Annotated in this window: 53 protein-coding genes, 2 tRNA genes and 1 pseudogene (1 of these 56 cut by a window edge); 32 read left to right on the top strand and 24 right to left on the bottom strand. The window is 68.9% G+C overall.

What is annotated here, in order from left to right; translation table 11 throughout:
* Positions 1 to 1,455: the 5' portion of an aminopeptidase N gene (gene pepN / locus ABZ863_RS28135; RefSeq protein WP_358541583.1), read on the bottom strand. It extends 1,110 nt beyond the left edge of the window; 1,455 of the gene's 2,565 nt are visible here — the first part of the coding sequence; the start codon lies at positions 1,453 to 1,455; the stop codon falls past the left edge of the window.
* A gap of 143 nt (positions 1,456 to 1,598) precedes the next feature.
* Here pepN and ABZ863_RS28130 point away from each other — a divergent pair, with 143 nt between their 5' ends.
* A complete protein-coding gene (locus ABZ863_RS28130) occupies positions 1,599 to 2,222 on the top strand; it encodes a DsbA family protein (protein WP_358541581.1) in 624 nt (207 codons plus the stop codon).
* Positions 2,223 to 2,351: 129 nt separating this feature from the next.
* Here ABZ863_RS28130 and ABZ863_RS28125 read toward each other — a convergent pair whose 3' ends face one another.
* Positions 2,352 to 3,161, bottom strand: coding sequence for an MBL fold metallo-hydrolase (locus ABZ863_RS28125; RefSeq protein ID WP_358541579.1), 810 nt, complete (start codon positions 3,159 to 3,161; stop codon positions 2,352 to 2,354).
* Positions 3,154 to 3,825 (bottom strand): 2-phosphosulfolactate phosphatase, encoded by a 672-nt coding sequence (locus ABZ863_RS28120; RefSeq protein ID WP_358541576.1) that lies wholly within the window; start codon positions 3,823 to 3,825, stop codon positions 3,154 to 3,156. The genes ABZ863_RS28125 and ABZ863_RS28120 overlap by 8 nt, the downstream gene beginning before the upstream one ends.
* Before the next feature lie 62 nt (positions 3,826 to 3,887).
* Between ABZ863_RS28120 and ABZ863_RS28115 the strand changes: the two genes are divergently transcribed.
* Both ABZ863_RS28115 and ABZ863_RS28110 read left to right on the top strand, forming a co-directional pair.
* Positions 3,888 to 4,361, top strand: coding sequence for a ribose-5-phosphate isomerase (locus ABZ863_RS28115; RefSeq protein ID WP_358541573.1), 474 nt, complete (start codon positions 3,888 to 3,890; stop codon positions 4,359 to 4,361).
* Entirely contained in the window at positions 4,361 to 5,170 is an 810-nt protein-coding gene (locus ABZ863_RS28110) for a zinc finger domain-containing protein (protein ID WP_358541571.1), read from the top strand. Before ABZ863_RS28115 ends, ABZ863_RS28110 begins: the two co-directional genes overlap by 1 nt.
* 8 nt (positions 5,171 to 5,178) lie before the next feature.
* Here the strand turns inward: ABZ863_RS28110 and ABZ863_RS28105 are convergent, their stop codons facing one another.
* From ABZ863_RS28105 to ABZ863_RS28095, 3 genes and pseudogenes are all read right to left on the bottom strand, one after another.
* Entirely contained in the window at positions 5,179 to 6,000 is an 822-nt protein-coding gene (locus tag ABZ863_RS28105) for a hypothetical protein (RefSeq protein ID WP_358541568.1), read from the bottom strand.
* 73 nt (positions 6,001 to 6,073) lie between these two features.
* On the bottom strand, positions 6,074 to 6,664 hold the full coding sequence (locus tag ABZ863_RS28100; protein WP_358541566.1) for a C40 family peptidase: 591 nt from the start codon (positions 6,662 to 6,664) through the stop codon (positions 6,074 to 6,076).
* A gap of 687 nt (positions 6,665 to 7,351) precedes the next feature.
* Positions 7,352 to 8,085 (bottom strand): annotated as a pseudogene (locus tag ABZ863_RS28095) (GntR family transcriptional regulator).
* Between the two features lie 54 nt (positions 8,086 to 8,139).
* Here ABZ863_RS28095 and ABZ863_RS28090 point away from each other — a divergent pair.
* Positions 8,140 to 8,286: a hypothetical protein gene (locus ABZ863_RS28090; RefSeq protein WP_358541564.1), complete on the top strand. Its 147-nt coding sequence runs from the start codon at positions 8,140 to 8,142 to the stop codon at positions 8,284 to 8,286.
* The gene (locus ABZ863_RS28085; protein ID WP_358541562.1) at positions 8,283 to 8,852 is read left to right on the top strand and encodes a hypothetical protein; all 570 of its coding nucleotides are present in this window, start codon (positions 8,283 to 8,285) and stop codon (positions 8,850 to 8,852) included. Before ABZ863_RS28090 ends, ABZ863_RS28085 begins: the two co-directional genes overlap by 4 nt.
* 48 nt (positions 8,853 to 8,900) lie before the next feature.
* On the opposite strand, the gene ABZ863_RS28080 is transcribed toward ABZ863_RS28085, so the two are convergent.
* Positions 8,901 to 8,974: transfer RNA gene (locus tag ABZ863_RS28080), tRNA-Pro, on the bottom strand.
* 81 nt (positions 8,975 to 9,055) lie between these two features.
* Between ABZ863_RS28080 and ABZ863_RS28075 the strand changes: the two genes are divergently transcribed.
* Positions 9,056 to 9,129 (top strand) — tRNA-Gly (locus ABZ863_RS28075).
* 9 nt (positions 9,130 to 9,138) lie between these two features.
* On the opposite strand, the gene ABZ863_RS28070 is transcribed toward ABZ863_RS28075, so the two are convergent.
* The 8 genes from ABZ863_RS28070 to ABZ863_RS28035 form a co-directional block, all read right to left on the bottom strand.
* On the bottom strand, positions 9,139 to 9,681 hold the full coding sequence (locus ABZ863_RS28070) for a hypothetical protein (RefSeq protein WP_358541559.1): 543 nt from the start codon (positions 9,679 to 9,681) through the stop codon (positions 9,139 to 9,141).
* Positions 9,682 to 9,730: 49 nt separating this feature from the next.
* The gene (locus ABZ863_RS28065; RefSeq protein ID WP_358541557.1) at positions 9,731 to 10,942 is read right to left on the bottom strand and encodes a cysteine desulfurase-like protein; all 1,212 of its coding nucleotides are present in this window, start codon (positions 10,940 to 10,942) and stop codon (positions 9,731 to 9,733) included.
* Between the two features lie 72 nt (positions 10,943 to 11,014).
* Positions 11,015 to 12,622 carry a cation acetate symporter gene (locus tag ABZ863_RS28060; protein ID WP_358541555.1) on the bottom strand — a complete coding sequence of 536 codons (1,608 nt, stop codon included), beginning with the start codon at positions 12,620 to 12,622 and terminating at the stop codon, positions 11,015 to 11,017.
* On the bottom strand, positions 12,619 to 12,963 hold the full coding sequence (locus ABZ863_RS28055) for a DUF485 domain-containing protein (RefSeq protein ID WP_358541553.1): 345 nt from the start codon (positions 12,961 to 12,963) through the stop codon (positions 12,619 to 12,621). Before ABZ863_RS28055 ends, ABZ863_RS28060 begins: the two co-directional genes overlap by 4 nt.
* A 76-nt stretch (positions 12,964 to 13,039) precedes the next feature.
* Complete coding sequence (locus tag ABZ863_RS28050) at positions 13,040 to 14,815, bottom strand: cation acetate symporter (RefSeq protein WP_358541550.1); 1,776 nt, start codon at positions 14,813 to 14,815, stop codon at positions 13,040 to 13,042.
* Positions 14,812 to 15,159 (bottom strand): hypothetical protein, encoded by a 348-nt coding sequence (locus ABZ863_RS28045; RefSeq protein WP_358541547.1) that lies wholly within the window; start codon positions 15,157 to 15,159, stop codon positions 14,812 to 14,814. Before ABZ863_RS28045 ends, ABZ863_RS28050 begins: the two co-directional genes overlap by 4 nt.
* Positions 15,156 to 15,941, bottom strand: coding sequence for a LytTR family DNA-binding domain-containing protein (locus ABZ863_RS28040; RefSeq protein ID WP_358541544.1), 786 nt, complete (start codon positions 15,939 to 15,941; stop codon positions 15,156 to 15,158). Before ABZ863_RS28040 ends, ABZ863_RS28045 begins: the two co-directional genes overlap by 4 nt.
* Entirely contained in the window at positions 15,938 to 17,008 is a 1,071-nt protein-coding gene (locus ABZ863_RS28035; RefSeq protein ID WP_358541541.1) for a histidine kinase, read from the bottom strand. The genes ABZ863_RS28040 and ABZ863_RS28035 overlap by 4 nt, the downstream gene beginning before the upstream one ends.
* A gap of 158 nt (positions 17,009 to 17,166) precedes the next feature.
* On the opposite strand from ABZ863_RS28035, the gene ABZ863_RS28030 reads away from it, so the two are divergent.
* The gene (locus ABZ863_RS28030; protein WP_358541538.1) at positions 17,167 to 17,451 is read left to right on the top strand and encodes a DUF3040 domain-containing protein; all 285 of its coding nucleotides are present in this window, start codon (positions 17,167 to 17,169) and stop codon (positions 17,449 to 17,451) included.
* 4 nt (positions 17,452 to 17,455) lie between these two features.
* Here the strand turns inward: ABZ863_RS28030 and ABZ863_RS28025 are convergent, their stop codons facing one another.
* Positions 17,456 to 18,880 carry an ammonium transporter gene (locus tag ABZ863_RS28025; RefSeq protein WP_358541536.1) on the bottom strand — a complete coding sequence of 475 codons (1,425 nt, stop codon included), beginning with the start codon at positions 18,878 to 18,880 and terminating at the stop codon, positions 17,456 to 17,458.
* A 182-nt stretch (positions 18,881 to 19,062) separates the two neighbouring features.
* On the opposite strand from ABZ863_RS28025, the gene nhaA reads away from it, so the two are divergent.
* The 7 genes from nhaA to ABZ863_RS27990 all read left to right on the top strand — a co-directional run bounded on the left by nhaA (position 19,063) and on the right by ABZ863_RS27990 (position 26,224).
* Positions 19,063 to 20,400, top strand: coding sequence for a Na+/H+ antiporter NhaA (gene nhaA, locus ABZ863_RS28020; RefSeq protein WP_358541533.1), 1,338 nt, complete (start codon positions 19,063 to 19,065; stop codon positions 20,398 to 20,400).
* 141 nt (positions 20,401 to 20,541) lie between these two features.
* Positions 20,542 to 21,939: a trigger factor gene (tig, locus tag ABZ863_RS28015; protein ID WP_358541531.1), complete on the top strand. Its 1,398-nt coding sequence runs from the start codon at positions 20,542 to 20,544 to the stop codon at positions 21,937 to 21,939.
* Between the two features lie 107 nt (positions 21,940 to 22,046).
* The gene (locus ABZ863_RS28010) at positions 22,047 to 22,655 is read left to right on the top strand and encodes an ATP-dependent Clp protease proteolytic subunit (RefSeq protein ID WP_358541528.1); all 609 of its coding nucleotides are present in this window, start codon (positions 22,047 to 22,049) and stop codon (positions 22,653 to 22,655) included.
* A 26-nt stretch (positions 22,656 to 22,681) separates the two neighbouring features.
* Complete coding sequence (locus ABZ863_RS28005) at positions 22,682 to 23,311, top strand: ATP-dependent Clp protease proteolytic subunit (RefSeq protein WP_358541525.1); 630 nt, start codon at positions 22,682 to 22,684, stop codon at positions 23,309 to 23,311.
* A 250-nt stretch (positions 23,312 to 23,561) separates the two neighbouring features.
* Positions 23,562 to 24,857 carry an ATP-dependent Clp protease ATP-binding subunit ClpX gene (gene clpX, locus ABZ863_RS28000; RefSeq protein WP_358541522.1) on the top strand — a complete coding sequence of 432 codons (1,296 nt, stop codon included), beginning with the start codon at positions 23,562 to 23,564 and terminating at the stop codon, positions 24,855 to 24,857.
* Positions 24,858 to 24,876: 19 nt separating this feature from the next.
* Positions 24,877 to 25,221, top strand: a complete 345-nt coding sequence (locus tag ABZ863_RS27995; protein WP_358541519.1) for a hypothetical protein — start codon at positions 24,877 to 24,879, stop codon at positions 25,219 to 25,221.
* 67 nt (positions 25,222 to 25,288) lie between these two features.
* Positions 25,289 to 26,224 carry a sensor histidine kinase gene (locus ABZ863_RS27990; protein WP_358541516.1) on the top strand — a complete coding sequence of 312 codons (936 nt, stop codon included), beginning with the start codon at positions 25,289 to 25,291 and terminating at the stop codon, positions 26,222 to 26,224.
* Here the strand turns inward: ABZ863_RS27990 and ABZ863_RS27985 are convergent.
* Together ABZ863_RS27985 and fdhD are read right to left on the bottom strand one after the other, a co-directional pair.
* Positions 26,221 to 27,162, bottom strand: a complete 942-nt coding sequence (locus ABZ863_RS27985) for an alpha/beta hydrolase-fold protein (RefSeq protein ID WP_358541513.1) — start codon at positions 27,160 to 27,162, stop codon at positions 26,221 to 26,223. The genes ABZ863_RS27990 and ABZ863_RS27985 overlap by 4 nt on opposite strands.
* A 23-nt stretch (positions 27,163 to 27,185) precedes the next feature.
* On the bottom strand, positions 27,186 to 28,013 hold the full coding sequence (gene fdhD, locus ABZ863_RS27980) for a formate dehydrogenase accessory sulfurtransferase FdhD (RefSeq protein ID WP_358541510.1): 828 nt from the start codon (positions 28,011 to 28,013) through the stop codon (positions 27,186 to 27,188).
* 110 nt (positions 28,014 to 28,123) lie between these two features.
* Between fdhD and ABZ863_RS27975 the strand changes: the two genes are divergently transcribed.
* The 3 genes from ABZ863_RS27975 (at position 28,124) to ABZ863_RS27965 (ending at position 32,236) form a co-directional block, all read left to right on the top strand.
* Complete coding sequence (locus ABZ863_RS27975; RefSeq protein ID WP_358541507.1) at positions 28,124 to 29,488, top strand: OFA family MFS transporter; 1,365 nt, start codon at positions 28,124 to 28,126, stop codon at positions 29,486 to 29,488.
* A complete protein-coding gene (locus ABZ863_RS27970; protein ID WP_358541504.1) occupies positions 29,485 to 29,610 on the top strand; it encodes a hypothetical protein in 126 nt (41 codons plus the stop codon). Before ABZ863_RS27975 ends, ABZ863_RS27970 begins: the two co-directional genes overlap by 4 nt.
* A 94-nt stretch (positions 29,611 to 29,704) precedes the next feature.
* On the top strand, positions 29,705 to 32,236 hold the full coding sequence (locus tag ABZ863_RS27965) for a M14 family zinc carboxypeptidase (protein ID WP_358541502.1): 2,532 nt from the start codon (positions 29,705 to 29,707) through the stop codon (positions 32,234 to 32,236).
* A gap of 142 nt (positions 32,237 to 32,378) precedes the next feature.
* Here ABZ863_RS27965 and ABZ863_RS27960 read toward each other — a convergent pair whose 3' ends face one another.
* Positions 32,379 to 34,685, bottom strand: coding sequence for an FdhF/YdeP family oxidoreductase (locus tag ABZ863_RS27960; RefSeq protein ID WP_358541499.1), 2,307 nt, complete (start codon positions 34,683 to 34,685; stop codon positions 32,379 to 32,381).
* Between the two features lie 130 nt (positions 34,686 to 34,815).
* Between ABZ863_RS27960 and ABZ863_RS27955 the strand changes: the two genes are divergently transcribed.
* Positions 34,816 to 37,458, top strand: a complete 2,643-nt coding sequence (locus ABZ863_RS27955) for a valine--tRNA ligase (RefSeq protein WP_358541495.1) — start codon at positions 34,816 to 34,818, stop codon at positions 37,456 to 37,458.
* Here ABZ863_RS27955 and ABZ863_RS27950 read toward each other — a convergent pair.
* The gene (locus tag ABZ863_RS27950; protein WP_358541492.1) at positions 37,427 to 38,338 is read right to left on the bottom strand and encodes an SGNH/GDSL hydrolase family protein; all 912 of its coding nucleotides are present in this window, start codon (positions 38,336 to 38,338) and stop codon (positions 37,427 to 37,429) included. The two genes, ABZ863_RS27955 and ABZ863_RS27950, sit on opposite strands and share 32 nt — an antisense overlap.
* A 187-nt stretch (positions 38,339 to 38,525) precedes the next feature.
* Here ABZ863_RS27950 and ABZ863_RS27945 point away from each other — a divergent pair, with 187 nt between their 5' ends.
* From ABZ863_RS27945 to ABZ863_RS27915, 7 genes are read left to right on the top strand one after another with little or no spacing between them, the layout of a single operon-like run.
* Positions 38,526 to 40,031, top strand: a complete 1,506-nt coding sequence (locus ABZ863_RS27945) for a sugar ABC transporter ATP-binding protein (protein ID WP_358541489.1) — start codon at positions 38,526 to 38,528, stop codon at positions 40,029 to 40,031.
* Positions 40,032 to 40,048: 17 nt separating this feature from the next.
* Positions 40,049 to 41,026: an ABC transporter permease gene (locus ABZ863_RS27940; protein ID WP_358541610.1), complete on the top strand. Its 978-nt coding sequence runs from the start codon at positions 40,049 to 40,051 to the stop codon at positions 41,024 to 41,026.
* The gene (locus tag ABZ863_RS27935) at positions 41,023 to 42,012 is read left to right on the top strand and encodes an ABC transporter permease (RefSeq protein WP_358541486.1); all 990 of its coding nucleotides are present in this window, start codon (positions 41,023 to 41,025) and stop codon (positions 42,010 to 42,012) included. The genes ABZ863_RS27940 and ABZ863_RS27935 overlap by 4 nt, the downstream gene beginning before the upstream one ends.
* Positions 42,009 to 43,181, top strand: coding sequence for a substrate-binding domain-containing protein (locus tag ABZ863_RS27930; protein ID WP_358541483.1), 1,173 nt, complete (start codon positions 42,009 to 42,011; stop codon positions 43,179 to 43,181). The genes ABZ863_RS27935 and ABZ863_RS27930 overlap by 4 nt, the downstream gene beginning before the upstream one ends.
* Positions 43,182 to 43,183: 2 nt before the next feature.
* Positions 43,184 to 44,047: a sugar phosphate isomerase/epimerase family protein gene (locus ABZ863_RS27925; RefSeq protein ID WP_358541607.1), complete on the top strand. Its 864-nt coding sequence runs from the start codon at positions 43,184 to 43,186 to the stop codon at positions 44,045 to 44,047.
* 54 nt (positions 44,048 to 44,101) lie between these two features.
* Positions 44,102 to 47,713 (top strand): ThuA domain-containing protein, encoded by a 3,612-nt coding sequence (locus tag ABZ863_RS27920; protein ID WP_358541480.1) that lies wholly within the window; start codon positions 44,102 to 44,104, stop codon positions 47,711 to 47,713.
* Between the two features lie 8 nt (positions 47,714 to 47,721).
* Entirely contained in the window at positions 47,722 to 48,378 is a 657-nt protein-coding gene (locus tag ABZ863_RS27915; RefSeq protein ID WP_358541477.1) for a hypothetical protein, read from the top strand.
* A gap of 5 nt (positions 48,379 to 48,383) precedes the next feature.
* Here ABZ863_RS27915 and ABZ863_RS27910 read toward each other — a convergent pair whose 3' ends face one another.
* Positions 48,384 to 48,998: a helix-turn-helix domain-containing protein gene (locus tag ABZ863_RS27910; RefSeq protein ID WP_358541474.1), complete on the bottom strand. Its 615-nt coding sequence runs from the start codon at positions 48,996 to 48,998 to the stop codon at positions 48,384 to 48,386.
* A gap of 101 nt (positions 48,999 to 49,099) precedes the next feature.
* Between ABZ863_RS27910 and ABZ863_RS27905 the strand changes: the two genes are divergently transcribed.
* Positions 49,100 to 50,275 (top strand): cytochrome P450, encoded by a 1,176-nt coding sequence (locus ABZ863_RS27905; protein ID WP_358541472.1) that lies wholly within the window; start codon positions 49,100 to 49,102, stop codon positions 50,273 to 50,275.
* Between the two features lie 6 nt (positions 50,276 to 50,281).
* Positions 50,282 to 50,476, top strand: coding sequence for a (4Fe-4S)-binding protein (locus ABZ863_RS27900; protein ID WP_358541469.1), 195 nt, complete (start codon positions 50,282 to 50,284; stop codon positions 50,474 to 50,476).
* Between the two features lie 4 nt (positions 50,477 to 50,480).
* Here ABZ863_RS27900 and ABZ863_RS27895 read toward each other — a convergent pair whose 3' ends face one another.
* Positions 50,481 to 50,618, bottom strand: coding sequence for a hypothetical protein (locus tag ABZ863_RS27895; RefSeq protein ID WP_358541466.1), 138 nt, complete (start codon positions 50,616 to 50,618; stop codon positions 50,481 to 50,483).
* 188 nt (positions 50,619 to 50,806) lie between these two features.
* Between ABZ863_RS27895 and ABZ863_RS27890 the strand changes: the two genes are divergently transcribed.
* Positions 50,807 to 52,282: a folylpolyglutamate synthase/dihydrofolate synthase family protein gene (locus tag ABZ863_RS27890; protein WP_358541605.1), complete on the top strand. Its 1,476-nt coding sequence runs from the start codon at positions 50,807 to 50,809 to the stop codon at positions 52,280 to 52,282.
* On the top strand, positions 52,279 to 52,698 hold the full coding sequence (locus ABZ863_RS27885) for a DUF4233 domain-containing protein (RefSeq protein WP_358541463.1): 420 nt from the start codon (positions 52,279 to 52,281) through the stop codon (positions 52,696 to 52,698). The genes ABZ863_RS27890 and ABZ863_RS27885 overlap by 4 nt, the downstream gene beginning before the upstream one ends.
* Position 52,699: 1 nt before the next feature.
* Here ABZ863_RS27885 and ABZ863_RS27880 read toward each other — a convergent pair whose 3' ends face one another.
* Positions 52,700 to 53,320, bottom strand: a complete 621-nt coding sequence (locus tag ABZ863_RS27880; protein ID WP_358541461.1) for a helix-turn-helix domain-containing protein — start codon at positions 53,318 to 53,320, stop codon at positions 52,700 to 52,702.
* Positions 53,321 to 53,412: 92 nt separating this feature from the next.
* Between ABZ863_RS27880 and ABZ863_RS27875 the strand changes: the two genes are divergently transcribed.
* The 3 genes from ABZ863_RS27875 to ndk all read left to right on the top strand — a co-directional run bounded on the left by ABZ863_RS27875 (position 53,413) and on the right by ndk (position 55,974).
* Positions 53,413 to 53,871: a nitroreductase family deazaflavin-dependent oxidoreductase gene (locus ABZ863_RS27875; protein ID WP_358541459.1), complete on the top strand. Its 459-nt coding sequence runs from the start codon at positions 53,413 to 53,415 to the stop codon at positions 53,869 to 53,871.
* A gap of 91 nt (positions 53,872 to 53,962) precedes the next feature.
* Positions 53,963 to 55,510: an alkaline phosphatase D family protein gene (locus ABZ863_RS27870; RefSeq protein ID WP_358541456.1), complete on the top strand. Its 1,548-nt coding sequence runs from the start codon at positions 53,963 to 53,965 to the stop codon at positions 55,508 to 55,510.
* A 53-nt stretch (positions 55,511 to 55,563) separates the two neighbouring features.
* Entirely contained in the window at positions 55,564 to 55,974 is a 411-nt protein-coding gene (ndk, locus tag ABZ863_RS27865; protein ID WP_358541453.1) for a nucleoside-diphosphate kinase, read from the top strand.
* Positions 55,975 to 56,021: 47 nt separating this feature from the next.
* On the opposite strand, the gene ABZ863_RS27860 is transcribed toward ndk, so the two are convergent.
* Entirely contained in the window at positions 56,022 to 56,939 is a 918-nt protein-coding gene (locus ABZ863_RS27860) for a dihydrodipicolinate synthase family protein (protein ID WP_358541450.1), read from the bottom strand.
* Positions 56,940 to 57,043: the final 104 nt, after the last annotated feature.

The raw sequence follows: 57,043 nt of genomic DNA, 5'->3' as shown, positions 1-57,043 counted from the left end.
CGCGCCCGGCTTGGCGCCGCCCTGCAGCACTGCGAAGGAGGTGAACCGGCCTGCTTCGTCGACCTCGTACCGTGGTCGCAGCGAGTTCAGCCCCGTGGTCTCCAGCCACTGCGCGCTCCACCACGACAGGTCGCGGCCGGACGCCTCCTCCAGCGCACCGAGCAGGTCGCCGAGCGTCGCGTTGTCCCATGCGTGCTTACGGAAGTAGACCTTCAACCCGGCGAGGAAGTTGTCCAGACCAACGTAGGCGACGAGCTGCTTGAGCACGCTGGCGCCCTTGGCGTAGGTGATGCCGTCGAAGTTGACCTCGACCGCGTGCAGGTCGACGATGTCCGCCGCGATGGGATGCGTCGACGGCAGCTGGTCCTGCCGGTAGGCCCAGGACTTCTCGATGTTGGCGAAGCTCGTCCAGGCGCCGGTGTACTCGGTGGCCTCGGCCTGTGCCAGCACGCTCGCGAAGGTCGCGAACGACTCGTTGAGCCACAGGTCGTCCCACCAGCGCATGGTGACCAGGTCGCCGAACCACATGTGCGCCATCTCGTGCAGTAGTGTCTCGGCGCGCCGCTCGTAGGAGTAGCGGGTGACCCGGCTGCGGAACACGTAGTCCTCGAGGAATGTCACCGCGCCGGCGTTCTCCATGGCGCCCGCATTGAACTCCGGCACGAACAGCTGGTCGTACTTGGCGAACGGGTATGGGACGCCGAAGTTCTCGTGGAAGAACCCGAATCCCTGCTTCGTCTCGGTGAACAGCCGGTCGGCGTCCATGTGCTCGGCCAGCGACCCGCGGCAGTAGATACCCAGCGGGATCGTGCGGTGGGCGTCGGAGTACTCGTCCCGCCATTCGGCGTAGGGGCCCGCGATCAGCGCCACCAAATAGGTCGAGATCCGCTCGGACACGGCGAACACCGTGCGGACGGCGCCGCCAGCGGTGTCCGTTTGCGACTCGACCAGCGCGTTGGAGATGACCTTCCAGTCCTTGGGCGCGGTGACGGTGAGCCGGTAGGTCGCCTTGAGGTCGGGCTGGTCGAAGCAGGCGAACATCCGCTTGGCGTCGGCCGTCTCGAACTGCGTGTACAGGTACACGCCCCCGTCGACCGGGTCGACAAAGCGATGCAGGCCCTCGCCGGTGTTCATGAAGCGGCACTCGGCGTCGACCACCAGCTCGTTGGCAGTGGCGAGATCGGGCAGTGTGAGCCCGTCTTCCTCGACGTAGCCCGACACGTCCAGTGCGCTGCCGTTGAGGGTCGCCGAGCGGACACCCTCCGCGACTATGTCCACCCAGGACCGCTCGCCGGCGCGCGCAGCGGAGAACCTGATCGTCGTCCTGGAATCGAAGGTCTTCTCGCCCGGACCGCCGCGGCCGTCGGTGAGATCCAGCTCGATGTCGTAGGACTCGACATCCAGGAGTTCGGCACGCTGCCTGGCTTGGTCACGGGTCAGATTTGGGGCGGGCACTGGCACCTCTGTGCTGATAGCGGTTTGTTGGTTTGCTCTCAGCGCATCCAATCATGCATGCGGGGGCTGAGGCGACGGGGAACAAGGGGCGCGCCGGTGTTGTTCTTGCAGTTACTGGCCAACTAACCGAACTGGGAGAGCCGATGACCACAGACCAGCAAGGCGACAAGACGCGAGTCGATTTCTACTTCGATCCGGTGTGCCCGTTCGCGTGGATAACGTCGCGCTGGATTCTCGAGGTCGAAAAGCACCGCGATCTCGACCTGCGGTTCCGGGTCATGAGTCTCGCCGTGCTCAACGACGGGCGCGACCTTCCCGACGAGTACCGCGAACTGCTGGACAGGGCGTGGGGCCCCGTGCGCGTGGCGATCGCGCTGAGCCAGCAGACGAGCGAGGAGGTGCTGCGCGACTTCTACACCGCGTTCGGCACCCGCTACCACAGCCAGGACAACAAGGACATCGACGTCGTCCTCAAGGAGGTGCTGGCGGAGATCTCGGCGCCTGCCGCGCTGCTCGACGCAGCCACGTCCACGGAGTACGACGACGCGCTGCGCACGAGCCACCACGAAGGCATGGACCCGGTCGGCACGGACGTCGGCACGCCGACGATTCACATCGACGGTGTCGCGTTCTTCGGCCCGGTGCTGTCCTCGATCCCGCGCGGTGAGGAGGCGCTCAAGATCTTCGACGGCGCCCGGCTGCTGGCTGGCTATCCCGACTTCTTCGAACTGAAGCGCACTCGCACGGGCGGCCTCAACTTCGACTGAGGCGCACGACTCCGGGCCTGTGGTGTCCGATGAGTTCCGGACCGGAGCGGGCGACTCCCGTGCCGGAGCGGGGGACTCGCGTGCCTGGGCGGGGGACTCGCGTGCCTGGGCGGGGGACTCGCGCGGGTGTCAGCCCAGTGCGGCGGTGGTGACGTCGGCGGGAAACGGGGAGCGGGTCAGCGCCCGTGCGGTGGTCAGCTCGCCCGCCCGCACCGCGGCTCGCAACGCTGCGAGGTCCGCCAGGTCGTCACGCGCCGCCACCACGAACGCCAGCTCGACCGGTTCGCCGTGCCCTGGTACGACGACGCGCGGGCGGAGTTGGAGGATGCGGTCCAGCGCGGCAGGCCAGTGGCCGAGGTCGGTGTCCGGTCCGAATGACTCGGCGGTGAACGACCCTCCCGGGGCGTGCTCGACCAGATCGCCCGCGAACACCACAGCCGCGTCGGGGATATGCACCAGGAGGTCGTGCCCGGTGTGGCCGGGGCCAGGATGTGTGAGCAGCACGCGCCGTCCGCCCAGGTCCAGCTCGGCCGTGGTGGTCACGAGCCGGTCCGGCAACACGATGTCGGTGGCCGCGATGGCCGCCGCGACGCCGGGTTCGCCCTCGGTCCGGTAGTGCTGTGCCCACCGTTCGCGTTGGGCCGCGCCCTCGGCTTCCAGTGCGGCGCGGCACCGTTCGTGCGCCCAGACCTCGCAGGGCAGCAGCGCCGCGGTGCCGAAGCTGTGGTCGAAGTGCGCGTGGGTGATCGCCACCGTCCACGGCAGCGAGGTCACCTCTCTGACCGCGGCGGCCAGCTCGGCGCCCTGCGCCGCATCGCCCCGCGTGTCGATCACCAGACAGCCGTGGTCGGCGAGCACCAGCCCGACCGAGAGGTCCAGCTCGGTGTAGCGGCGGACCAGCACACCGTCGGCGATCTCCAGCCACCGGCCCTCAGCCATGCCGGTACTGCCCGTCGACCAGCCGTGGCGCCATTCGCGAAGCGCCGAGTGCGACCGCATCGTCCACCAGCTCACCATGCCCGTGCCCGCGCAGCTCCCGCCCGGACGCGGACGCGCGCACCAGCTCGGCCAGCCCCGAGCCCGCCGCACGCACGCTCAGCGCGGCGAGTAGGGCCTCCGGCGACGCCGGGCCCGCTCCCAGGTCGGTCAGCGCGGTCACGACCGTGCCCGCCCCGAGGTGATCCTCCACGCACGGGCGCAACGGGCCCGTCGAACCCGGTTCCGCGAACACATGCACTCCCCAGCGCTCACCGGCCGGGATGACACCGATGGGTGCGTTCCCGGCGAGCGGCAGGGCCGCCTGTGCCACGGCTGCGGCATTGCGCAGACACGCCGTGAACACATGCGCGCCCGCGGCGGCGGCATCGGCCGACAGCGTCGCGCCATTGGGGGAGCGCAGCGCGACGGCGGGTCCGGGTGGTGGCTCGGCGTCCCAGCGCACGGGGACGACCGCCTCACCCCCGGCCACCGCCAGGTCGACTCGCGTGGAGAACGACAGCACATCCACCACGACGAGCACGGCGCACTGCGCGGCGAGCGCCGCGATCCCCTCGGCGCCCCATTCGAGCCTGACCGCGTACCCGTCCTGTTCGAAGACCCGCACGAGAGGTGAGCATGCCGGGTGGGGCATGGCCGGGCCATGCCGGGATGGCACACTCCGTGCCTGTGCGTGTGTATCTGGGATCCGACCATGCGGGCTTCGAGCTCAAGAACCATCTCGTCGCTCACCTCCAGGGGCAGGGCCACGAGGTGACCGACATCGGCCCGCACGTCTACGACGCGGCGGACGACTATCCGGCGTTCTGCATTGAGACCGCGCGCCGCGTGGTCGCCGACGACGGCAGCCTCGGCATCGTGATCGGCGGCTCCGGCAACGGCGAGCAGATCGCCGCCAACAAGGTGCCGGGTGCGCGGGCCGGTCTCGCCTGGAGCGTCGAGACCGCCAAGCTCACCCGTGAGCACAACCATGCTCAGCTGATCGGGGTCGGTGCGCGGATGCACACCCCCGAGGAGGCGACCGCGATCGTCGAGGCGTTCCTGGCGACCCCGGTCGACCCGGATGAGCGGCATGTGCGGCGGGTGCGCCAGGTCATGGACTACGAGAGCACCGGGACGCCGCCGGCCCTGCCGGAGGCCTGATGCCCGAGGGGCACACCCTGCACCGGCTCGCGCGGTTGCACCAACGGCGTTATGCCGGCGCGCCGGTGCGGGTGTCCAGCCCACAGGGCCGTTTCGCGGCTGAGGCCGCCGAGTTGGACGGCAGGCCCATGCTGGGCGCCGAGGCCTACGGCAAGCATCTTTTCCACAACTACGGTCCCGCCGGGACGGTGCACGTCCATCTGGGGCTGTACGGCGTCTTCACCGAGGTGGCGCTGCCGGTCGTACCGCCGGCCGGTCAGGTACGGATGCGGCTGGCCGGCCGGACCCATTGGACTGATCTGCGCGGGCCCACGCGGTGTGAACTGCTCTCCGAGGCCGAAGCCGATGCCATCAAAGCGCGGCTCGGTCCTGACCCGCTGCGCCGCGACGCCCAGCCACAACGGGCTTGGGAACGAATCTCGCGGTCGCGTACCGTGCTGGCCGCATTGCTGATGGATCAGAGCGTGCTTGCCGGCGTCGGCAACGTCTACCGCGCCGAGGTGCTGTTCCGGCAGGGAATCGCGCCGTTGTTGCCTGGCAGGGCGTTGGACTCTGTTGTGTGGAAGGCCGTCTGGGACGACTTGGTGACGCTCATGCGTGCCGGGGTGCGCACCGGCCGGATCGACACTGTCGCGGACGAGCACCTGCCCGAGGTCACCGGTCGCGCGCCGCGTCAGGACCGGCACGGCGGTGAGGTGTACGTGTACCGGCGGACGGGGCAGCCGTGCCTGGTGTGCGGCACGCCGATCGCGCAGACGGAACTGGCAGGCCGGAACCTTTACTGGTGCCCGACCTGCCAGCCTGCGTGACCTACCGGTTACTCGAAGCCGCCGAAGTCGCCTCCGCCGAAATCACCACCGAAGTCGCCACCGCCGAAGTCTCCGCCTCCGTAGTCACCGCCGTAGTCGCCACCGTAATCACCACCGTCGCCAGCGTCCCCGCCGTCGCCGCCATCGCCACCGTCACCGGCGTCGCCCGCGGCATCCTCCTGACCGGCGTCGTAGCCGGCTTCCCACGCCCCGGCAGTTGCGATACCCGACATGCCGGAGAACATCGCGCTGAACAGCAGCATGGAGCCGAGGCCCCAGGCGCCGGCGACCAGCGCGGGCTTCCACCATGGTTCGCTGTACCAGCCCTGGGGGACGGGACGGCCGGCCACCCGGCCGCCGGGGTAGTAGTGCGGCGTGCTCTGGGTCGGGTCCGGCGAGGCCTCGTAGTGCTGGCCCTCGACGTCCACCGAGCGGTGCTCGGTGACCTTGCCCGCACGCTCCCGCTCGGCGTCCTCCGGCAGTGCGGGGCCCGCGTCCATGCCCATGGCCGTACGCGCGGCACGGACGTAGTACAGGCCCTCCAGCGCCGTTTCCTTCACCAGCTTCGCCTGCTCGGCGGTCTGCGCCTGCTCCATCTGGGAGCCGGCCGCGTTGTACCGCTCCGCCGCGTCGGCCAGCGCCTGCTGGGACGCCGTGTCGGTTCCTGTCAGGTTGAGGACCTGCCCGCCGAGCCGCTCCAGCCAGCGGCGGGCGTCGGCCTTGGCATCCTCGAGCTGGCGCCGCTTGGTTTCCTGCTGTGATCGCACGAGGTAGAAACCGCCGCCGACGATGATCAAAAGGAGCACGATCACAACGATCGCGGTACCCATGGGTCACTCCCGGGTTGTATGGCTCGGTTGAACCGGACAACGCGGACCGTACCCCGCTAGTTCCCGGACAGGTTCACCAGGCGCGGCCAACGGTGAAGGACTGGGTCCAGATCCGTTGTTTGCGCACCACATCGCCCGTTTGGGGCGAGGCCCACATGGTGTTGTTTCCGGCGAAGATGCCCACGTGGTAAACCCGCCCGCTCTGGGCGAAGAACACCAGGTCGCCGGGTTTCATGTCCTTCTTGGCGATATGCCTCAGCGCGGCGCGCTGGGCGCGGGAGGTCCGTGGCAGCTGGATGCCTATTTGCCGGTGCACGAACTGGGTAAGGCCCGAGCAGTCGAAACGGTTGGGACCGGCCGCGCCCCAGGCGTACGGCTTACCGGCCAACCGCGCAGCGGCGTCGACGATTCGCTGGTTGATGGGTTTTCGGACAGGTGTTCCTTGCTCAGGGGGACGCGGCTGGTTTTTGATCTCGGTACCGCGGTCGGCCTGTTTACTGGGTGTCCGGTTGATTTTGACGGGAACTGCGACACCGTTGGCCTTTGTCGCCGCGCTGCGGGTCACCGACCACGGTTGGCCGCCAGTCGTGCGCTGTTCCACATTCACCGGCGCGCCGGGAGGCGGTCCGGCGACCGCTACCGACGTGCTGGAGATGGCGACCAACGCTCCGGCGCCGAGTGCGGCGACGGCGGCGGACCGCTTCCAAAGTGTCGTGAGCACGATTTTCCTCCCCAGTATTGTTCATTTACGAAAATGTGCCCCCACGTGATTGCCGCCGCGGGTGCGGCGGCAAGACACCGTAAACACGTGAAGCGGGTGACCGGCGACTTGATCGAGGCCAACTGAGTGAGGTTTTTCAAATACCTGAAATCGGATGTTTAACCGCATTCTTTCGGTTGAGCTGCCCATTTCTCCCGATTGGCGACAATTTTCCGTGATCGCATAGTGATGCATGTCACAGACGTTGGATGTACTCGGCGCCGGTTAACATTCGGGCACGTGCGTAAGGCGCGTGTTTCGAACCCCGTTTCCGGGTGGCGCCGTCCGACGGGGCGGCAAGACGATGGCTCATGGACGTTGGCCCGTATGGCATTCAGCGCCAGATGAGCTCGTGCTGGGGGTGGCTACCCGACTCGAGCGGTGGCGCCACGCACTGGGTCCCGCCCAACCACGACTACCGGCCGGCGACGGGGCTGCGCTCGGTGTGCGGGCGCCGCTGTATCCCGCTGACCAGGACACACCACTGGCACAAACAGCGGCGCTGCGCGGAATGCCAGTCGGCGCTGCCGCGACGGGATTGGTGTTGATCCGCGGGTGGGTCGACAGGTACCGGCATGCGGGCCACGATCGCTAGTCGGCGGCCCACTCGTAGGACAGTTCGTACCGGTCTGCCGGCAGGACCATGTCGTTCATCTCCAGTGGCACCCCGTCCTGCCGGTAGGCCACCCGGGTCACGGTGATCACCGGTGTGCCCGGGCCGAGTTGGAGCGCCGAGGCTTCTTCCGGTGTGGGCATGCGGGAGCGGACGTGCTCGGCGTACCGGCCGATTGTGTTCCCGGCTTCTTCCAGGCGGGCGTAGGCGCCGCCCTTGCCGGTGTCGACCTGTTCGATCGCGGTGTCGCGGCCAGCTGTTCGACGAGCCCGTTCGCGCGCATCACCCGGTCCCTAACGGTCACCTCGGTGTCGGGGTCGATCTCGAGGAACTCGGCGGTGCGCTGGTCGGCCGGCTCGAAGCGGACCTTCACCGATGACGACGGGGTGAAGCCTTTCGCGGCGGCATCGCCCAGGAACGCACCCTTGTTCTCGGCTCTCGCCGCTTGGGACAGGCGGGAGCGGGCCAGGCGCTGGATGCTGGCCGGCGGGCGCACGAACACGCCCTTGCCTTGCTCGGCAATGACCACGCCCTCGGAACGGAGGAGGTCGACGGCTTCGCGGATGGTGGGGCGCGAGACGCCGTACGTGTCGACCATCTCGCGCTCGCTGGGCAGCTTCTCGCCGGGCGCGTACTGACCTGCGGTGATCCGCTCCCGGAGGTCGGCTGCGACCTGCCGGAAGGCTGGCACGCCGCTCGTCTTGTCCACCATCGTGTCGATTCTCCACACGTCCGCTTGTCTTGACCAGTTGCTGTTGGGGGTCCGATGAGCTGGCGATATACACCGAACGGCGTGCAGGTCGACCTGCACGGAGACGCACCGATCGCGGACGTGCTGGTATTCGAACTGCCGCCCGACGGCGGCGACCACGCCGACGACGAGCGCAACAGACTGATCGCGCGCCACCGATGATCAAACGCGACCGCGAGCTACTTGCCCGGGCGGCGGCCGTCAACACGAAGTTCGGTGTCGTGGTCAGCGAACTCATGCTCAGCCAGGACGGCGGCGAGCTTCGGGCGGCGCGTCTGCGGCAGATCGGACAGGCCCTGGGTGCGCTCAGTACAGACTTCCTCGCTCGGGCCGCCGAGCTCGATGGCTGCGTTATCGACACCCCGACGCTGCGCCCGCGCTGGCTCGATGAACGGGTACAGCAGCCCGTCGGTAGAGGACCTGTGAGGTTTTCCGAACGCCTCGACCACCCGCACAGTGTGCCGAGTCAGGAGCTGGCCGTGGCGGCGAATCTACTCGCCACCTGCGCAACGGACATGCAGCTCGTCCGCTTCGGGCATCAGCACGTCCGGATTCCGGGCGGAATTGATCTGCTTCGGTGTTGGATGGTTCAGGCCGCGATTGATCTGGAAGACGTAACAGACCCGCCGCGTACTGCGCTCGACGCCGACGTCCTCGAACCGTTCGAGCCGCTGCTCGACCTGGCCCGCCGCGTGGTTGCCGAGCTACGGCGAGATCACCTTCGCTGACCCGCGACCTTCGCACGTTCACGAAAGTCGCAGGCCAGAGCCTCACAGTCGGGGTGACAGGATTTGAACCTGCGACCCTTCGCTCCCAAAGCGAATGCGCTACCAAGCTGCGCCACACCCCGTTGCCCGCCCACGCCCGGGCGGTGTGCAACCACCTTAGCGTGTACCGCTACACTACCCACGCGGCTGGTCACCAATCGCATGCGGGCGTAGCTCAATGGTAGAGCCCCAGTCTTCCAAACTGGTGGTGCGGGTTCGATTCCCGTCGCCCGCTCCAGAACAACCGTTAACGGTCCGACGACAGCTCCGCTGTGAAGGCATGACTGGGGCTCTCGATAATCACCGAGGTGCCGTCAGGAGAGGTCCTCGCGCGGGTCAGCCGAGGCAGGCTCCCCATCGTGAACGGCACGGCGGCAAGCGGCATCAGCGCGAAACCGGCGACGGCCACGGTGGCCAGCCACTGCATGCCGTCGGTGACTGCGGCCGCAATCAGCGAGCCCACGAAGGCCGCCAACCCGCCGAAGAACATGGCGGACGCGACGGTCAACCATAATGCCCTGGTCCGGGTGCATTTCTGACAGAGAGGCCAGCCCTTGATGTCAGCGACGCGCACCTTTTTTCGATACTGATCCAGCCGTTCGGCCATCCCAAGAACGCCCCGGCCACTCACCTGCGTAAACCGGTTGCCCTCGATCTTCACCTTTGGCTGGAGGACGAAGTCCTTCTGCAGGACAGCGGACAGGCCATGCCGTGAACAATGGCGCGGCAGGTTGCCCGGCTGGCCAACGGAGTCAACTGGCAACGTGACGACGCCGGTGTGCTGCGGCAACTGAAACTCCTGTCAACATAACGACACCCAACCTTGTCCGAAGTGGACATCAGCGTGCGGCCCCGGCGATCCGCTCGACCTCGGTGACCAACCGGTCCACTTCGGACTCCGTGGTGTACGGCGCGATGCCTGCGCGCAGTGCTCCGGTGTCGCCGAGCCCGATCCAGCGGGAGCACTCCAGCGCGTAGAAGGTACCTGCCGGTGCGTTGACGCCGCGTTCGCCGAGCTTGGCGTAGACCGTCGCCGACGCCACGCCGACAACCGAGAACAGCACAGTCGGCGTGCGGCGGCGGGCCGGGGAACCATACTGCGCCACACCGGGAATCTGTCGCAGACCATCCTCCAGACGCCGCGCCAGTGCGTCCTCGTGTTCGCCCACCGCCCGCAGCGAGCGGGCAAGCCGTTCTCGACGGGCACCTGGACCGGGAACCAGGTCCGCGAGGAAGTCGATGGCGGTGGTCGTGCCGGCCAGCAGCTCGTACGGCAACGTGCCGAGCTCGAAGCGCTCGGGCACAGTGTCGGTCGATGGCAGGAGCTTGTCCGGCCGCAGCGTTTCCAGCAGTGCGGGGTTCGCCGCGACCAAGCCGAGGTGGGGACCGAAGAACTTGTACGGCGAGCACGCGTAGAAATCCGCGCCGAACTCCGCCAGGTCGACCAGCTCATGCGGGGTGAGGTGCACGCCATCGACGTAGCAGAGGGCGCCGACGGCGTGCGCCCGATCGGTGATCGCACGGACATCGGGCCTGGTGCCCAGCAGGTTCGACGCAGCGGTGACGGCAACGAGCCGCGTGCGCTCGGTCAGCAGCGCGGCGACGTCGTCCACGGCCAGCTCGCCGGTGGTGGCGTCGAAACCGGCCCAGCGGACCGTGGCCCCGCGCGCCTCGGCGGCCTGCACCCAGGGCCGGATGTTGGCATCGTGATCGAGCCTGGTGACGATCACCTCGTCGCCGGGTTGCCAGTCTTTGGCGAGCGTGCGGGCGAAATCGTAGGTCAGCTGGGTCATGCTGCGTCCGAAGACGACACCTTCGGCGACTCCGCCGACCAGGTCCGCGGCTGCCTGCCGGGCGTTGCGCACGATCCCGTCGGCACGGCGTTCGGCGGTGGTCACCGAACCGCGGTTGGCGATCGCCGCGCACAACGCCTGCCCGACGGCCTCGCCCACCACGGCCGGGACCTGCGACCCGCCAGGTCCGTCGAAATGCGCCGCACCTTCCGCCAGCGCAGGGAAGTGCTTGCGGATCTCCGCCACGTCATAGGCCATGCCGACGAGTATGCCGCGCAGCAGTGAGGGGCGCCCTGCCCGCGTTCAACGCAGGCAGGGCGCCCGTATGGGTCAGTGCGTGGTCGCCTTCTCTGCGCCGGCTCCGGTGAGCGCGCGGACCTCCATCTCCTGGTACTTGTCCTCCATGTGCTCTTTGGACAGCACGGTGCCGAGCCAGCCGAGGAAGAACGACACCGGGATGGACACCAGGCCCGGGTTCGACAACGGGAACAAGTGGAAGTCGACACCGGTGAACATCGACCTCTCCGTGCCGGACACGGCGGGGGAGAAGACGATCAGCACGATCGTCACGGCCAGCCCGCCGTAGATCGACCACAGCGCACCGGAGGTGTTGAACCGCTTCCAGAACAGTGAGTACAGGATCGTCGGCAGGTTGGCCGAGGCCGCGACCGCGAACGCCAGCGCCACGAGGAACGCCACGTTCTGGTCCTTGGCGAGGATGCCGCCGATGATCGCGATCGCGCCGATGACGCACGCGGTGATCCTTGCGACCCGGACCTCGCTGTTCTTGCTGTCGACCTTGCCCCTCTTGATGACGTTCGCGTAGACGTCATGGGCGAACGACGCCGACGCCGTGATCGTCAGGCCGGCCACCACCGCGAGGATCGTCGCGAACGCGACAGCCGCGATGAAGCCGAGCAACAGCGGCCCGCCCAGCGCCTCGGCCAGCAACGGCGCGGCGGAGTTCTCACCACCGGGTGCGTTGCTGATCGTGTCAGAGCCGACGATCGCCGCGGCACCGTACCCGAGCGCCAGCGTGAACAGGTAGAACAGGCCGATCAGCACGATCGCCCACACCACCGACCGGCGGGCTTCCTTCGCCGTGGGAACCGTGTAGAAGCGCATCAGCACGTGCGGCAGGCCCGCCGTGCCGAGCACCAGCGCGATGCCCAGCGACAGGAAGTCCAGCTGTGTGGTGCTGCTGGCGCCGTAGCGTTCGCCCGGGTTGAGCAGCGCGCCGTCGCCACCCGCACGCTCCGACGCCGCGCCCAGCAACTCGGAGAGGTTGAACCCGTAGCGGCCCAGCACCCACACGGTCATCCCGAACGCGCCCGCGATCAGCAGGGCGGCCTTGATGATCTGTACCCAGGTGGTGCCCTTCATGCCGCCGACCAGCACGTAGGTGATCATCACGATGCCGACCACCGCGATCACCACGGCCTGCCCCGCATCGGTGTCGATGCCGAGCAGCAGAGACACGAGGCCACCGGCACCCGCCATCTGCGCGAGCAGGTAGAAGAACGACACGGCCAGCGTGGACGTCGCCGCCGCGGCGCGCACCGGGCGCTGCCGCATCCGGAACGCCAGTACGTCGCCCATCGTGAACTTGCCGGTGTTGCGCAGCAGCTCGGCGACCAGCAACAGCGCGACCAACCAGGCCACCAGGAACCCGATCGAGTACAGGAAGCCGTCGTAGCCGTACACGGCGATGGCGCCTGCGATGCCGAGGAACGAGGCCGCCGACAGGTAGTCACCGGCGATCGCGGTGCCGTTCTGCGGCCCGGTGAACGCCCGGCCTGCCGCGTAGTAGTCCGACGCGGTCCTGGTGTTGCGGGACGCGCGGAACACGATCACGAGCGTCACGACGACGAACAGTGCGAAGATGCTGATGTTCAGAGCCGGGCTGCCGCCTTCGACCCCCTGCGCGAGTTCGGTCATTTCTCGCCTCCCTCGATGTCCTCACGGAGCTGGTCGGCGATCGGGTCGAGCTTGCGGTTGGCGTAGCGCACGTACAGCGCCGTGATGACGAACGTCGACACGAACTGCAGCAACCCGAAGATCAGGCCAATGTTGATGTTGCCGACGACCGTGGTGGACATGAAGCCGTGCGCGTAGTCCGCCAGCACCACGTACAGCAGGTACCAGGCGAGGAACAGCACGGTCATCGGGAAAACGAAGTTGCGCAGCCGCTTGCGCAGCCGCTGGAAGTCGGCGCTGGAGTGGACCTCCGCCCAGGTCTCCGGCCCAGGCGGATGAGTCGCGGGCTCGGTGGTACTCACGGTGACCTCCTCGTCACAGGGCACGGGGGGAGTGCTGCGCGCCACACTAGGAGGGCGAACCGAAATGTCGGAATCGTCAGCGGACCAACCGGCGGGTGATGCGACGAACGGCAGACGAACGGCGGGTTGTCCACGATGAGTGGCCTAGATCACGTGCGCCCGTCGTGCGGTCGTCGAACACCGGCCGCCGGTGCTCATGCAGGTGCAGCCGGAGCATCGCGGCCGCCGACCACGGTGCAGGCCTGCCGACGAGTGACACGCCGATCATCACGACGAAGGCCAGCGGCACCGACCAGGGCGCCGGCTGTACCAGCAGGATCGCCAGCCAACCCTCCACCGGCGGCTCCAGCACGCTGACCCCGAACGCGCCCACCGAGGCGATCAACCCCACCGCGACGCCGGCGATCGCGCCGGGCGCCGTCAGCCTCCGCCACCAGATGCCCAGCACCAGAAGTGGGCAGAAGGTCGAGGCGGCCACTGTGAAACCCCAGGTCACGAGCGTGCCGGCATCGAAACGGGCTGCCGGAAGCGCGAGCAGGACCACCATCAGTGCCGAACCGACGACGGCCACACGCAGCTGCCGCAGACCGCCTGGCACGAGGTCGTGCGAGATCGCGCCGGACACCACGAGCAGGAGCCCGAGCGAGGTCGCCAGGAACGCCGCGAACGCGCCCGCGGTGAGCAACCCGGTGAACAGGGTCCCCGTGGAGCCGTCGTCGACCTGTGCCGGCAACGCCACCACCGCGCTGTCGGTCGCGCCGGAGAGGTACAGCTGCGGCACGAGCACGCTGCCGAGCACGCCATAGATACCGGGGAAGAGGTAGAACACGCTCAGCAGGGCGACCGTCAGCGCGGCCGTGCGCCGCGCGGCTCGGCCGTCGGGGCTGGTGTGGAATCGCATGATCACGTGTGGCAGTCCCATCGTGCCGAGCATCGTGGCGACGAGTACCGCGCACGTCGCCAGCAACGGATACCCGTGATCACCCAGATCCAGCAACGGGCGCTCCCAGCCCGCCGCACCTGGCGCCGCTTCGCCGCGCAGCTCGGGCACACGGCTGCCACCCTCGAACACCACGGTGCTCCCGGCAGGCACCGCCCACTCGCCCTCCGGAAGGGGCCGGGTATCGCCGTCCGGCTCGACCACCGCGGCGCCCGCAGGCACATCGAGCAGCGTGCCGACACGGAACACCACGGTGGTCTGGTCCGTGAAATGGGTGAACTCCACCGGCCGTACCGCCTGCTCGCGCACCGCCGGCCCGGCCTCGACCAGCAGCCAGATCGCCGGCACGATGAACAGCACCAGCTTGAACACGAACTGGAACGCCTGCACATAGGTGGCCGCTCGCATGCCGCCGAGCGCGAGCGTGGTACTCACCGCCGCGCCCGAGATGGCCACGCCCACCCAGTACGGCGTGCCGCTGACGACGCTCAGCACGAGACCGGCCGTGCGGAACTGCGGCACCAGATACAGCACACCGATCACGAGCACGACCACCGCCGCGAGTCTGCGCAGTGCCGGCGAGCCCAGGCGTGCTTCGGCGAAGTCCGGCACCGTGAGCGCGCCCGAGCGGCGCATCGGGGCGGCGACGAGCGCGAGCATCGCGATGTAGCCCGCGGTGAATCCCACCGGGTACCACAGCGAGCCGATGCCGTCCTTCACCACGAGCCCGGCCACCCCGAGGAACGACGCAGCGGACAGGTACTCCCCGGACACCGCCGCCGAGTTCAGCAGCGGTGACACCCGGCGGGAGGCCACCAGGAAATCCGAGGTCGTGCGCATCGCCGCCACCCCGCGTAGCCCGATCAGCAGAGTGACCAGCACGACGGGCGCGACGGCGAAGGCGACGATCACTTCTCCTCCGCCCGCTCGGCGCGGCGCAGGTGCCAGAAGGCGAGTGCCACCATCGCCGGGAAGGGCACCACGACCATCGCCAGCCACGACATCGGGATTCCGAGCAGGCGTACCTCGTCCAGCGCGGGCCAGGCCGCCAGCAGCAGCGGAAGTCCGAAGATCAGTGCGAACAGCAGCACGAGCGTGACGATCGCCCAGCGCAGCTGCACGCGGTACAGCGCGACCGCCCGTGGCGCCTCGGCGGGGTCGAGCGTGGTCGGCCGCCAGCGACCGCGGTAGCGCCGCCGCGCGTGCGCCAGCCGGGTCTGCGGGCTGGTCACCGTGACCCTGCGATGCGGGCTCACGTGCGCTGCTCGAGCTCGCCTCGCTGCGCGGCCCGCAGCAGCCGTTCCCGCAGCTCGCGGGCGTGCCGTCGGCTCACCGGCACGTCGCCGAGATCGGTGTGGGCGAGCAGGCCGCCCACCGAGTCGCTGCGCAGCTCGCGGACCGCGCCCAGCGCCACCAGGAAACCGCGGTGCGTGCGGACGAACCCCGCGCTCTCCCAGTACTCCTCGAGGCGGGAGATGGGCATCCGTACCAGGTGCACTCCGGACCGGGCATGCAGCCGCACGTAGTCGCCGTGTGCCTCGACGAACTGCACGTCCTGGCGCCGCACGTAGCGTGTCCGGCCACCCGACTCGATGGGCAGGGCGGCCAGCGCGTCGGGCGTGCTGCCGGTGCGGGGCGGTTCCCCGGCCGGCGCGATGCGTGCGACCCGCGCGAGCGCCTCGGCAAGCCGCTCGGCGCGCACCGGTTTGAGCAGGTAGTCCACCGCGCCGATGCCGAAGGCCGCGACGGCGTGCTCGTCGAAAGCGGTCACGAAGACGATCACCGGCGGCTCGGCGAGTTTGCGCAGCAGCGAACCGAACTCCAGACCGTCCAGGCCGGGCATCGAGATGTCCAGGAACACCGCGTCGAACCGGCCGTTCTGGATCAGCTTCAGTGCCGACAGCGGGTCGCCGGCCGCGGTGACGTCGGCGACCTCGGGTGCCTCACGGAGCAGGTTGCACAGATCGTCGAGCGCCGCCGGAACATCGTCGACGGCCAGCACACGCAATCCGGTCCGCACGGCCGGTTTCCCGTTCACGGCATCACCCCGGGCTGGAACCTCGGCACACGCACGATCACCCGCGTGCCCGCGCCCTCCGCCGTCTCCACGACCAGGCCGAACCACGGTCCGTACACGTTACGCAGCCGCCGGTCGACATTGGCGAGTCCCATGCTCGTGGACTCGCCGTCGCCGGCAAGCAGCGCCCGCGCCTTCGCCGGGTCCATGCCGGAGCCGTCGTCCTCCACGCTGATCACGCAGTCGGCTCCCTCCGCCTCGCCGAGCACCTGTACGGTTCCGCCACTCGGCTGCCGCTCGACGCCGTGGCGCACGGCGTTCTCCACGATCGGCTGCAGCACGAGATAGGGAATGGACACCGCGAGCACTTCCGGCGCGACCCGGATCTGCACGCGCAGCCGCTCGCTGAGCACGGCCCGCTGCAGGGCGAGGTAGGTCTCGATCGCATGGAACTCGTCGGCGACCGTCGTGTACTCGCCGTGGCTGGCGAGGCTGTAGCGGATGTAGTCGGCGAAGTCGAGCAACAGCTCACGCGAACGGGCCGGGTCGGGGCGCACCAGGCCTGCGATCACGGTGAGCGCGTTGTAGACGAAGTGCGGGGAGATCTCCGCCCGCAACGCCCGCAGCTCGGCCTCGGCGGCCTGCTCCGCGGACTCCTCCAGCAGGCCGCGTTCCAATGCGGCCACGATCAGATGAGCCACCTCGCGCAGCGCAGTCACCCGTGCGGTGCCGGCCACCACCAGCACGCCGGCGAGTTCGTCGTGCACGATCAGCGGCTCGGCCACCACCTCCGCACGCCGGCACCGGTTCTCGGTGTGCAGCACCTCCTCGATCATGGCGGCTGTGTCGACGTCGCGCGGCAGCGTCCCGGCGACCACCATGCCGGCCGAGAGGTCCGCGAGGCCGACGCCGTCCGCCGCCAGCAGCCGCCGGATTCCTCTTGCCGCGGCCCGGGTCCTCGGCGCGGACAGCCCGTCGGCCAGGTCGTCGGACACGTGCCTGGCCAGTTCGAGGATCCCGGCCGGATCCCGAAGCCGTCGCGACCACAGCGGTCCCCGGCCGAGTTCGTCCTCGGCAGGCACGGACATGTGAGCTCCCAGCGTCGGCGACGGGTACGTGAATCTATCGGGCTCGACCACCCACCGTGAAGGCCAGACAGAACTGCAGAGGTCCAATTCAGCGAATTCGCTGTGGGCGGGCTGTGCGCAGAGCGACGGCGCGCACATAATGGCCTTGGTGATGCCGTATGGCGCTTCGAGACGAAGAGCAGAGGCAACTGGCTGAGATCGAGCAGCGGCTGACCAAGGACGATCCGCAGCTCGCACAGCGCCTTGCGAAGCTGAGCCCGCTCGGTTTCTCCCGGGTCGGGCTCGCTGTCGTCAGCATGCTCGTGCTCTTCGTGATCGGCCTCGCGGTCATCGCGATCGGTGCCGAGTTGTCCGCTCCCGCGGTCTGGAGCTGCGGCATCGTGCTCGCAGTCGTCGTGCCTACGCTGATCATCTGGCGGCTGTGGCTGCGCAGGCTGCGCTGACCAGCTAGCCCGGTGCTTTCCGGTCGGCTGCCGGCTCCGGCGGGGATGGTGCCGTCGGCGTGGCCTGGCCGGGCGGTGCGAGCCGCGCGGGCCTCGTGATGACGGTGCTGGCCGGGTAGGCCTCCTCGTCGTGCACCGCGAGGTCACCGGTTTCCAGCACCTCGTTCGGTGCGCGCAGTTTCATGAACAGCCCGAGGAACCGCAGGATCAGGAATGTGATCAGGGCATCCCACACAATGACGGTCAGTGCGGCACCGGCCTGTATGAGTAATTGTTTGGGATGACCGTAGAAAAGGCCGGAATACGATACAGCGGGTGCCCCGGCACTGCCGGGGTAGACGATAATGTTCGGATTGGCGAACAAGCCCACCAGCAATCCGCCGCACAATCCCGCCACCCCGTGGGTGTGGAAAACGCCGAGCGCGTCATCGACCCGCCTGAACAGTTTCGTTTTGCCCAGTTTGTTCCACGAGAGCCAGACCAGCACCGAGGCGATCAGGCCGATCAGCAGAGCGCCGAGTCCGTTGACGTACCCGGCGGCGGGCGTGATGGCGACCAGGCCGGTGATCATGCCGTTGATCGAGCCGAGGAAGTTCGGTTTGTGGTCGACCCCGAAGCTCAGATCCATGATCAGCCAGGCCAGCAGGGCGGTCGCCGTGGCGAGGTTCGTATTGATCACAGCCGTGGACGCATCCGCGCCCGCGAAGTACGGGTCACCGCCGTTGAACCCGTTCCAGCCAAGCCACAACACCCCGGCGCCGACGGCCGCGAGCGGCAGGTTGTTGGGCACGGCACGCTGCCGGTCCCTGGCCAGCCGCGGCCCGATCACCGCTGCAGCAACGAAGCCCGAGGTACCGGCGGCGAGGTGGATGACGTAACCGCCGCTGTAGTCCAGTGCGCCCTGCTGGGCCCACCAGCCGCCGCCCCACAGCAGGAACGCGTTGACCGAGTAGGCCAGCGTCGACCACAGCGGCACGAACAGCAGCCAGACCCGGAAGTTGATGCGGCCGACCACGCTGCCGAGGAAGAGCAGCGGCGTGATGGCGGCGAAGACGAACTGGAAGTAGGCCAGTGTCGTCTGCGAGAACCTGAACTCGGGTATGAGCCCGGACAGCAGGGGGATGACGGCCTGCTGCTGAGTGTTGTCGCCGAGCAGCGTCCGCGGCTGGCCGATGAACGAGCCGAGCACTCCGGGGCCGAGGTGCAACGGATACCCGAACCCCATGTTGAAGCCCCACAGCACCCACACCAGTAGCACGAGTGAAAAACCGGTGAACGCCATCAGCATGGTGTTCACCGCCCATTTCCGCTGGACTATTCCGGCATAAAGGACGGCGATTCCCGGAATGCTCATCAGTCCGACGAGAGTGGCCGCGATGAGCTGCCAGGCGTTGTCACCCGCGCTGAGCCAGGGAGGGTAAGGAGACACGACCCCCACCCCCTTTCGCTGTGATCCATTTCACAATTCAGGGGAATGATTCCGAGTGTGCGCAGGTTCGATTACGGGCACGTTAAGCCGAGTTACATCGGCGCTACGGGGGTGGCTGCGCCGGTCAGGCCGAGGCGGCGTTCTGTCGCCGACGACGCAGATCCGGCGCCTAAAATCCTGCCGTGAGCTCTTCCACCTCAGCGCGCCCGCGACTCTTCCGACGCTCGTCCTGGGCCGAGTGGAAGCAGGTCACCGACATCCTGCGCCAGGAGACCGTCGGCGGGATGCTGCTCCTGGCCGGTGCGGTGCTGGCGCTGGTGTGGGCCAACTCCCCATGGTCGGCCGCTTACACCTCGCTGCGCGAGCTGACCATCGGCCCCGCCGCGCTCCACCTGAACCTGAGCGTGTCGGCCTGGGCGGCGGACGGGCTGCTCGCGATCTTCTTCTTCGTCGTGGGGCTGGAGCTCAAACGTGAGTTCGTCGTCGGCGACCTGCGCGATCCGCGGCGGGCGGCCGTCCCGGTGGTCGCCGCGCTGGGCGGGGTCGCCATGCCTGCTGTCATCTACGCCGCGATCAACTGGGGTGACACCGAAGCCCTCCGCGGCTGGGCAGTGCCGACCGCCACCGACATCGCCTTCGCGGTGGCTGTCCTCGCCGTCGTAGGCCGCCACCTGCCCTCGGCACTGCGCACCTTCCTGCTCACGCTGGCCGTCGTCGACGACCTGGTGGCGATCCTCATCATCGCGGTCTTCTACACCGACGAGCTCTCCGTCCTGCCGCTGCTGCTGTTCCTGGTGCCGCTGGCCGTGTTCGCGCTGCTGGTACAGCGGCGGGTGCGTTCGTGGTGGCTGCTCATCCCGCTCGCCGTCACGGCCTGGGCACTGCTGCACGCCTCCGGCGTGCACGCGACCGTCGCCGGTGTGGCACTCGGCTTCGCGGTGCCCGCACGCAAGCGGGAGGGTGAGTCCGCCGGGCTCGCCGAGCACTTCGAGCACCGCTGGCGCCCGGTGTCGGCCGGGATCGCCGTGCCGATCTTCGCGTTCCTCGCGGCGGGCGTGACCATCGGGGGGCTGGACGGTTTCGGTGCGGCACTCGGCGACCGGGTCGCGATCGGCATCATCGCCGGACTGGTACTGGGCAAGGTCATCGGCATCCTCGGCTCGACCTACCTCATGGCCCGCTTCACCCGAGCGGAGCTCGACGGTGAGCTCGCCTGGATCGACGTCTTCGGTATGGCCGTGCTCGGCGGCATCGGCTTCACCGTGTCGCTGCTCGTCGGCGAGCTCGCCTTCGGCTCGGGCTCCGGCCGCGAGGAGCACGTCAAGCTCGCGATCCTCTGCGGCTCGCTGCTCGCGGCGCTGATCGCGACCGTCGTGCTGCGCCTGCGCAACCGTGTCTACCGCCGGATCTCCGAGGAGGAGACCCGGGACGAGAACGCCGATGGCATCCCCGACGTCTACCAGGAGGAGGACACGGCCGCGGGCACGGACTCGCAAGCAGGCGCGCAGAACCAGCCGTGAGGTGGGCGCTGTCGGCGATGCCGTGGGACCCGTGGTCGCCGACCCGGCCCGCTGGCCTAGACTCGGACATCGGTCCCCTCCTGACCTGCGGTCGGCGGACCGAATCCCAGAACCGATACCTGTCCCGGCTAGGAGAAAACGTTGAAGAGCACCGTCGAGCAGCTGAGCCCGACACGCGTGAAGATCAATGTCGAGGTGCCGTTCGACGAGCTCAAACCGAACTTCGACCGCGCCTACCGCAAGATCGCTCAGCAGGTCCGCATCCCCGGCTTCCGCCCGGGGAAGGCCCCGGCCCGCGTTCTCGAGAGCCGGATCGGCCGTGCCCCGGTGCTCGATGAGGTCGTCAACGAGGTCATCCCGGCGAAGTACCTGGAGGCCGTCCGGACCGGTGAGGTCCGCACGCTCGGCCAGCCCGACTTCGAGGTCACCAAGCTCGAGGACCGCGAGGTGCTGGAGTTCACCGCCGAGGTCGACGTGCGCCCGGAGATCACGCTGCCGGACCTCAGCGACATCACGGTGACCGTGGACGACGTCGAGCTCACCGACGCCGAGGTCGACGAGCAGCTCGACGAGCTGCGTGCCCGCTTCGGCACCCTCAAGGGTGTGGAGCGGCCTGCCGAGAACGGCGACTTCGTGTCCATCGACCTCGCCGCCACGGTGGAGGGTGAGGAGGTGGCCGACGCCGCGACCTCCGGCCTGTCCTACGAGATCGGCTCCGGCCAGCTCGTCGACGGGATCGACGAGGCGATCATCGGCGCGACCGAAGGCGAGACCAAGACGTTCACCACCAAGCTGGTCGCCGGCGAGTATGCCGGCAAGGACGCCGAGGTGGCCGTCACGGTCAACACGATCAAGGAGCGTGAGCTGCCGGAGGCCGACGACGAGTTCGCCCAGCTCGCCAGCGAATTCGACACGCTGGAGGAGCTGAAGACGGACCTGCGCGAGCGGCTCACCAGGGTGAAGCGCATGCAGCAGGGCGTGGAGGCCAGGGACAAGGTCATGGACGCGCTGCTGGAGCGGGTCGAGGTGCCGATCCCGGAGAAGGTCCTCCAGGCCGAGATCGACAACCGCAAGCACGACGCCATCCACCCGTTCGACCACGACGAGGAGGCGTTCAAGCGTTCCCTCGAGGCGCAGGGCGGCAACCCCGAGGAGTGGGACAACGAGGTGCGCACCGAGGCCGAGAAGTCGGTACGTACGCAGCTGCTGCTCGACACGGTCGCCGACGAGCGTGAGGTGTCGGTCAACGACGCCGAGCTGACCGAGCGGATCATCTACCAGGCGCAGCGCTTCGGCGTCAGCCCGGACGAGTACGTGCAGCGTGCCCAGCAGTCGGGCCAGCTCGGCGCGATCTTCGCCGACGTGCGCCGCGGCAAGGCGCTGGCGTCCATCGTGCGCGAGGCCACGGTGACCGACGGCTCCGGCGCGGCCGTGGACCTGGACGAGCTGTTCGGCACCGAGGAAACGGACGAGGCTCCTGCGGAGTCCGCAGGCGAGACCGAGGCCACGGACGAGACGGCCACGACTCCGGACAAGTGACCCTTTCTCATGCTCTGAGCGAACTCGGGCGGTGTCGGGCCTTCGACGCCGCCCGAGTTCGTTAGGGTCGGTTACAAGATCTGAGACTTGTGAAAAGGCAGGCAGACGTGACGCAGCACATGCCCGAGGGGCGCACCAGCACCGCGGGGCTCAACCTGACCGACTCGGTGTACGAGCGGCTGCTCCAGGAGCGCATCGTGGTGCTCGGCTCCGAGGTCAATGACGAGGTAGCCAACCGCATCACCGCGCAGCTGTTGCTGCTCGCCGCGGAGGACTCCCAGTCCGACATCCGTTTCTACATCAACTCGCCCGGCGGTTCCGTGACCGCGGGCTTCGCGATCTACGACACGATGCAGCTCATCGAGCCGGACGTCGCGACCTACGCGATGGGCATGGCTGCTTCGATGGGGCAGTTCCTGCTGTCCTCGGGGGTGCCCGGGAAGCGCTACGCCCTGCAGCACGCTCGTATCCTCATGCACCAGCCGTCGGCGGGCGTGGGTGGTACCGCCTCCGACATCGCCATCCAGGCTGAGGTGTTCGGCAAGTGGAAGCAGGAGCTGGCGCGCATCACCGCGGAGCAGACGGGGCAGACGGTCGAGCAGATCCTCGCCGACGGCGACCGGGACCGCTGGTTCACCGCCGAGGAAGCCCGTGAGTACGGCTTCGTGGACCAGGTGCTGACTCGCGAGAACCCGCACCCGAACTCGAACAACTGACCGGGCACGGTAGGAGACAAGACCCCATGAGCAACTTCCAGCTTCCGCAGTCCCGGTACATCCTGCCCTCGTACGTCGAGCGCACCAGCTACGGGGTGAAAGAGTCCAACCCCTACAACAAGCTGTACGAAGAGCGGCAGATCATGCTCGGCGTCCAGGTCGACGACGCGTCGGCCAATGACGTGATGGCCCAGCTGCTGCACCTCGAGCACGAGGACCCGGACCGCGACATCACGATCTACATCAACTCGCCCGGTGGTTCGTTCACCGCGCTGATGGCGATCTACGACACCATGCAGTTCGTCCGGCCGGACATCCAGACGGTCGTGCTCGGCCAGGCCGCGTCCGCGGCCGCGGTGCTGCTCGCGGCAGGCACCAAGGGCAAGCGGCTCGCGCTGCCCAACGCCAGGGTGCTGATCCACCAGCCGGCCACCGAGGGCACCTACGGCCAGGTGTCGGACCTGGAGATCCAGGCCGCCGAGATCCAGCGGGTGCGCAGGCTGATGGAGAGCACACTGGCCAAGCACACCGGCAAGACCGAGGAAGAGGTCCGCGCCGACGTCGAGCGCGACAAGATCCTCACCGCCGAGCAGGCACTCGAGTACGGCATCATCGACCAGGTGCTGCCGTACCGGAAGGCCTCCGGCGAGGGCTGATGCCCCCGTGCGATGGCGCCGAAGGCGGCCATCGCGACGAGCCGAGTTGGGGCCGGGTGCGTGTCGCCACCGGCGAGGCACCCGGTCCTCGGGCTAGGGTGGCCCGCGCGTCCGGAATTTCCGTTGGTTCTCCCGCCGGGCGCGTCGGGCAGGTACCGTCAGTGGCAGCGTCGCTGTCCCGCTCCGTGGAGCGGGCGGGCGAGACGAGTAGGTGCGGCTGGTAGCACCGGAGGGGACGAGGTCAGCGGTCATGGCACGGATCGGCGACGGCGGAGACCTGCTGAAGTGTTCTTTCTGCGGGAAGAGCCAGAAACAGGTGAAGAAGCTCATCGCCGGACCCGGCGTGTACATCTGCGATGAGTGCATCGAGCTGTGCAACGAGATCATCGAGGAGGAGCTGGCCGAGGCCGGCGACGTCAAGCTCGATGAACTGCCGAAACCCGCAGAGATCCATGAGTTCCTCGAGCAGTACATCATCGGCCAGGACGATGCGAAGCGCACGCTCGCGGTCGCGGTGTACAACCACTACAAGCGCATCCAGTCGGAGGGCAAGTCCGGGCCCAAGGACTCCAAGGACGAGCCCGTCGAGCTCGCGAAGTCCAACATCCTGATGCTCGGCCCCACCGGCTGCGGCAAGACCTACCTGGCGCAGACGCTGGCCAAGCTGCTCAACGTACCCTTCGCGATCGCGGACGCCACGGCGCTGACCGAGGCCGGCTACGTCGGCGAGGACGTCGAGAACATCCTGCTGAAGCTGATCCAGGCCGCCGACTACGACGTCAAGCGCGCCGAGACCGGCATCATCTACATCGACGAGGTCGACAAGATCGCCCGCAAGTCGGAGAACCCGTCGATCACCCGCGACGTCTCCGGCGAGGGCGTGCAGCAGGCCCTGCTGAAGATCCTCGAGGGCACCACCGCGTCCGTGCCGCCCCAGGGCGGGCGCAAGCATCCGCACCAGGAGTTCATCCAGATCGACACGACGAACGTGCTGTTCATCGTGGCGGGTGCGTTCGCGGGGCTCGAGAAGATCATCAATGACCGGATCGGCAAGCGCGGCATCGGTTTCGGCTCCGAGATCCGCACCAAGCGGGAGATCGAGGAGAGCGACGTCTACTCCGACACGATGCCCGAGGACCTGATCAAGTTCGGGTTGATCCCGGAGTTCATCGGCCGGCTCCCGGTGGTCGCGAGCGTGACCAACCTGGACAAGTCCTCGCTCGTGCGGATCCTCACCGAACCCCGCAACGCGCTGACCAAGCAGTACAAGAAGCTGTTCGAGATGGACGGCGTCGAGCTGGAGTTCACCAGGACCGCGCTGGAGGCGATCGCCGACCAGGCGCTCCTGCGGGGCACCGGAGCCCGCGGCCTGCGCGCGATCATGGAAGAGGTCCTTCAGCCGGTGATGTACGACATCCCCAGCAGGGATGACGTGGCGAAGGTCGTCATCACCGAGCAGACGGTGCGGGAGAACGTGAACCCGACCATCGTCTCGCGCCAGCCGTCTCGCAGGCAGCGCAGCGAGCGCGGCGAGAAGTCGGCGTGAGGCCCGCTGACGGTTGCGCATGAGCACCACCTCGCACCCCGGCACGCCGGGAGGCGGCGCCCCTGAACTCGGTGATGCCGCGACACGGCTGGTCGCGCTGCTCCGGTTGCGCAACCCCCGGGTCCACCTGGTATTCCTGATCGTCCTGTCCGTGCTCGTCGCCGTGTGTCTCGCGGCCACGATCACCCGGTTCTCGGCATGGCCCCTGCTTCCGCTGGCCCCGTTCGGCCTCGCCGCACTCGGCGCATGGCGTGCCCGCACGTCAGCGGGGGAGCGGCAGCTTCTCGGCTGGGTGACCTTCTATGCCGTCACGGTCGCCATCGGCTTCTGGGTCGCCTCCGCCATCGGCCGCATCCTCAGCTAAGGGGTTTGCGGCGGGTCGCCGGTGGATAGCCCACACGGGTAGGCGGTCGACCGAAGAAGGCACGGTTGTGACAGCGAGCGGGGAGCCGGACAACGGCGGGTTCTCCCACGAGACCCTCTTCTACCGCGATGAGCGCGCTTACCTGGCCGGCACCGTACCGTTCGTGCTGGACGGACTCGCCGCGGGTGAACCCGTCGCGGTCGCCGTTCCGGGGGAGAACCTCGACCGCATCCAGGACGCGCTGGGCACGTCCGCGGCCGAGGTGCGGCTGATCGACATGGCCGTGGCCGGACGCAACCCCGGACGGATCATCCCCGGTGTGCTGAGCGCGTTCGCGGATACGCATCCCGGCCCGCTGCGGCTCGTCGGCGAGCCCATCTGGGCGGGTCGTACCGCCGCCGAGTACCTGGCCTGCGTGCAACACGAGGCACTGATCAACGTCGCGTTCGCCGGACGGGCAGGCACCACCGTCCTGTGCCCCTACGACGCCCGCCTGCCGCAGCCCGTGCTCGCCGATGCGGAGGCAACTCACCCGGTGTTGGTGGACGGCGTTGGCAGGCAGTTGAGTAGCCGGTACGCACCCGATGACGTCCTGGCCACCGCCAACGTGCCGCTCGTCGCGCCGCCGGAGGCGGCGGCGATGGCCTTCGCCCTCGACGGCCTCGCCAGGGCACGGCGGTTCGCGGTCGACCTCGCCAAGACGGCCGGTCTCAAAGGTGACCGACTCGACGACCTGGCGCTCGCGGTCGGCGAGCTCACGAGCAACAGTGTGCAGCACGGTGGTGGCTCGGGCGTGCTGCGAGTGTGGTCGAACCACGACGAGGTGATCTGTGAGGTCACGGACGCCGGCCGCGTCACCGATCCGCTCGCCGGGCGCCGCCCCGCCTCACCAGGGCAGGTTGGTGGCCGCGGCCTGCTGCTGGTCAACTGTGTCGCCGATCTGGTCCGTACCTATTACGGTCCGGGCGGGACCGTGACACGGCTACACGTGCGAACGGACTAGCTCGACGTGGCCCCTGGCGCGTGCTTGCCGAGGAAGGCCACCAGTCCCGGCACCGTGCTGCGGAAGAATGCCCCGTTGTGCCTGCCCGGCCCGGTATAGCCCACCTCGGGACGGGTGAGCTGGATGAACTCGCGGACGCCCGTGATGAACCGGTCCTGATCACCACACCAGACGGCGGTGGGTATTCCGCGCGTCGCCTGCAGGTGGCGCAGCGGATCCAGCGATGTCCAGTCCGTCTCGTTGCGGAAGGCCTTGCGCCGGTGCGCCTCGGTCCAGGACGTCATGAACGCGGGCGAGATCGCGGCGATCGCGTTCAGCTCGATACCCCGCTCGCGCTGCCGCCGGGCATAGACGAAGGCCCCGAAGCCACCCATGGACGTTCCCGTGGCGGCGAACGGTGTGCCGTCCTGCCCGCCGAGACCGCGCTCCAGCAGCCAGGCCGGTACCTCGTCGAGCAGCATCGCCATGGGGTCGTCACCGCGCTGGTGCTCGTGCCAGTAGTTGTCGCCGCCGTCGACGGCGATGAAACCGAACGGCGGCACCTCCAGCGAGGTCACCTGTGCGCTGAGCCTGCTCTCCAGGCCGTCGGCCGGGGCGCTCCGCGCCGAACCGCCGAGCCCGTGCAGCAGCAGCGACATCGGCATGCCCTGTGGTGGTGCGTGGACCGGCAGGACGAGCACGAGGTTGACGTGGCGACCGCGGGCATGGGAGTAGACCCGCTCGACCCGGGTGACGCCAGGCCCCGCGAGCACGGCGGGAACGGGTGAGCTCGCGGACCGGCGCAGGGCGTAACCCGGGGTGGAGGGCGAGTCGCTGAGCGCGGCAACCGTGGCGGCTGCGGCGGCGCCGACACCGCCGGCGGCACCGGCCAGGAGGATGGTCCGCCTGCTCGGTCCGCGTCGTTGTCGCGTTGTCGCACCATCGTGCGCTACCGGCACGCATCCCCCTTTCGCCTGTGCGCTCAGCCTTCCACGATTCGCTTCTCCCCGCTGTAAAGGTTCATGCTGTGGCCACGAAGAAAGCCGATAAGGGTGATGCCGTTCTCCTCCGCCAGTTCCACCGCAAGCGACGACGGCGCCGAGACGGCGGCGAGCAACGGCACCCCCGCCATGGCGGCCTTCTGGACGAGCTCGAAGGACGCGCGGCCGGACACCAGCAGCCCGCAGTCCAGCAGCGGTACCCGGCCCGCGAGCACGGCCCAGCCGAGCACCTTGTCCACCGCGTTGTGCCTGCCGACGTCCTCGCGGACGGCGAGCAGCGTTCCGTCGGAGGTGAACAGGCCGGCGGCATGCAGCCCGCCGGTCGCGGCGAACACCCGCTGCTGCTCACGCAGGGCATCGGGCAACCCGGCCAGGGTCTGCGTGGTGACGGAGAACGGCGAGCCGGAGGGATCGAAGCGCGTGCGCAGTTTCACCGCGTCGAGCGCCGCCTTGCCGCAGACGCCGCACGAGGACGTGGTGTAGAAGTTCCGTTCCACGCCGGTTTCGGGGGCGGGGACGCCCTCGGCCAGCGCGAGGTCGAGCACGTTGTAGGTGTTACGGCCGGTGTCGTCGACGCTGTCGCAGTAGCGGGCGGCGGCAATGTCCTCCCGCGCGGCTATGACGCCCTCCGACAGCAGGAAGCCGTGCGCGAGCTCGACATCGTGTCCCGGCGTGCGCATGGTGACCGCCAGTGCCTTGCCGGAGACGCGCAGCTCCAGCGGTTCCTCGGCCGCCAGCGCGTCCGGCCTGCGGCGCGTGCCGTGTGCGGTGAGCATGCGCACCGGCTTGCGTACGGTGACTCGGCCCATGGGTATCACTCCAGCCCAGACGTTCGACAGCATTCTGCTGCGCTCGCGGCGTTTGTGTAATAGATTGCCCGCGCGTAGGTCGACAGTATTCAGTGTACGGAGGTCCCCGCGTGGCTTTCGGTTTCCTCGACCGCTCTCACAGCATCGCACCATCGAACTGGAGCCGGTGGCTGGTGCCCCCGGCCGCGTTGTCCGTGCACCTGGCGATCGGCCAGGTCTACGCCTGGAGCGTGTTCAAGCCCCCGCTGGAGGAGACGCTCGGCCTGTCCGGCACCCAGAGCGCGCTGCCGTTCCAGCTGGGCATCGTCATGCTGGGCCTGTCCGCGGCGTTCGGCGGCACGCTCGTCGAGCGCAACGGGCCACGCTGGGCCATGTTCGTCTCGATGACCTGCTTCTCGTCCGGCTTCCTGATCTCCGCGCTGGGCGTGGCGCTGTCGCAGTACTGGCTCGTGGTGCTCGGCTACGGCGTGGTCGGTGGTGTAGGCCTCGGGATCGGGTACATCTCGCCGGTGTCGACGCTGATCAAATGGTTCCCCGACCGGCCGGGCATGGCCACCGGGATCGCGATCATGGGCTTCGGCGGTGGCGCGCTGATCGCTTCACCGTGGTCGAGCCAGATGCTGGCGTCCTTCGGCACCAGCACCGGTGGCATCGCGACGACGTTTCTGGTGCATGGTCTGGTCTACGCGGTGTTCATGTCGATGGGTGTGCTGCTCATCCGCGTGCCGGCCGCCGGCTGGCGCCCCGCCGGGTACGCGCCGCGTGCCCAGAACGGCAACTCCATGATCACCACGGCCAACGTCTCGGCGCGTAACGCCATCAGGACACCGCAGTTCTGGCTGCTGTGGGTGATCCTCTGCTTCAACGTCACAGCGGGCATCGGCATCCTGGAGAAGGCCGCGCCGATGATCACGGAGTTCTTCCGCGACACCTCGGCACCGGTCGGCACCGCCGCGGCGGCTGGTTTCGTGGCACTGCTGTCGCTGACCAACATGCTCGGCCGCTTCGTGTGGTCGTCCACATCGGACATTCTCGGCCGGCGCAACATCTACCGGCTCTACCTCGGGGTGGGCGCGCTGCTGTACCTGGTCATCGCGCTCACCACGAACACCTCGAAGATCGTGTTCGTGCTCTGCGCCATGGTGATCCTGTCGTTCTACGGCGGTGGGTTCGCCACCATTCCCGCGTACCTGAAGGACCTCTTCGGGACCTACCAGGTCGGCGCCATCCACGGCCGGCTGCTCACCGCCTGGTCGACCGCGGGCGTGCTCGGCCCGCTCATCGTCAACGCCATCGCCGACAGTCAGGAAGCCGCGGGCAGGGAAGGTCCCGCGCTGTACACGACGTCGCTGTTCATCATGATGGGCCTGCTGATCGCCGGTTTCGTCGCCAACGAGCTGGTGCGCCCGGTCCACGCACGGTTCCATGAACCGGTTGCCGACACGCCGGCCCTGTCGCGGAAGGAGACCCGGTGAGCGAGACACGGCCGGTGCGCCGGACCCCGTTGCTGGTGCTGGTCTGGTTGTGGGTGGCGCTGCCGTTCGCCTACGGGTTGTACGAGCTGGTACGCAAGGTCGCGCAGCTCTTCGGTGGCTGACCGGAGGCGTTAACCAGGCGGTAACAGCTCGGATCTTGCCAAGTCGTTAGCGAACCGAAAGACTAGCCCGCGTTGTCCAGGCTGGGAGGTTCGTGTGGTTCGTCCGCGGTCGGCTCATCGAGTTCTGATCGTTCTCGTGCTGGCGCTGGTACTCCCGATGCTCACCCTCCCAGCCCAGGCCAAGCATCCCTCGGCCCACCGCGACCCTGGGAACGGTGCCGAGCGCACGGCCGCGGCCACCGCCACGGCTTCCCGCGCGCTGGTCGCCGCCACCGGCGAGAACCGCCAGGGCGGCGACCAGCAGGGCTACCCCCGTCGCACCCAGCTGCGCGTGTTCGCCGAGGACCCCAGCGACAAGGCGATCAAGCTGGGCCTCATGCCGTACCACGACATCGCGCCCGCGCTCAACGACCTGCAGGCGCGTAGCAACCGGGTGTCGGCCGAGGTGATCGGCCGGAGCACGCTCGGGCGCGACCTGTACCTGGTGACGGTCACCGCGCCGGAGAACCCCGGGCAGGCCAGGCAACAGGACCGCTGGCGCGAGCTCATCGAGAACAACCCCCGTGCCGCGGCGAAGGACCAGCGGCTCGCCCGTGAGTACAAGGCGCCGATCTGGATCAACGCGAACATCCACGGTGACGAGTGGGAAGGCACCGACGGTGCCATGCGCGTCATCGAGGAGCTGGCCACCAGCAGCGATCCCGCCGATGTGCGGCTGCTCGAGCGCACCCGGATCTACTTCACCGTGACCAACAACCCGGACGGCCGCGTTGCCGGCACCCGGGCCAACGCCGCCGGTTTCGACGTCAACCGCGACCACATCACCTCGACCCAGCCGGAGTCGCGCGCGGTGCGCGACGTGGTGATCGAGACACAGCCGCTGGTGATGCTCGACGAACACGGCTACACCGGCACCACGCTCATCGAGCCGGGCACGCCGCCGCACGGCCAGAACTACGAGTACGACCTCTACATCAAGCACGCCTACGCCAACGCCCTCGGCATGGAGAAGGCGATCGGTGACCTGGGCTACCCGGAGACCGCACGCGCGGACATCCCGTTCCGGGACTTCCCGCCGGGTGAGTGGGACGACTGGCCGCCGATCTTCACCCCGATGTACGCGATCTACCACGGCGCGGTCGCGCACACGGTGGAGGTGCCGCTGCGGGTGAACCGGTCGGACTACACCAACCTGCCGGTCGAGGAGCTCCGGCGCCGCTCCGGCATCAACACCGCTGTCGCCGAGACCACGATCAACGCCAGCATCGACTACACCGACACGAACCGGCGTGAGCTGATCGCCGACCAGATCGAGACGTTCCGCCGCGGCTGGACCGGGGAAGCGCAGCGCGACATCCCCGACGGCTACGTCCCCGGCTTCGGCGAGGAGGACCGCTACTCGGTCGAGTTCCCGCGCGCCTACGTCATCCCGGCCGGCAGTGCACAGCGTTCGGCCACCGCGGCCGCGCGGCTGGTGGATCACCTGATCGCCAACGATGTCCGGGTCACCCGTGCCGAGAAGCCGTTCCAGCTGGCGGGCCGCGGCTACCCCGCGGGCTCCTACGTCGTGGACATGCACCAGCCCAAGCGGGGACTGGCGAATGTGATCCTCGCCGAGGGCAAGGACATCTCCGCCGACGTGCCGAGGATGTACGACATCTCCGGGTGGAGTCACGGGCTGCTGTGGGGCGCGACGGTCGACGCGTCGCGGACGGCTGCACCGGAGGTCCGGACCACTGCGGTCACGGTCGCATCGCCCACCGGTGCGGTGGCCGCTCCGGCCGGGGCCGACCTGGCGCTCGCGCTCACCGATGGCAAGGAGATCCAGGCGGTGAACCTCCTGCTGGAGCAGGGTGTCGCCGTGTACCGCAACGACGACGGCACCGTCGTGCTACCCGCCTCGGCCCGGCGGCAGGCGGCCACGGCCGCCGAGCGGTTCGGCGTTCGCTTCACCGCGGCGCCCGCCCGGCCACCCGGCACGCTCCTGCACAAGCCGGTGATCGCGGCCGCAGCGGCGTCCGACGAGCTGTTCGTGCTGCGGGAGCTCGGGTTCGACGTCCGTCCGGTGTCCACGCAGGCCCTCAACGACGGCTTCGATCTGACCACAGTGGACACACTGCTCGTCTCGACGGGGCTGTCCTACGGGCAGCTGACCGAACAGGCACGCCAGCGCCTCACGGCGTTCCTGACCGAGGGTGGTGTGGTCACCCGCGGCTCGGGCGGCGCCGCATTCAACGCCGCCGCCGGGCTCCTGCCGGTGACGGCGGTCGCGGGACGGTCCGATGCCAACGGCGTGGTGACGGTGTCAAATGATGGTGACCTGCTCGGCGCAGGCTCGCCGGGGCACGCGTTCGTGTACTCACCGCTGTGGTTCACGGGTCTCGGTGAGGGTGTCGTCGCCGAGCAGCGCTACGGCACCGGAAACCCGCTCGTCGCGGGGCACTGGCTGCCCGCGAGCAGCGGCAACGGTCCCGAGCAGGCCGCGGGGCAGGCCGCCGTGGTGTCCGGCGTGACCGGGGCGGGCACGCGCACCGTCCTGTTCGGTACCGAACCGCTGTTCCGTGGCCACCCGAAGGGCCTGTTCGCACAGGTAGGCAAGGCGCTGTACTGGACAGCAGCAGGGTAAGCGGCGTGGCCAGGCGCGAACGGAGCTGAATTGTCCCCCAAGGCCACCTTGGTTGCGCCCACCCGTCTCCCACCACCGCCCAAACCGAGACGCTTCGCGCCGCAGTGTTTGATTCCTGCAACCAAGGTGGCCTTGGGGAGCGTTAACCGCGCTGTTCGAGGCGGACGACGATGGCCTTGGAGGTGGGGGTGTTGGAGGTACGGGCTACGGAGTCGAGCGGTACCAGCGCGTTGGCCTCCGGGAAGTACGCCGCCGCGCAGCCGCGCGCGGTCGGGTAGCCCACCACCCGGAAGCGCTCGGCCCGACGCTCGTGGTCGGACCACTCCGACACCAGGTCCACGAGCTCGCCGTCGGGGATCCCGAGCTCGGTGAGATCCGCCGGGTTCACGAACACCACCCGGCGGCCGTCCTCGACCCCGCGGTAGCGGTCGGACAGGCCGTAGATCGTGGTGTTGTACTGGTCGTGGCTGCGCAGGGTCTGCAGCAGCAGCCTGCCCCGCGGCGCGGTCGGGTACTCCAGCTCACTGACCCCGAACATCGCCTTGCCGGTGAGCGTTCCGGTGAACTGCCTGCTGTCCCGGGGCGGGTTGGGCAGCACGAAGCCATCGGGCTCGCGTACCCGTGCGTTGTAGTCCGTGCAGCCGGGGACGACCCGGGCGATGCGCTCACGGATCTCGTCGTAGTCGGACTCGAAGGCCTGCCACGGCACGGCGTGGTCGTCACCGAAGAGGGCACGCGCGAGCCGGCACAGGATCGCGACCTCCGAGAGCAGGTGGTCACTCGCAGGGCGGAGCCGCCCACGGGAGGCGTGCACCGCCGACATCGAGTCCTCGACGGTCACGAACTGCTCGCCACCGGCCTGCACGTCGCGTTCCGTGCGGCCCAGCGTCGGCAGGATCAGCGCCGTCCGTCCATGCACCACGTGCGAGCGGTTGAGCTTCGTCGACACGTGGACCGTCAGCTCGCACGAGCGCAGCGCGCGCTCGGTCAGCTCGGTGTCCGGGGTGGCGGAGGCGAAGTTGCCGCCGACGGCGAAGAACACCGTGCCACGGCCGTCCCGCATAGCGCGGATGGAATCGACGACGTCGTAGCCGTGCTTGCGTGGAACGGGAATGCCGAACTCGGACTCCAGCGCGGCCAGGAACGGCTCCGGCATCTTCTCCCAGATACCCATCGTGCGGTCGCCCTGCACGTTCGAGTGTCCGCGCACCGGGCACAACCCTGCCCCCGGCTTGCCGATCATGCCCCGCAGCAGTGCGACGTTGGCGACCTCGGCGATGGTCGGCACGGAGTGGGCGTGCTGCGTGAGTCCCATCGCCCAGCAGTAGATGGTGCGCTTCGACTCGGCGATCATGCCGGCGACCTTGGCGATCTGCTCCCTGGACAAGCCGGTGGCCTCGTCCACCTGGGACCAGTCGAGCGCGCGCACCTGCTTTTCGTAGTCGGCGAAGTCGTGCGTGGAGCTCTCGATGAAATCCGTGTCGAGCACCGTGCCCGGCGCCGCGTCCTCCCACGACAGCAGGAGATGCCCGATCGCCTGGAACAGCGCCAGGTCACCACCGAGCTTGATCTGGCAGAACTCGTCGGCCAGCGCGCTGCCCTTGCCGGCGACACCGCGGACGTTCTGCGGGTTCTTGAACCGCAGCAGCCCGGCTTCGGGCAGCGGGTTGACCGCGATGACCTTCGCGCCGTTCGCCTTCGCCTGCTCCAGCGCGGAGAGCATGCGCGGATGGTTCGTGCCGGGGTTCTGTCCGATCACGACGATCAGGTCGGCGTGGTGCAGGTCGGCCAGCGTGACGGTGCCCTTGCCGATGCCCGTGGCCTGCGACAGCGCCGCACCGGAGGACTCATGGCACATGTTGCTGCAGTCGGGCAGGTTGTTGGTGCCGAAGGCGCGGACCAGCAGCTGGTAGACGAATGCGGCCTCGTTGCTCGTGCGGCCGGAGGTGTAGAACATCGCCTCGTCGGGACTGTCCAGCTCACGCAGCGTGCGCGCGGTGAGCTGGAACGCCTCGTCCCACGAGATGGGCTCGTAGTGCGTTGCCCCCTCGCGCAGCACCATGGGGTGCGTCAGGCGGCCCTGCTGGCCCAGCCAGTAGTCGGTCTTGTCCGCCAGCTCGGTGATCGAGTGCTCGGCGAAGAACTCAGGGCCGATGCGCCGGGTGGTCGCCTCCTCGGCGACGGCTTTGGCGCCGTTCTCACAGAACTCGGCGAGCTTGCGGTGCTCGCCGTCGGTCTCCCGTGGTTCCGGCCACGCGCAGCCAGGGCAGTCGTAGCCTTCCTGCTGGTTGAGCAGGCGCAGCGTGCGTACGGTGCGGCCGGTGCCCATCTGCTCCCAGCCACGCCACAGTGACACTGCGACGCCCGGGATACCGGCAGCCCACTCCTTCGGCTTGCCGACCCGGATCCGGTCTTCGTCGATGTCCTCATGCGGTGCGTTGCGTGCCACGCCGCCATTGTTCGCCGGGGTCGCAGCCGTTGGCGCCGTCCTGGCCCTGTCGGCTTCGTCACAACCCGCTGGCGGCCTGGTGGCAACGCCGGTGACGAGTACGAAGCAGCGCTTCGTAGACTGACCAGTTGTGACGGAGAACGCGCCCCAGCAGCCCACCGACCTGCCCAATGCCTGGAACCCGGCCGACGAAGAGGCCGCCCTTTACCAGCGCTGGGTAGACGCCGGCTACTTCACCGCGGACGCGACGTCGGAGAAGCCGCCGTTCTCGATCGTTCTGCCGCCGCCCAACGTCACCGGCAGGCTGCACATGGGCCATGCGCTGAACCACACGCTGATGGATGCGCTGACCCGCCGCCGCCGGATGCAGGGCTACGAGGTGCTGTGGCTGCCGGGCATGGACCACGCAGGCATCGCCACCCAGAACGTGGTGGAGCGCCAGCTCGGCAGCGAGGGCCTGTCCCGGCACGACCTCGGCCGCGAGCGGTTCGTCGAGCGCGTGTGGGAGTGGAAGGCCGAGTACGGCGGCAAGATCCTCGACCAGATGCGCAGGCTCGGCGACGGGGTCGACTGGTCGCGCGAGCGCTTCACGATGGACGAGAGCCTGTCCCGCGCCGTGCAGACCATGTTCAAGAAGCTCTACGACGACGGGCTCATCTACCGCGCCGAGCGGATCATCAACTGGTGCCCGCGCTGTCACACGGCGCTGTCGGACATCGAGGTCGACCACTCCGACGACGACGGCGAGCTGGTGTCGATCCGCTACGGCGACGGCGATGCCGCGATCGTGGTCGCCACGACCCGTGCCGAGACGATGCTCGGCGACACCGCCGTCGCGGTGCACCCCGACGACGAGCGCTACGCGCACCTGATCGGTACCGAGGTGGAGCTGCCGCTGACCGGCAGGCACATCCCGATCGTGGCCGACAAGCACGTGGATCCCGAGTTCGGCACCGGTGCGGTGAAGGTGACCCCGGCACACGACCCGAACGACTTCGAGATCGGCAGGCGGCACGGCCTGCCGATGCCGTCCATCATGGACGAGCGCGCGATCATCACCGTGCCGGGCCCGTTCCAGGGCATGGACCGGTTCGAGGCAAGGCCCGCCGTCATCGCCGCGCTGCGCGCGCAGGGCAGGATCGTGGCGGAGAAGCGGCCCTACGTCCACGCGGTCGGCCACTGTTCCCGCTGCGACACCGTGATCGAGCCGCGGCTGTCACTGCAGTGGTGGGTCAAGGTGGAGCCGCTCGCCCGCGCCGCAGGCGAGGCCGTGCGCGACGGGCGCACCAAGATCCACCCGCCGGAGCTGGCCAAGCGCTACTTCGACTGGGTCGACAACATGCACGACTGGACGATCTCGCGCCAGCTGTGGTGGGGGCACCGCATCCCGGTGTGGTACGGCCCGGACGGCGAGACCGTGTGCGTCGGGCCGGACGAGCAGCCGCCATCGGGCGAGGGCTGGCGGCAGGACCCGGACGTGCTGGACACCTGGTTCTCGTCGGGGCTGTGGCCGATTTCGACCATGGGCTGGCCGGCGGACACCGCGGATCTGGCGAAGTTCTACCCGACCAGCGTCCTGTCCACCGGCTACGACATCCTCTTCTTCTGGGTCGCCAGGATGATGATGTTCGGGCTGTACGCCATGCAGGACAAAGCCGACAGCCGTGCGGTGCCTTTTCAACACATCTACCTGCACGGCCTCATCCGCGATGCGAGCGGCAAGAAGATGTCGAAGTCGCGCGGTAACGTGATCGACCCGCTCGACTGGATGGACCGCTTCGGCGCCGATGCCACCCGGTTCACGCTGGCGCGTGGTGCGAACCCGGGCGCGGACATGGCACTGGCCGAGGAATGGGCGGCCGGTTCCCGCAACTTCTGCACGAAGCTGTGGAACGCCACCCGGTTCGCGATCATGAACGGCGCGACGATCACCCGTGAGCTGCCGCCCGCCGAGGAGCTCACCGAGACCGACCGCTGGATACTCGGCAGGCTCGGCGCCGTGGTGTCCGAAGTGGACGCACTGGTCGAGGACTACCAGTTCGCCAAGGCCACCAACCTGCTCTACCACTTCACCTGGGACGAGCTGTGCGACTGGTACCTGGAGCTGGCGAAGGTGCAGTTCTCCGGCGAGCACGCCGACGGTACCCGTGCGGTGCTCGGCCACGCGCTGGACACCGTGCTCCGCCTGCTGCACCCGTTCATCCCGTTCATCACCGAGCGGCTGTGGACCACCCTCACCGGCGGTGAGTCGCTGGTCGTCGCGCGGTGGCCCGCGGGGTCGGTGCGGCTGCCTGCGGCCGACCCGGTGGCGGACGCGCGGATCGGTGACGTGCAGAAGCTCGTGACGGAGATCCGCCGGTTCCGCTCCGACCAGGGCCTCAAGCCGGGGCAGCGGGTCGCGACGCGGCTGTCCGGGCCGGGTTTCGCCGAGGTGGCCGGGCACGAGGACGCGGTGCGCGCGCTGGCGCGTCTCGCCGAACCTGCCGAGGGCTTCGCGGCGACGGCCTCGCTGGAGGTCACGCTCGCCGGCGGCGCGGCGATCGTCGAGGTGGACACCTCGGGCACGATCGATGTCGCCGCCGAGCGCAAGCGGCTGCAGAAGGACCTCGCCGCGGCGGAGAAGGAGCTCAAGCAGACCGAGGGCAAGCTCGGCAACCAGGGGTTCCTGGACAACGCGCCCGCCGATGTGGTCGACAAGATCCGGGTGCGCCGCGACGCCGCGGTCGCCGACATCGAGCGCATCACCGCCCGGCTGGCAGCCCTGCCCGGCTAGCCCTCAGCTGCTCGAAGATCTCCGTCGCGACCCCGGCCATGCCCGAGAAGCGGGGGTGGTACGACGCGGCGCCCAACGGGTTGGTGTCCTTGCCCTGGATCCAGGCGTCGGTGCCCGCGCAGGCGTCGTGGCCGAGCGAGGCCGGGTACAGGTCGACGAAGACCGCGCGACCGTCGTCGGCGACTGCCTTGGCCAGCGCGTCGTTGAGGGCCTCCTCGATGCTGTTCAGCCAGGCGTAGTCGCCGTCGGCGAACGGCAGGATGCCGGGGCAGGTGCCGCTCGGCGGCGCGATGCGCGGGTAGCCGATGACGAGCACGGTGGCGCGCGGTGAGCGTGCATGCACACCGTCGAGCACCGCGGCGACCCGCTCACCGGTGCGCGCTATCGCCTCGTCGAGCGTGTCCACGCCGTCGACGGTGAAATGTTCCTGGCACGGCGAGCCGGCCGGATCGGACGCCCGCAGCTGCGGGCAGGTGCCGACGAGGCGGCCGAACACGCTTTCGTCGTTGCCGCCGATGCCGATGGTCACCAGGTCGGTGTTGGGTCGCAGCGCGTCGAACTGGGGCGGGTTGACGCCCAGCGTGACCTCCTGCGGCCGGCTCAGGTGTGAGGTGTCGGCACCGCTGCAGCTGACGTCGGTGTAGGACTTGACGTCCAGCTGGCGCGCGAGCTGCGCCGGATAGTTGCGCGTCGAGCGGAAGCAGCCAAGCGGATCGAGCCGCTGCATCGGGATCAGTGGACCGGCGGTGTAGGAGTCACCGAGCGCGACATAGCGGGTGAACTTCGGCGCGGCCGTCGCCGTGCCCGCGGCCGCCAGTGAGCTGAGTAGTAGTAGAAGGACCGCGCCGAAGATCGCCGTCACGCGTCGTCGAACTCGCATGGTTCCCCCCAGTTGTCCGCAGTTGTCCTTCCTTCATAACCGCTCGGTCGAGCTTCTGGAAGGCCGCGAGCGGGTGGCGTCACTACGCCGACCGCGTAGCGCCGTTCGGCCTATCGCGAACGGTAGTTCGCCGTATTCAGCCACACTTCTGTTTGATTTGCGCATAAGTTCCAGTAGTGTGAGGCGCATGAGTGTGACTGGCCTCACCGTCGAGGCGCCGGTGGTGCGCATGCGCGGCATCGGCAAGCAGTTTCTCGGCAATACGGTGCTGCGTGATGTGGACCTCGACCTGCGGCCAGGCGAGGTCCACGCCCTCGTTGGCGAGAACGGTGCTGGCAAGTCGACCCTGATGAAGATCCTCGCGGGGGTACACAGGCCGGACACCGGCACCGTCGAACTGGCAGGCAGCGAGACCGCGTTCACCTCGCCACGGCACGCGCAGACGGCCGGCATCTCGATCGTCCACCAGGAGTTCAACCTGCTCGGCGAGCGCACGGTCGCCGAGAACGTCTACCTCGGCCGGGAGCCCGTGCGCCGCGGGCAGGTGGACCGCAAGCGCATGGAGTCCGACACCGCGGCCCTACTGGAGGGGCTCGGCGAGCACGGCATCTCCCCGCGCACACCGATCCGCCTCCTTCCGGTCGCGCAGCGGCAGGTGGTCGAGATCGTCAAGGCGCTGTCCACCGATGCCCGCGTGCTCGCGATGGACGAACCCACCGCCGCGCTGGCCGACCACGAGGTCGAGCTGCTCTACGGTCTGGTGCGCAGGCTGCGCGAGCGGGGCATCGCGATCCTCTACGTCTCGCACCGGCTCCGCGAGGTGTTCGACCTCAGCCAGCGGATCACGGTCCTCAAGGACGGTGAGCTCGTCACGTGCGTACCCACGGCGGAGCTGACCCCCGACCAGCTGGTGCGGCACATGGTGGGCAGGCCGCTGGACGCACTGTTCCCCGACCGCACCGTCGCAGGGGAGTCCGGCCCCGCCAGGCTCACGCTGCGCGCGGCGGGCAACGCCCGGTTGCGCGGCATCAGCATGGAGCTGCGGGCCGGGGAGATCGTCGGGCTCGCCGGGCTGCAGGGCGCGGGCCGTTCCGCGGTCGCCAGGGCACTGTCCGGTGTGGACCCTTTCACCACGGGCACGCTCGAGCTCGACGGCAGGACACTGACCATCACCTCGCCGAGGGCGGCGGTCCGGCACGGGATCGCGCACGTGACCGAGGACCGCAAGGGCGATGGCCTCGCGCTGCGCCAGTCGGTGCGGGACAACGCACTGCTGGTGCGGCGTGCGGTGTTCGGGCGACGGCTGGCGCCGCTGGACCTCGGTGCACTGCTGCGTTCGGTGACATTGGTGAGCCGTGGTCCGGACCAGGAGGTGCGCTACCTCTCCGGCGGTAACCAGCAGAAGGTCGTGCTCGCGAAGTGGCTTGCCGTCGAGCCGCGGGTGTTGATTGTGGACGAACCGACGCGCGGAATCGACGTCGGCGCCAAGAAGGCCGTCTACGACCTGCTGCGCGGGCTCGCACGCGACGGCGTGGCGATCCTCATGATCTCCTCGGAGCTGCCGGAATTGATCGGGATGAGCGACCGCGTCCTCGTGATGCACGACGGTCGGATCGCGGGCGAGCTGCCTGCCGGCCCGACCGAGGAGGCCGTGATGACGCTGGCAACCGGGCACGGACTGGAGGCTGCGTAGTGTCCGCGGCAGGAACCGTGGTGCGCCCTGTGCGCGCGCCACGGCGGTCGGCCCTGCGGCAGCCGACGGTGGTCGTCTACCTCGCGCTGGTACTGCTGCTCATCGGTGGCAGTGTGCTGGTGGGTGTGAACGGGGGAGTGCTGCTCGACCAGGGCGGCATCCTCAACATCCTCACCCGCAGCACCGCGCTCGGGTTGGTCGCCATTGGACAGACGCTGGTGATCCTGACCGGGAAGCTGGACCTCTCGGTCGCCTACCTGATCGGCCTGTGCTCGCTGATCGGCGCCGAGACCATGGGCGGCGATCCGGGGATGATCGTGCCCGCCGTCTTGCTGACACTGGCCTGCGCCGCCGGTGTCGGGCTGATCAACGGCCTGGTGATCACCAAGCTCAAGGTCAACGCGTTCATCGCCACGCTGGGAACCGCGCTCGTCATCAGGGGGTACCTGGAGAGCTCCTACACGGGGCCCGCGGGCGACGTGCCGCGCGCGTTCCAGCGTCTCGGCTACGACCGGATCGGGCCGATCCCGGTGTCGACGTTGGTGATGCTGGCACTGGCGGCGCTCGTCTGGTGGTACCTGACCCGGACGAGGGGCGGCTACCACATCTATTCGGTGGGCGGTGACGAGGAAGTCGCGCGGTTCTCCGGCATCCGCACCGACCGCACCATCGTGAAGGTGCACGTGCTGTGCTCGGTCGCGGCCGGGCTGGCCGGGCTGTTCCTGGCCAGCAGGCTGGGTTCCGGCGCGCCGTGGGTCGGCACTGACGCCGGTTACGACCTCGAGTCGATCGCCGCGGTCGTGCTCGGTGGGACGCTGCTCGCCGGTGGGCGCGGCGGCGTCGCGGGCACCATCGGCGGCGTCCTCATCCTCGCGACCCTGGACACGATCTTCGACGACCTCGGTGTCACCCCGTTCTTCAAGGACGTCGTGCGCGGTGTGGTGCTCATCGTGGCGGTGGCGCTCTACGCGCGGCGGCAGAGGAGCCTGCGATGACGACCACCGAAACGCGGCGGCCGCCGCGGATCAAGCTCGCCGAGGGCACCGGTCCGGTGCTCGTGGTGCTGGCGGCGCTGCTCGTCGCGCTCGCCTTCGCCGGCCCGGCCTACAGCGAACCGGCTGGCTATCTCGCGCTGCTCAAGCGGGCGGCGCCGCTGATGATCCTCGCCATCGGCCAGTACTTTGTCATCGTCAGCGGTGGTTTCGACCTGTCGGTGGGCTCGCTCGTGACGGCCGAGGTGGTGATCGCCGCCCGGCTGATCGACGGGGAGGAATCGGCGACGGTGTGGGTGCTGGCGCTGCTGCTCGTCACCGGCGCGCTGGTCGGCCTCGTCAACGGGCTGATCACCACCAGGCTGCTCGTGCCGTCGTTCATCGTCACGCTCGGCATGCTGCTCGTGCTCGACGGTGCGGTGTTCCTGTGGACGGACGGCTCGCCGCGCGGGGCGCTGTCGGATGCGTTCCGGACGGTGGGCCGCGAAGGCTTCACCGTGCCGCTGCTCGGCCAGGTGCCGTGGTCGGTGGTGCTGCTCGCGGTGCTCGTGGTGGCCGCGGTGCTGTTCATGCGCGGGGGAACCGGACGGCAACTGGTGGCCATCGGCGACAACGAGACCGCCGTCCGGCTCGCCGGTGGCCGGGTGGAACGCCTGCGCACGCTGGCGTTCGTACTCTCCGGCGTCTCGGCCGCGATCGCGGCGATCCTGCTCGGCGGGTTCGCCGGAGTCTCGGCACAGGTCGGTGACGGCCTTGAGTTCCGCGTCATCACCGCCGTCGTACTCGGCGGTGTGGTGCTCGGCGGTGGCCGAGGTTCGGTCGTCGCCGCCATGGCGGGTGCGCTGACTCTGGAGGCGTTGTTCTCGCTGCTCAACCTGCTCGGAATCGCCGGCGGCCTCGAATCGGCCGTCCAGGGCGTGATCATCATCGCCGCCGTGGCCTATGCCGCGGTCGGTCGCTCGCTGTTACGGACAAGGAGGTCCCCATGAAAAGGGCTTGCACGATCGTGCTGGCCACGGGCGCGCTCGTGCTCTCGGCATGCTCGAGTGATCTGCCTGCCGACCCTGGGCCGGAGTCGTCGTCGGCGCCGCAGAGCTCGGCGCCGTCGGAGTTCTTCGACCAGGGCGAGTACCAGCGCCAGCTCGCGCTGCGCGACGCCGCCCCCGAGGGCCCGGCCGACCGGCCGTGGGAGCAGTCACTGGAACCGGAGATGGTGGACACCGCCCAGTACCAAAAGGACGGTCCGCACAAGGTCTGCTTCTCCAACGCCTCGGTGGACAACCCGTGGCGGCAGGTGGGCTGGAAGACCATGCAGGCCGAAGTGGACCTGCACGACGACATCTCCGAGTTCACCGTGCTGGACGCGGAGGCCAAGGACGACAAGCAGATCAGCGACATCTCCTCGCTCGTGTCCCAGGGCTGTGACGCGCTGATCGTCTCTCCGAACACGACGGCCACCCTGACCCCGGCGGTGGAGAACGCCTGCGGCAGCGGCATTCCGGTGATCGTGTTCGACCGCGGGGTCAACACCGAGTGCCCGGTGACCTTCATCCACCCCATTGGCGGCTACGCGTTCGGCGCGACGGCAGCGGAGTTCCTGTCGGAGCAGGTGGGCGAGGGCGGCAAGGTGCTCGCGCTGCGCGTGCTGCCGGGTGTCGACGTGCTGGAGCATCGCTGGGCCGCGGCCGATCGGATCCTGCAGGAGAACGGTGTCCAGGTCGTCGGCGCGGAGTTCACCGAGAACGACAGCGCCACGGCCAAGAACATCGTGTCGGACTACCTGCAGCGCGAGGGGCAGATCGACGGCATCTGGATGGACGACGGCACCGCGGCGGTCGCTGTGCTGGAGGCGTTCGAGGATGCCGGGGTGGAGCCGCCCGCGATCTCCGGTGAGGACCAGCAGCAGTTCCTGCAGAAGTGGAAGGACGAGAACCTCACCGCGCTCGCGCCGACCTACCCGACCTACCAGTGGCGCACGCCGGTCATCGCCGCGCTGAAGATCCTGAACGGCGAGCAGGTGCCCAAGGAGTGGATCCTGCCGCAACCGGTGATCGACTCGGGCACCCTCGACAACTACCTCACCGCCGGTATGCCGCCCCTGCACTACGGTCTGTGCGGTTGCCAGGAGATGCCCGGCTTCCCGCAGCGCTGGCAGTGAGCATGCACGCCCTCGGTGTCAACACGTGGGTGTGGACCTCGCCGCTGGACGATCGTGGCCTGGCCACGATCGCGCCGAAGGTAGCGGCTGGCGGGTTCGATGTGCTGGAGCTGCCGGTCGAGAACCTCGGCGACTGGGCACCGGACGCCGCGGCGGAGTTGTTGTCCGACCTCGGCCTCGCGGCCTCGGTGGCACTGGTGATGCCACCGGGCCGCGAGCTGGTGCAGGCCGACCCGGCGACCGTCACCGCGACGCGGGACTACCTGCGCAGCTGTATTGACATCGCCGCCACGGTCGGCTCGCCGACCCTGTGCGGGCCCGCCTACGCCTCGGTGGGCCGTACCTGGCGGACGACAACCGACGAGCGTGCCGCGTGCGTGCGGGAGCTGCGGGACAACCTCGCGCCCGTGCTCGACCATGCGCGGCAGGCGGGCGTTGTACTGGGTGTGGAGCCGTTGAACCGCTACGAAACCAGCCTGCTCAACACCGTGGCGCAGACACTGGAGGCGATCGAGGGGCTGCCCTCCTGCGGTGTCGCCCTTGACGTCTACCACCAGAACATCGAGGAGGTCGACATCGCCGCCGCCATCCGTGGCGCGGCAGGACACATTGCCCACGTCCAGGTGTGCGGCAACGACCGCGGCACGCCCGGGCGTGACCACCTCGACTGGCCGGGCCTGCTCGGCGCGCTCGACGACGCCGGATACGACGGTCCACTGTGTATCGAATCCTTCACCGCACACAACCAGAGCATTGCCACGGCCGCCTCGATCTGGCGCCCGCTGGCCGAGAGCCAGGACGCGCTGGCCTTCGACGGTCTCGGGTTCTTGAAGGAGGTGATGACGGGGCAACGACACACGCACTGACGCTCTGCGGCGCCGGCACGCCGTGTCCACTCCCCATTTACACGTGAGGAACCCATGAGCAGAAGCACGAGGTTCTTACCACGGGTCGGCGCCGCGATGCTCGGCGCGCTGGTCGCTGTCGGGCTCGCCCCGATGGCGGTCGCGCAGGCGCAGGAGCCCGAGTTCAACGCACTGTTGTTCACCAAGACCGCCGGGTACCGGCACGACTCCATCCCCGCAGGCGTGGCGAGGTTCGAACAACTCGCCGCCGACAACAACTTCACCGTCGACCACACCGAGGACTCCAGCGTCTTCAACGACGCCGACCTCGCCGGCTACGACGTCGTGATCATGTTCCAGACGTCGGGCATGGTCTGGGAGAACGACGAACAACGCCAGGCTATCCAGTCCTATGTGCAGGGTGGTGGCGGCATCGCCGCGATCCACAACGCGACCGACATGGGCATCGAGAACGAGTTCCCCTGGTGGGACGACCTCGTCAACGCCGGATCGCACATGCCGTCGCACTCGCCGGGCGTGCTGCCGGGCACCGCTTACGTCGTCGACGAACAACACCCGTCGACGGCCGGGCTGCCGGAGCGCTGGCAGCGCGCGGAGGAGTGGTACAACTTCGACGTCAGCATGCGTGGGAAGGCGCACGTGCTGGTGAACGTCGATGAGCGGACCTACAACCCCGGCGGGGACGCCATGGGGGCCGACCACCCGATCTCCTGGTGCCGTGACGTGGGCACCGCGCGTGTGTGGGCGACCGCCATGGGACATCCCACGGCGGCCTACAGCGAGCCGGAGTTCATCCAGCACCTGCTCGGCGGTGTGCGTACCGCCGCGGGTGTCGCCGAGGCGGACTGTTCGGCCACAGTGGACAGTGCGTTCGAGAAGGTTCCCCTGGACACCAACACGAGCGCACCGGTGGCGCTGGACGTCGCTCCGGACGGGCGGGTCTTCTACACCGAGATCCTCGGCCAGGTCCGCGTCTACGACCCCGAGACCGAGGCCGTGTCCACGGCGCTGGACCTGCCCGTGTACTCCGGTGGTGAGGACGGTCTCGTCGGGCTGGCGCTCGACCCGGCCTTCGCCGACAACGGGTGGATCTACCTCTACTACTCGCCGCCTGGGACCGAGGAGATCAACCGGGTCTCCCGGTTCACGGTGCAGGGCCTCACGATCGCCATGGACTCCGAGGTCCAGATCCTCGACATCCCGGCTTCGAGGCGGGAGGAACCGGGGCACACCGGTGGCTACCTGACCTTCGGGCCGGGCAGGAACCTCTACATCGGCGTCGGCGACGACACCAACCCGTTCCAGTCCAGTGGGTACAGCCCGATCGACGAGCGACCCGGGCGGGACCTGTTCGACGCGCAGAAGACGTCGGCCAACACCAACGACCTGCGCGGCAAGATCCTGCGGATCCACCCGGAGCCCGAGGGCGGCTACACGATCCCCGAGGGCAACATGTTCGCGCCGGGTACCGCGCAGACGCTCCCGGAGATCTACGCGATGGGCTTCCGCAACGCGTTCCGGTTCACCGTCGACACCGACGGCACGATCTACATGGCCGACTACGGGCCGGATGCCGGCTCGGCCAACCCGAACCGTGGGCCGGACGGCAAGGTGGAGTGGAACATCGTGCGGGAGCCGGGTAACTACGGCTGGCCGTACTGCGTCGGCAACAACATTCCGTACAACGACTACGACTTCGCCACCGGTGTGTCGGGCGAGAAGTTCGACTGTGCCAACCCGGTGAACGACTCGCCGAACAACACCGGGCTCACCGAGCTTCCGCCGTCCCAGGAAGCCGACGTGTGGTACGGCTACGGTGCTTCGGCGGAGTTCCCCGACCTGGGCACCGGCGGCGCCGCACCGATGGGTGGGCCGGTGTACCGCTACGACCCGAACCTGGAGTCGGAGGTCAAGTTCCCCGAGTACTACGACGGCAAGCCGTTCTTCTACGAGTGGTCCCGCAACAAGATCTACACCTTCTCGCTCGACGAGCAGGGCTCGTTGCTGGACATCGACCAGTGGCTGAGCAGCCAGCCGACGCTTGCCCCGATGGACATGCGCTTCGGTGCGGACGGCGCGATGTACCTGCTGGAGTGGGGTGGCGGCTTCGGTAGGGACAACCCCGACTCGGGGCTCTACCGGATCGAGTACACGCAGGGCAACCGCAGGCCGATCGTCGAGGCGACCGCGACGCCGCAGGCCGGGCAGCTGCCGCTGGAGGTCCGTTTCTCCAGTGAGGGCTCGCACGATCCGGAGGGCACCGCGGTCACCTATGCATGGGACTTCGGCGACGGCAACACCTCGACCGAGGCGAACCCGGTGCACACCTACACCACGAAGGGGCAGTTCAACGTTCAGCTCACGGTGACCGACGAGACCGGCAAGGCGGGTGTGACGAACCTGACCGTGACCGCGGGCAACACCGCGCCGGTCGTGGACGTCGAGCTGCCTGCCCACGGCGGGTTCTTCGACTTCGGCGACCAGGTGCCGTTCCGGGTCAATGTGACCGACGTCGAGGACCCCGAGATCGACTGCTCAAGGGCCGTGGTCCAGCCGGCGTTGGGACACGACAGCCACGGCCACCCGTTGGACCCGATCAACGCCTGTGAGGGCACGATCGAGACCATCATCGACGACGGGCACGCGGGCGCGAACGTCTACTATTCGGTGGACGCCAGCTACACCGACAACGGTGCCGACGGCGTTCCCGCGCTCACCGGCCGGGACGCGGTGATGTTGCAGCCCAAGCACAAGCAGGCTGAGCACTTCACCAACTCGCAGGGTATCCGGATCGTCTCGCAGGCAGGGGCCGAGGGCGGCAGGCGTATCGGCGACATCGACGACGGCGACTGGATCGCGTTCAACCCGGTGAACTTCACCGGCGTCGACGCGGTCTCGCTGCGGGTGTCCGCACCCGATGGCCGGGGCGGTGCCGTGGAGCTGCGGTCCGGTTCGGTCGACGGCCCGCTGGTGGCCAACGTTCCGGTGCCGAGCACGGGTGGCTGGGACAACTACGTCTCGCTACCCGAGGTACCCGTCACCGATCCGGGTGGGTCCAACGAGCTGTTCCTCGTGTTCCGCGGCGCGATGTCGAGCCCGTTCGACCTCGACTCGATCCGGGTGGTGGGCGACGGCGTCGCGCAGCCCGCGGACGAGCAGCCGCCGGTGATCGAGGTGTCCGGTGTGGACGATGGCGCCAGCTACGGCGACTCGGCGGATCTCACCATCGGCTGGGAGGCCACCGATGAGGGCTCCGGTGTGGCGAGCACCGAGGCCACAGTGGACGGACAGGCACTGGAGAGCGGCGCGGTCGTGCCGCTGTACACGCTGGACCTCGGTACCCATGAGCTCGTGGTGACCGCGACCGACCGGGCGGGCAACGTCGCCGAACGGACGGTCACGTTCACTGTGACGACCTCGGCGAAGGACGTGCGTGCGCTTGTCAAGCGGTTCAGCGACGAGGGCCGGATCGACCGGAACACGTCCATCGCGTTGCGGACCGCGGTCACCACTGCCGAGGCGCTGCAGCGCTACGGGCAGTCCAAGGCCGCGAGCGAGATGATGCGGGTGTTCGCGGGCATCGCAGACAGGCGGGTCGGCGATGAGCAGGTGCGAGCAGTACTGGTCCGCGACGCCAATGCGCTGATCGAGCAGTGGCGCGGCTAGTGGGATCAGTGAAGACGCGCGGGCGGATGCCGGGCCGTTCCGCGCACCAGCCGGAGTCGCGACGGGTTCGCCCGTCGCGGCTCCGGCCCCGCGCCGTCGCCGTGTTCGCGGCAGGCGCGGTGGCCGGGGTACTCGCCGCGCTCGCGGTAGTGCTGTTGCCCTCGGCTTTCGGTGGCGACCCGATGCAGGACCGGGCCGCCGAACTACAGGAACAGGAGAGGCAGCGGGACGCCGAGCTCACCAGGGCCCTGGTCACCGCGGCCGAGCAGGCAAGAGCCGAGGTGACGACGGTACTCGACGGGCTCGAACAGGCCGCTGGTTCCGGCAGCGCGACGGCGGAGCAGGTCACGCAGTGGCGGCAGGCGCTCGACACGGCCGCCGCGCCGTTCGCGGAGCGGCCGTCCGGCGGCACCGAGGTGAACCTGGCGCGTTCCGGCCTCGCCGGGGCGATCACCACCCTCGACCGGGCGGTGGAAACCTACGCCGCCGCGCTGGTTGCCGAGGGCGAGCTGGCCGCACGGCTGCGGGTACTTGCCGGCGAGCTACACGACGACGCAGTGCACGCGTGGTCGACGGCGGCCACCCAGCTCGACGTCGCCGGTGTGGCCACCGGGGTGGGCCATGTCCACGTGTTCCTCGACGGTGCCGACCCGCACGGCTCCTGACACGGTCACTCGCCGAGGCGGTCGAGGCCACGGGCCGCCACGGCGAGACCCCGGCGCGCCGCGGCGCGGAGCTCGGCGGCGGTTCCCCCGCTGTCCAGGGACTCCCGCGCCGCGGCGTGCATCGCGCCGACCAGCGCACCCACCGCGCCTGCCGCGGTGACGGGGTCGATGTGCCGAGGGTAGGCCGCACACAGCACCGCCGAGAGCCGTCGCTGCAGCTCCCACGCCAGCGAGAGCAGGCGCGCCCGTAGTTCGGGAACGGTCATGATGAGCCGGATTTCGGCGACGTCGTCCGCCTGTGCGGCAGCGTCCCTGGCGGCCGTCCAGTCGAGCAGGCGCTCGGCCACCCGCGGCAGCGCCTGCGCGGGCGGGGTCTCCCGCAGTTCCTCGGCCAGCAGCCGCTCCATGTCGTCGATGCGCTGGCGCCTGCGGCCGAAGAGCACGTCTTCCTTGCCGGAGAAGTAGTTGAACAGTGTCTTCGTGGACACTCCCGCAGCCGCGGCGATCTCGGCGACCGTCGTGTTGCCGTAACCCTTCGCCTGAAACAGGCGCAGCGCGGCCGACTCCAGCGCATCACGCGTCTGCTGCTTCTTCCGTTCCCGCAAACCAGGCTGCGTCACCGAATCACTGTATGCCGAGGATTATTTTTACAACAGTTGTAAGTTGCCGCGGGAAGGTGTTCGATGGAAATTGTCAGTTAGTGCAGCCGAAGGAGGCGACCATGCCGGACTTCCTGCCCACCACTCGCAGCACGCCGTTCGATCCGCCTGACGGGCTGTTCGCCGATCCGCGCCCCGTGCGCAGGCTCGCCTTCCAAGACGGTCACCTCGGCTGGATCGTCACCAGTTACGACCTGGCCAAGTCCGTGCTCGCAGACCAGCGGTTCAGCAACCGTCTGGAACTGCGCCACCAGGTCGTGCGGCGACCGGGGATTACCCGTGTCAGGGAGCGGCCCCAGCCCGGAATGTTCCTCGGGATGGACCCGCCGCAGCACACCAGGTACCGCCGTCTGCTGACCGGTCAGTTCACAGTGCGCCGTATGAAACAGCTCGAGCCCCGCATCGAGGAGATCGTGGCTGACCACCTCGACGCGCTGGAGGCGGCGGGTCCACCGGCTGACCTGGTGCCGACGTTCGCGCGGCCCATCCCGTCGCTGGTGATCTGCGAGCTGCTCGGTGTTCCCTACGCCGACCGAGAGCGGTTCCAACGGGACAGCGCCACGATGTTGCGGCTGACCAACACCGACGAGGAGGCCGTCGCCGCGATGACCTCGCTCACCGTCTACATGGCCGAGCTGGTGCAGCGCAAGCAGACCGATCCGGCTGACGACCTGCTCAGCGGTCTGGTCACCGGTGGTGAGCTGACCCTGGAGGAGATCATCGGCGTCGGGTTCCTGCTGCTCGTGGCGGGGCACGAGACGACGGCCAACATGCTGGGCCTCGGTACCTTCGCGTTGCTGGAGCACCCCGACCAGGCCGAGGCGTTGCGCAACGGCACGGTGTCCGCGGAAGCGGTGGTCGAGGAGTTACTGCGCTACCTTTCGATCATCCAGCTCGGGCCGACCCGGACCGCGCTCACCGATGTCGAGCTGGGCGGTGAGGTCATCAAGGCAGGGGAGTCGGTGGTGATCTCGCTGCCTGCGGCGAACCGGGACCCCGAGCGGTTCCCCGATCCGCACGACCTCCATGTCGGTGCCGACGCCCACGGCCACCTGGCGTTCGGGCACGGTGTGCACCAGTGCCTCGGCCAGCAGCTGGCCCGCATCGAGATGCGCGTCGGGTACCGGGCGCTGTTCACCCGCTTCCCTGCTCTGCGGCTGGCGGTACGGTCCGAGGAGGTACCCGTCCGCGACGACATGGCGATTTACGGGGTGCACAGCCTTCCCGTGGAGTGGTAGGGACAGATGAGGATCGAAGCCGACCGCGACGTGTGCATTGGCTCTGGCATGTGTGTGCTCACCGCGCCGGAGGTGTTCGACCAGGACGACGACGGCATCGTGGTGCTGCGCATCGCCGAACCGGAACCCGGTTCCCGCGACGCCGCGCGCGAAGCCGTGCAGCTGTGCCCGTCGGGTGCGCTCAGCCTGCGCGAAACGTGAGCAGTTAGCGCCAGAACAGCAGCCTGCGGACCGTGCTGCGCGGAAGCAGCCGTGCCGCGTCGGCGCCGGCCATCGATATGTTCTCGTCCCTGATCGGCGCCCGGGGCTGGTCGTCCACGCCGCCGTTGAGGCGCTCGCCCACCGGGACCACCAGCCGGGGCCACCAGGTTGACCGGTACCGCGCTGACGCACGAGAGCGGCACGCGCACCGGCAGGGACCTGCCGCAGCAGGAGCGGGTGGTGGTGGTCGTTGTGGTTGAAGGGCATCGGCAGAACGCCAGGGGCACGGACGTAGACTCGACGACGTCAGCAGACCAGTTGGGAGAGTGCGTGTCGTCCGACGACCAGGAGTTTCCGCCGGAGCTCTCGACCGGGGACAACTTCATCGCCGGTCCGCTACCGGACGAACCGGAGCCCGAGCCGATCGACGAGGTCGCGATCGAGCGGCAGGCTCGCCGTGAGCTGCAGATCGTGGAGGCCGAGCTCAACCAGCGCTGGCCGGAAACCAAGATCGCGCCGTCGCTGACCCGGATCACGGCACTGGTCAACCTGCTCGGCGACCCGCAGCGCAGCTATCCGGTCCTGCACGTCGCCGGCACCAACGGCAAGAGTTCGACCACGCGCATGATCGAGGCGCTGCTGACCCGGATGGGCCTGCGGGCGGGCCGTTACACCAGCCCGCATCTGCAGCTGGTCACCGAGCGGATCAGCATCGACGGCGCACCCATCTCGGCGGAGAAGTACGTCGCCACCTACCGGGACATCGCACCGTTCGTCGCCATGGTCGACAGGGGCGCGGGCCCTGGCGATCCGTTGCTGAGCAAGTTCGAGGTGCTCACCGCGATGGCCTACGCCGCCTTCGCCGAAGCGCCCGTCGAGGTCGCGGTGGTGGAGGCCGGGATGGGCGGCGCGTGGGACGCGACCAACGTCGCCGACGGGCAGGTCGCGGTAGTCACGCCGATCGGCCTCGACCACGTCGACTACCTCGGCGGCGACCTGGCGTCGATCGCGCGGGAGAAGGCCGGAATCATCAAGCCAGGCAGCATTGCCGTGCTCGCCGAGCAGGAACCCGACGCCGAGCGGGTGCTGCTGGAACGTGCCGTCGAGGTGGATGCCACCGTCGCGCGGGCGGGCAGCGAGTTCGGTGTGCTGTCCAGGGACATCGCCGTCGGTGGGCAGCTGCTGCGCCTGCAGGGGCTCGGTGGCGTGTACGAGGAGATCTTCCTGCCGCTGCACGGCGCGCACCAGGCCGCCAATGCCGCACTCGCGCTCGCGAGCGTGGAGGCGTTCTTCGGTGCGGGTAAGGACCGGCAGCTCGTGCCCGAGACCGTCCGGGAAGCCTTCGCCGAGGTGCAGACGCCAGGCAGGCTCGAACGCGTCCGGTATGCACCCGCCGTGCTGCTCGACGCCGCACACAACCCGCACGGCGCCGCCGCGCTGGCCCGCACGATCGAGGAGGAGTTCGCCTTCCGCAGGCTCGCCGCCGTGGTCGGGGTGCTGCGCGACAAGGACGCACGCGGGATTCTGGAAGCACTCGAGCCGGTGGTGTCCGACATCGTCGTGACCCGCAACAACTCGGAACGCGCGATGCCGGTCGACGAGCTCGCGGCGCTGGCCGTCCTGGTCTTCGGCGAGGAGCGGGTGACGGTCGAGCCGTTGCTCGACACGGCCATCGAGACCGCGGTCGCGCTCGTGGAGCAGACCGATGATCCCGAGGAACCGCTGTCCGGCGGCGGGGTTCTGGTCACCGGTTCGGTGGTCACCGTGGGGGAGGCCCGCGCACTGTTCGGCAGGGAGCCACTATGACCGAGGACCAGACACCGCCCGCACCGGCCAAGGACCCGATGAAGGGTTTTCGCGGCGTGCAGGCCGGAACGCTGATCATCGAGGCGATCGTCGTCGGCCTCGCGCTGCCGGTCGTGGCGACGCTGGGCAGCGGCATCACCAGCGCTCAGGGCTGGACCGTCATCGCGATCGCGGTGCTGTTGGTGCTGCTGAGCGGATTGCTGCGCAAGCCATGGGCGATCTGGGTGATCCTCGCGCTGCACGGCGGTCTGCTCGCGTTCGTCGTGGCGCTGCCTGCCGTGGCGATCATCGGGGTGGTGTTCCTCGGCGTGTGGCTGTGGCTGATGTGGCTGCGCCGCGACGTCGCCACCCGCATGGCACAGGGCCGCCTACCCAGCCAGCAAAACCAGCAAAGCGACCAGCACAGCCAGCGCTAGCTCAGCCGAGGGGCAGGGCGTCGACGAGGGTGGCGGCGAAGTCGTCATCGGGCTGGCCGGCGATGTGCTCGCCGACGAACCGGGTGAAGAAGGCGCGCTGGAAACAGGCGCCGAGCAGCAGTGCCGCCAGTGCCTCGGCCCGCACATCGGGGGCAACGCGGCCGAGGCCCTGCTCGGCGCGCAGGTACCCGGTGAGCGCGACAATGGCGAGGTGCGGTCCCTTTTCCGTGCTGCGCAGGACTTCCTGGTGATGCGCCAGTAGCGCGGGTTCGGCGAAGACGGCGCCCATCATCGGCGCGCTCTGCCGGTAGAAGGACAGGGCCCGCAGCGCCACGTCGAGCAGGTTCTCCCGCACCGTGGCCTGCCCGGCCCGCGTGTGGAAGCCGCTGAGGGTGTCGATGAAATCGGCGGCGAGCCGTTCGCGGAGAACCATGAGGCAGAGTTCCGCCTTGTCCCGGAAGTGCTTGTACAGCGTGGCTTCCGAATAGCCGGCGACCCTGGCGATCTCCTTGGTCGTGGTGTTGGCAAGACCTTTGCTCGCCATCACCTCGGCTGCCGCATCGATGATCCGCGTCCGGGTCGACGGGCCCGTGGATCGGTCGGTCCTCTTCGCAGTAGCCATCGGTTCCTTTGATCGATATCCGCCCTACCCTTGACAGGGTAGTAAGTACTCACCCACACTGGCAAGTGTTCACTACCGAGGAGGTGTTCGCCGTGGTGCAGAGCAGGAACAAGACCGACCGGTACCGCCGGACCGTCAACTGGGTCAACAAGGTGGTCATCGGGCTGCAGCGGATCGGGATCGTGTTCGGGCCGATGCAGCTGCTGACCGTCGCGGGGCGGCGCAGCGGGCAGCCGCGCACGTTCCCGATCGCGGTGATGCCGTTGACCGGGGGGCGTTACCTCGTCCAGGCGTATCCGAAGGCGGCATGGGTGGCCAACGCGCGGGCCGCGGACACGGTCACGCTGACGCGTGGGCGGCGTGCCACCACGGCGCGGCTGGTCGAGCTGTCGGTGGAGCAACGTCGCCCGTTGCTGCGTGAGCTGGTGGCCACCGCTCCGCCGAGCGTGGGCAAGCGGTTCGTCACCACCGAGCTGGCCGAGGGAGCAACGCCCGATGCCGTCGCTGACGCGGCGGACCGGATCGCGATGTTCCGCATCGAAACGGTCTAGCGGAACTCTGGGGAGACACCGCTTCGCGACGTTCACCGGCGGGCAAGCCGGCGTTGGCCGCCGCGCCCCCGGCGGGGGATAGAAGTTCGGCATGACCGAACAGACCCCCTTCCACCGTCGTTCCGTCCTCAAGGCCGGGCTCGCCGGCACCGGCGTGCTCGCCTCCGGTGTACTGGCCGCCGCACCCGCCGCGGCGTTCGTCCGCACCGACCGGCCCGTGCTGACGCACGGCGTGCAGTCCGGCGATGTCACCCAGAACTCGGCAATCGTGTGGACCCGGGCGGACCGGCCGTCCCGGATGCTCGTCGAGATCTCGACGGACAGCAGGTTCCGGCACGGCCGGGTGCTGCGCGGGCCGGTGCTCTCCCCGGACACCGGCGGGACCGGCAAGCTGCGGATCCCGGGCCTGCCCGCCGGCACCGAGGTGCACTACCGCGTGACCGCCGAGGACCTCGACGGCCGCGCGGTGAGCACACCGCTGACCGGCCGGTTCCGCACCGCGCCTGCCGGGCGGGGCGGTGTGCGGCTCGTCTGGTCCGGTGACGTCGCCGGGCAGGGCTGGGGCATCAACCCCGACATCGGCGGGATGACGGCGTACGCCGCGATGGCTGCGCGCGAGCCCGATCTGTTCCTGCACAACGGCGACACCGTGTACGCCGATGGGCCGCTGACGGAGACGGTCACGCTCCCTGACGGCCGAACCTGGCGCAACCTGGTCACCCCGGAGAAGGCGAAGGTCGCCGAGACGCTGGAGGAGTACCGCGGGCAGTTCGCCTACAACCTGCTGGACGACAACGTGCGCGCGTTCAACGCCGCGGTGCCGAGCTACGTGCAGTGGGACGACCACGAGGTGGTCAACAACTGGTACCCCGGCGAGATCCTGGACCTGCCGCAGTACACGGAGAAGCGCGTGGACGTGCTGGCACGGCGCGCTTTCCAGGCGTTCCACGAGTGGCAGCCGATCGATTCCAAGGCCGCCGTCGACGGGCGCGTGTACCGCAGCTTCCGCTACGGCAGCCGGGTCGAGGTGTTCGTCCTCGACATGCGCAGCTACAAGGACCGCAACGACAACGACAAGACCGAACCCGGTTCGATCCTCGGCCCGCGGCAGGCGAACTGGCTGCTGCGGGAACTCGCCCGCAGCAAGGCGACGTGGAAGATCATCCAGGCCGACCTGCCGATCGGCCTGATCGTGCCCGACGGGCAGGACATCGAGGGCGTCGCCAACGGGCTGCCCGGTGCGCCCGGCGGCCGGGAGACCGAGCTCGCCTGGGTGCTGCGGGAGATCTCGCGGCGGCGTGTGCGCAACGTCGTGTGGCTCACCGCGGACGTCCACTACACCGCGGCGCACCACTACTCGCCGGACCGTGCGGCGTTCACCGACTTCGACCCGTTCTGGGAGTTCGTATCCGGTCCGCTGCATGCCGGCGCGTTCGGGCCCAACACGCTGGACCCGACCTTCGGCCCGCGGGCGGAGTTCGTGCACGCCCCGCCGCGCGCCAACACCTCGCCGCTGGAGGGCTACCAGCACTTCGGGGAGATCAATGTGGACGGTGCGAGCGGTGATCTGCGGGTCGACCTGCGGGACGGGACCGGCGCTTCGCTGTGGTCCACCACCCTGCGGCCCGAGGGACGTTGAGCGGGCCGCTAGGCTGCCTGCACCGACTGGAGTTAATAAAGGAGTAACACCCCGTGAGTGAGCGCACGCTGGTTCTGGTCAAGCCCGATGGCGTCAAGCGCGGCCTCGTCGGCGAGGTCATCGCGCGTATCGAGCGCAAGGGGCTCACGCTGGCCGCGATGGACCTGCGCACTGTCGAGCGTTCGTTGGCCGAGGAGCACTACGCAGAGCACAAGGCCAAGGCGTTCTTCGGTGAGCTGCTGGAGTTCATCACGTCCGGTCCGGTCGTGGCCATCGCCGTTGAGGGTCCGCGGGCGATCACCGCGTTCCGCCAGCTCGCCGGTGGCACCGACCCGGTGGAGAAGGCGACCCCGGGCACGATCCGCGGCGACTTCGCACTGGAGACCCAGTTCAACCTCGTGCACGGCTCCGACTCGCCCGAGTCCGCCGAGCGCGAGCTGAAGCTCTGGTTCGCCGACCTGTGAGCTGATGGGTCCCCAAGGCCACCTGGGTGGCCTTGGGGACCCGTTTTCTAGAGACCCTGGTCGTTCAGGACCGCCGCGATGGCGTCGGTTTCGGCAGGGGAGAGTGGTGACAGCGGCAGGTTCGTCGCAGGGCAGTCGATGACGCCTCGCAGTGCCAGCGCCGCCTTGAACGCTCCGAGCGCGCCGGCCGTGAACCCGATCCGCCCCCGGTCGGCCACCGAGACGATCCGGAACAACCGGGCGAGCCGGTCCTGCTCTGCCCGCGCTGCGGCGATGTCGCCGTCCCGCACCGCCCGGTGCAGCCGCACGTAGCCGTGCGGGTCCACGTTGCCGAGTCCCGGCACCAGCCCCGCCGCGCCGAGTTCGATCGCGATGTCGGCGAACAGTTCGGAGCCGCTGAGCGTCGGCAGGTCCGTGCGGCGCAGGATCTCCCGGAAGCTCGCCAGGTCGCCGCTGGAGTCCTTCAGCGCCACCACGGTCTTCGCATCCGCGAGTTCGGTGACGATCTCCGGCGTCAGCCGGGCGCCGACCGCGCTGGGAATGTCGTAGGCCACCACCGGTACGTCCACCGCTTCGCGGACGTAGCGGAAATGCGCCACGATCTCGGCCGGATGAGGCTGGATGTAGAACGGCGCCGTGACCACGACCGCGTCGGCGCCGAGCCTGGCCGCCTGCCGAGCGTGCTCGATCACCCGCCGCGTACCCGTGTCCACCGCCCCGACGAGCACCGGCACCGCGCCGGCGACCGTGCTGGTGGTGACCTCGACCGCCATGCGACGTTGCGCGGTGTCGAGCAGCGCGATCTCGCCACTCGAACCGCCGACGAACACGCCGTCCACGCCCGCGTCGAGTTGGTAGGACACGAGGCGTTCCAGCGAACGGCGGTCCACCTCGCCGTGCTCGTCGAGCGGTGTGACCAAGGGCGGGACGACACCGTGTGGAGAGAGGCCGGAATCAGAGACCACTGGTGGTTTTCCTAATCAGTAGTAGGGATATGGATTTGTGGTGTTGGTGGCTGCGGGTTTGTGTTCCTGGGTCTGGTCTGCTGCTGGGTGACGCCTGGGTTTTC

Origin of the sequence: Saccharomonospora sp. NPDC046836 (genome assembly GCF_040645195.1) — a bacterium.
GTDB lineage: Bacteria > Actinomycetota > Actinomycetes > Mycobacteriales > Pseudonocardiaceae > Prauserella_A.
The sequence above is the reverse complement of the archived record's forward strand: the minus strand, read 5'-3'. Positions and strand labels throughout refer to the sequence as shown.

What these genes read in the sequence shown, in the direction of transcription:
- ABZ863_RS28130 (WP_358541581.1), top strand. Translation starts at nt 1,599, where the DNA reads ATGACCACAGACCAGCAAGGCGACAAGACGCGAGTCGATTTCTACTTC.
- ABZ863_RS28125 (WP_358541579.1), bottom strand. Translation starts at nt 3,161, where the DNA reads ATGGCTGAGGGCCGGTGGCTGGAGATCGCCGACGGTGTGCTGGTCCGC.
- ABZ863_RS28110 (WP_358541571.1), top strand. Translation starts at nt 4,361, where the DNA reads ATGCCCGAGGGGCACACCCTGCACCGGCTCGCGCGGTTGCACCAACGG.
- ABZ863_RS28105 (WP_358541568.1), bottom strand. Translation starts at nt 6,000, where the DNA reads ATGGGTACCGCGATCGTTGTGATCGTGCTCCTTTTGATCATCGTCGGC.
- ABZ863_RS28090 (WP_358541564.1), top strand. Translation starts at nt 8,140, where the DNA reads ATGAGCTGGCGATATACACCGAACGGCGTGCAGGTCGACCTGCACGGA.
- ABZ863_RS28085 (WP_358541562.1), top strand. Translation starts at nt 8,283, where the DNA reads ATGATCAAACGCGACCGCGAGCTACTTGCCCGGGCGGCGGCCGTCAAC.
- ABZ863_RS28065 (WP_358541557.1), bottom strand. Translation starts at nt 10,942, where the DNA reads ATGGCCTATGACGTGGCGGAGATCCGCAAGCACTTCCCTGCGCTGGCG.
- ABZ863_RS28060 (WP_358541555.1), bottom strand. Translation starts at nt 12,622, where the DNA reads ATGACCGAACTCGCGCAGGGGGTCGAAGGCGGCAGCCCGGCTCTGAAC.
- ABZ863_RS28035 (WP_358541541.1), bottom strand. Translation starts at nt 17,008, where the DNA reads ATGTCCGTGCCTGCCGAGGACGAACTCGGCCGGGGACCGCTGTGGTCG.
- ABZ863_RS28030 (WP_358541538.1), top strand. Translation starts at nt 17,167, where the DNA reads ATGGCGCTTCGAGACGAAGAGCAGAGGCAACTGGCTGAGATCGAGCAG.
- ABZ863_RS28005 (WP_358541525.1), top strand. Translation starts at nt 22,682, where the DNA reads ATGAGCAACTTCCAGCTTCCGCAGTCCCGGTACATCCTGCCCTCGTAC.
- clpX (WP_358541522.1), top strand. Translation starts at nt 23,562, where the DNA reads ATGGCACGGATCGGCGACGGCGGAGACCTGCTGAAGTGTTCTTTCTGC.
- ABZ863_RS27995 (WP_358541519.1), top strand. Translation starts at nt 24,877, where the DNA reads ATGAGCACCACCTCGCACCCCGGCACGCCGGGAGGCGGCGCCCCTGAA.
- fdhD (WP_358541510.1), bottom strand. Translation starts at nt 28,013, where the DNA reads ATGGGCCGAGTCACCGTACGCAAGCCGGTGCGCATGCTCACCGCACAC.
- ABZ863_RS27950 (WP_358541492.1), bottom strand. Translation starts at nt 38,338, where the DNA reads ATGCGAGTTCGACGACGCGTGACGGCGATCTTCGGCGCGGTCCTTCTA.
- ABZ863_RS27945 (WP_358541489.1), top strand. Translation starts at nt 38,526, where the DNA reads ATGAGTGTGACTGGCCTCACCGTCGAGGCGCCGGTGGTGCGCATGCGC.
- ABZ863_RS27935 (WP_358541486.1), top strand. Translation starts at nt 41,023, where the DNA reads ATGACGACCACCGAAACGCGGCGGCCGCCGCGGATCAAGCTCGCCGAG.
- ABZ863_RS27930 (WP_358541483.1), top strand. Translation starts at nt 42,009, where the DNA reads ATGAAAAGGGCTTGCACGATCGTGCTGGCCACGGGCGCGCTCGTGCTC.
- ABZ863_RS27925 (WP_358541607.1), top strand. Translation starts at nt 43,184, where the DNA reads ATGCACGCCCTCGGTGTCAACACGTGGGTGTGGACCTCGCCGCTGGAC.
- ABZ863_RS27920 (WP_358541480.1), top strand. Translation starts at nt 44,102, where the DNA reads ATGAGCAGAAGCACGAGGTTCTTACCACGGGTCGGCGCCGCGATGCTC.
- ABZ863_RS27905 (WP_358541472.1), top strand. Translation starts at nt 49,100, where the DNA reads ATGCCGGACTTCCTGCCCACCACTCGCAGCACGCCGTTCGATCCGCCT.
- ABZ863_RS27900 (WP_358541469.1), top strand. Translation starts at nt 50,282, where the DNA reads ATGAGGATCGAAGCCGACCGCGACGTGTGCATTGGCTCTGGCATGTGT.
- ABZ863_RS27885 (WP_358541463.1), top strand. Translation starts at nt 52,279, where the DNA reads ATGACCGAGGACCAGACACCGCCCGCACCGGCCAAGGACCCGATGAAG.
- ABZ863_RS27880 (WP_358541461.1), bottom strand. Translation starts at nt 53,320, where the DNA reads ATGGCTACTGCGAAGAGGACCGACCGATCCACGGGCCCGTCGACCCGG.
- ABZ863_RS27870 (WP_358541456.1), top strand. Translation starts at nt 53,963, where the DNA reads ATGACCGAACAGACCCCCTTCCACCGTCGTTCCGTCCTCAAGGCCGGG.